This is a genomic window from Pseudomonas sp. Sample_20 (assembly GCF_004307585.1).
GTDB lineage: Bacteria > Pseudomonadota > Gammaproteobacteria > Pseudomonadales > Pseudomonadaceae > Aquipseudomonas > Aquipseudomonas atacamensis.
In genome coordinates this window covers 57,672-115,342 of the sequence record NZ_RCOA01000094.1, presented here as the reverse complement: position 1 = coordinate 115,342, position 57,671 = coordinate 57,672, and the positions used below count along the sequence as shown (strand labels likewise).

The 57,671-nt window shown below is 60.7% G+C and carries 50 protein-coding genes (2 of these 50 cut by a window edge); 21 read left to right on the top strand and 29 right to left on the bottom strand.

The genetic code is table 11. The features are described 5' to 3' along the window. Together D8U70_RS20245 and D8U70_RS28135 are read left to right on the top strand one after the other, a co-directional pair. A protein-coding gene (locus D8U70_RS20245; RefSeq protein ID WP_130929596.1) for a LysR family transcriptional regulator crosses the window boundary here: on the top strand, window positions 1–198 show its end. 696 nt of this gene lie to the left of the window's left edge; 198 of the gene's 894 nt are visible here — the last part of the coding sequence; its start codon lies off the left edge, out of view; it ends in the stop codon at window positions 196–198. Window positions 199–340: 142 nt separating this feature from the next. Beyond that, window positions 341–469, top strand: coding sequence for a PA1414 family protein (locus D8U70_RS28135; RefSeq protein WP_003184145.1), 129 nt, complete (start codon window positions 341–343; stop codon window positions 467–469). Between the two features lie 160 nt (window positions 470–629). Here the strand turns inward: D8U70_RS28135 and D8U70_RS20240 are convergent, their stop codons facing one another. From D8U70_RS20240 to speB, 4 genes are all read right to left on the bottom strand, one after another. After that, on the bottom strand, window positions 630–2,009 hold the full coding sequence (locus D8U70_RS20240) for a sodium:solute symporter (protein WP_071174740.1): 1,380 nt from the start codon (window positions 2,007–2,009) through the stop codon (window positions 630–632). A gap of 159 nt (window positions 2,010–2,168) precedes the next feature. After that, entirely contained in the window at window positions 2,169–3,671 is a 1,503-nt protein-coding gene (locus D8U70_RS20235) for a cytosine permease (protein ID WP_071174741.1), read from the bottom strand. Between the two features lie 51 nt (window positions 3,672–3,722). After that, window positions 3,723–4,145: a nuclear transport factor 2 family protein gene (locus D8U70_RS20230; RefSeq protein ID WP_130929595.1), complete on the bottom strand. Its 423-nt coding sequence runs from the start codon at window positions 4,143–4,145 to the stop codon at window positions 3,723–3,725. Window positions 4,146–4,155: 10 nt separating this feature from the next. Continuing rightward, the gene (gene speB / locus D8U70_RS20225; protein WP_003222717.1) at window positions 4,156–5,106 is read right to left on the bottom strand and encodes an agmatinase; all 951 of its coding nucleotides are present in this window, start codon (window positions 5,104–5,106) and stop codon (window positions 4,156–4,158) included. Window positions 5,107–5,399: 293 nt separating this feature from the next. Between speB and D8U70_RS20215 the strand changes: the two genes are divergently transcribed. Then, window positions 5,400–6,293 carry a LysR family transcriptional regulator gene (locus D8U70_RS20215; protein ID WP_007956593.1) on the top strand — a complete coding sequence of 298 codons (894 nt, stop codon included), beginning with the start codon at window positions 5,400–5,402 and terminating at the stop codon, window positions 6,291–6,293. A gap of 6 nt (window positions 6,294–6,299) precedes the next feature. After that, entirely contained in the window at window positions 6,300–6,896 is a 597-nt protein-coding gene (locus D8U70_RS20210; protein ID WP_130929594.1) for a DTW domain-containing protein, read from the top strand. Between the two features lie 34 nt (window positions 6,897–6,930). On the opposite strand, the gene D8U70_RS20205 is transcribed toward D8U70_RS20210, so the two are convergent. From D8U70_RS20205 to D8U70_RS20195, 3 genes are all read right to left on the bottom strand, one after another. After that, window positions 6,931–8,292, bottom strand: coding sequence for an HlyD family type I secretion periplasmic adaptor subunit (locus tag D8U70_RS20205; protein ID WP_130929593.1), 1,362 nt, complete (start codon window positions 8,290–8,292; stop codon window positions 6,931–6,933). A 10-nt stretch (window positions 8,293–8,302) separates the two neighbouring features. Continuing rightward, window positions 8,303–10,462: a type I secretion system permease/ATPase gene (locus D8U70_RS20200; protein WP_073472856.1), complete on the bottom strand. Its 2,160-nt coding sequence runs from the start codon at window positions 10,460–10,462 to the stop codon at window positions 8,303–8,305. Between the two features lie 161 nt (window positions 10,463–10,623). Beyond that, a complete protein-coding gene (locus tag D8U70_RS20195; RefSeq protein WP_016771146.1) occupies window positions 10,624–11,982 on the bottom strand; it encodes a TolC family outer membrane protein in 1,359 nt (452 codons plus the stop codon). Window positions 11,983–12,514: 532 nt separating this feature from the next. Here D8U70_RS20195 and D8U70_RS20190 point away from each other — a divergent pair. Then, on the top strand, window positions 12,515–20,362 hold the full coding sequence (locus D8U70_RS20190; RefSeq protein WP_130929592.1) for a retention module-containing protein: 7,848 nt from the start codon (window positions 12,515–12,517) through the stop codon (window positions 20,360–20,362). Between the two features lie 292 nt (window positions 20,363–20,654). On the opposite strand, the gene D8U70_RS20185 is transcribed toward D8U70_RS20190, so the two are convergent. The 3 genes from D8U70_RS20185 to D8U70_RS20175 all read right to left on the bottom strand — a co-directional run bounded on the left by D8U70_RS20185 (window position 20,655) and on the right by D8U70_RS20175 (window position 24,806). Then, window positions 20,655–23,663 (bottom strand): Ig-like domain-containing protein, encoded by a 3,009-nt coding sequence (locus D8U70_RS20185; RefSeq protein ID WP_177433984.1) that lies wholly within the window; start codon window positions 23,661–23,663, stop codon window positions 20,655–20,657. Window positions 23,664–23,812: 149 nt separating this feature from the next. Continuing rightward, window positions 23,813–24,208, bottom strand: coding sequence for a YbaN family protein (locus tag D8U70_RS20180; protein WP_016771144.1), 396 nt, complete (start codon window positions 24,206–24,208; stop codon window positions 23,813–23,815). A 10-nt stretch (window positions 24,209–24,218) separates the two neighbouring features. Continuing rightward, complete coding sequence (locus D8U70_RS20175) at window positions 24,219–24,806, bottom strand: YecA family protein (RefSeq protein WP_071171393.1); 588 nt, start codon at window positions 24,804–24,806, stop codon at window positions 24,219–24,221. Window positions 24,807–25,212: 406 nt separating this feature from the next. On the opposite strand from D8U70_RS20175, the gene recQ reads away from it, so the two are divergent. The 3 genes from recQ (at window position 25,213) to D8U70_RS20160 (ending at window position 29,844) form a co-directional block, all read left to right on the top strand. Continuing rightward, entirely contained in the window at window positions 25,213–27,342 is a 2,130-nt protein-coding gene (gene recQ / locus D8U70_RS20170) for a DNA helicase RecQ (protein WP_130929590.1), read from the top strand. A gap of 131 nt (window positions 27,343–27,473) precedes the next feature. Next, window positions 27,474–27,908, top strand: coding sequence for a MarR family transcriptional regulator (locus tag D8U70_RS20165; RefSeq protein WP_016771142.1), 435 nt, complete (start codon window positions 27,474–27,476; stop codon window positions 27,906–27,908). Between the two features lie 127 nt (window positions 27,909–28,035). Next, the gene (locus tag D8U70_RS20160) at window positions 28,036–29,844 is read left to right on the top strand and encodes a FimV/HubP family polar landmark protein (RefSeq protein ID WP_130929589.1); all 1,809 of its coding nucleotides are present in this window, start codon (window positions 28,036–28,038) and stop codon (window positions 29,842–29,844) included. 104 nt (window positions 29,845–29,948) lie between these two features. Here the strand turns inward: D8U70_RS20160 and D8U70_RS20155 are convergent, their stop codons facing one another. Continuing rightward, window positions 29,949–32,138: a patatin-like phospholipase family protein gene (locus D8U70_RS20155; RefSeq protein WP_130929588.1), complete on the bottom strand. Its 2,190-nt coding sequence runs from the start codon at window positions 32,136–32,138 to the stop codon at window positions 29,949–29,951. Window positions 32,139–32,209: 71 nt separating this feature from the next. Here D8U70_RS20155 and D8U70_RS20150 point away from each other — a divergent pair, with 71 nt between their 5' ends. Then, window positions 32,210–32,497, top strand: a complete 288-nt coding sequence (locus tag D8U70_RS20150; protein WP_056783713.1) for a SelT/SelW/SelH family protein — start codon at window positions 32,210–32,212, stop codon at window positions 32,495–32,497. Here D8U70_RS20150 and D8U70_RS20145 read toward each other — a convergent pair. Then, window positions 32,491–33,384 (bottom strand): DMT family transporter, encoded by an 894-nt coding sequence (locus D8U70_RS20145; protein WP_130929587.1) that lies wholly within the window; start codon window positions 33,382–33,384, stop codon window positions 32,491–32,493. The genes D8U70_RS20150 and D8U70_RS20145 overlap by 7 nt on opposite strands. 72 nt (window positions 33,385–33,456) lie before the next feature. Continuing rightward, on the bottom strand, window positions 33,457–34,221 hold the full coding sequence (locus D8U70_RS20140; RefSeq protein ID WP_130929586.1) for a helix-turn-helix domain-containing protein: 765 nt from the start codon (window positions 34,219–34,221) through the stop codon (window positions 33,457–33,459). Window positions 34,222–34,356: 135 nt separating this feature from the next. Between D8U70_RS20140 and D8U70_RS20135 the strand changes: the two genes are divergently transcribed. Continuing rightward, window positions 34,357–35,172: a UDP-2,3-diacylglucosamine diphosphatase gene (locus D8U70_RS20135; RefSeq protein ID WP_071171397.1), complete on the top strand. Its 816-nt coding sequence runs from the start codon at window positions 34,357–34,359 to the stop codon at window positions 35,170–35,172. Window positions 35,173–35,282: 110 nt separating this feature from the next. Here the strand turns inward: D8U70_RS20135 and D8U70_RS20130 are convergent, their stop codons facing one another. Together D8U70_RS20130 and D8U70_RS20125 are read right to left on the bottom strand one after the other, a co-directional pair. Continuing rightward, window positions 35,283–35,873 carry an HD domain-containing protein gene (locus tag D8U70_RS20130; RefSeq protein ID WP_056783723.1) on the bottom strand — a complete coding sequence of 197 codons (591 nt, stop codon included), beginning with the start codon at window positions 35,871–35,873 and terminating at the stop codon, window positions 35,283–35,285. Window positions 35,874–35,887: 14 nt separating this feature from the next. After that, entirely contained in the window at window positions 35,888–36,199 is a 312-nt protein-coding gene (locus D8U70_RS20125) for a DUF962 domain-containing protein (RefSeq protein ID WP_016771135.1), read from the bottom strand. A gap of 165 nt (window positions 36,200–36,364) precedes the next feature. Here D8U70_RS20125 and D8U70_RS20120 point away from each other — a divergent pair, with 165 nt between their 5' ends. Beyond that, entirely contained in the window at window positions 36,365–37,426 is a 1,062-nt protein-coding gene (locus tag D8U70_RS20120; RefSeq protein ID WP_205869270.1) for an AraC family transcriptional regulator, read from the top strand. Here the strand turns inward: D8U70_RS20120 and D8U70_RS20115 are convergent. After that, a complete protein-coding gene (locus tag D8U70_RS20115; RefSeq protein WP_024012066.1) occupies window positions 37,383–38,837 on the bottom strand; it encodes a TrkH family potassium uptake protein in 1,455 nt (484 codons plus the stop codon). The genes D8U70_RS20120 and D8U70_RS20115 overlap by 44 nt on opposite strands. 121 nt (window positions 38,838–38,958) lie before the next feature. On the opposite strand from D8U70_RS20115, the gene D8U70_RS20110 reads away from it, so the two are divergent. After that, on the top strand, window positions 38,959–39,525 hold the full coding sequence (locus tag D8U70_RS20110; RefSeq protein ID WP_122505904.1) for a nitroreductase family protein: 567 nt from the start codon (window positions 38,959–38,961) through the stop codon (window positions 39,523–39,525). Window positions 39,526–39,755: 230 nt separating this feature from the next. Here the strand turns inward: D8U70_RS20110 and D8U70_RS20105 are convergent, their stop codons facing one another. Further along, on the bottom strand, window positions 39,756–41,096 hold the full coding sequence (locus tag D8U70_RS20105; protein WP_130929585.1) for a HAMP domain-containing sensor histidine kinase: 1,341 nt from the start codon (window positions 41,094–41,096) through the stop codon (window positions 39,756–39,758). A gap of 176 nt (window positions 41,097–41,272) precedes the next feature. Beyond that, window positions 41,273–41,725, bottom strand: coding sequence for a Spy/CpxP family protein refolding chaperone (locus D8U70_RS20100; RefSeq protein WP_042607494.1), 453 nt, complete (start codon window positions 41,723–41,725; stop codon window positions 41,273–41,275). A gap of 265 nt (window positions 41,726–41,990) precedes the next feature. On the opposite strand from D8U70_RS20100, the gene D8U70_RS20095 reads away from it, so the two are divergent. Beyond that, entirely contained in the window at window positions 41,991–42,464 is a 474-nt protein-coding gene (locus D8U70_RS20095) for a hypothetical protein (RefSeq protein WP_073472834.1), read from the top strand. Between the two features lie 147 nt (window positions 42,465–42,611). Here D8U70_RS20095 and D8U70_RS20090 read toward each other — a convergent pair whose 3' ends face one another. The 4 genes from D8U70_RS20090 to D8U70_RS20075 form a co-directional block, all read right to left on the bottom strand. Next, on the bottom strand, window positions 42,612–43,289 hold the full coding sequence (locus tag D8U70_RS20090) for a response regulator transcription factor (RefSeq protein ID WP_016771129.1): 678 nt from the start codon (window positions 43,287–43,289) through the stop codon (window positions 42,612–42,614). 7 nt (window positions 43,290–43,296) lie between these two features. Next, entirely contained in the window at window positions 43,297–43,707 is a 411-nt protein-coding gene (locus tag D8U70_RS20085; protein ID WP_016771128.1) for a translation initiation factor 2, read from the bottom strand. A 328-nt stretch (window positions 43,708–44,035) separates the two neighbouring features. Beyond that, complete coding sequence (locus tag D8U70_RS20080) at window positions 44,036–44,335, bottom strand: YciI family protein (protein ID WP_016987935.1); 300 nt, start codon at window positions 44,333–44,335, stop codon at window positions 44,036–44,038. 1 nt (window position 44,336) lies between these two features. Next, window positions 44,337–44,933, bottom strand: a complete 597-nt coding sequence (locus D8U70_RS20075) for a septation protein A (RefSeq protein WP_016771126.1) — start codon at window positions 44,931–44,933, stop codon at window positions 44,337–44,339. Between the two features lie 87 nt (window positions 44,934–45,020). On the opposite strand from D8U70_RS20075, the gene D8U70_RS20070 reads away from it, so the two are divergent. The 6 genes from D8U70_RS20070 (at window position 45,021) to rluB (ending at window position 50,007) form a co-directional block, all read left to right on the top strand. Next, window positions 45,021–45,884, top strand: coding sequence for a PHP domain-containing protein (locus tag D8U70_RS20070; RefSeq protein ID WP_016771125.1), 864 nt, complete (start codon window positions 45,021–45,023; stop codon window positions 45,882–45,884). Window positions 45,885–45,897: 13 nt separating this feature from the next. Continuing rightward, window positions 45,898–46,527: an L-threonylcarbamoyladenylate synthase gene (locus D8U70_RS20065; protein ID WP_041478985.1), complete on the top strand. Its 630-nt coding sequence runs from the start codon at window positions 45,898–45,900 to the stop codon at window positions 46,525–46,527. A 123-nt stretch (window positions 46,528–46,650) separates the two neighbouring features. After that, the gene (locus D8U70_RS20060; protein ID WP_177433985.1) at window positions 46,651–47,349 is read left to right on the top strand and encodes a ScpA family protein; all 699 of its coding nucleotides are present in this window, start codon (window positions 46,651–46,653) and stop codon (window positions 47,347–47,349) included. An 11-nt stretch (window positions 47,350–47,360) separates the two neighbouring features. After that, the gene (gene scpB / locus D8U70_RS20055) at window positions 47,361–48,326 is read left to right on the top strand and encodes an SMC-Scp complex subunit ScpB (RefSeq protein WP_130929583.1); all 966 of its coding nucleotides are present in this window, start codon (window positions 47,361–47,363) and stop codon (window positions 48,324–48,326) included. Window positions 48,327–48,452: 126 nt separating this feature from the next. Next, window positions 48,453–48,644, top strand: coding sequence for a DUF1289 domain-containing protein (locus D8U70_RS20050; RefSeq protein ID WP_016771121.1), 192 nt, complete (start codon window positions 48,453–48,455; stop codon window positions 48,642–48,644). 142 nt (window positions 48,645–48,786) lie between these two features. Beyond that, a complete protein-coding gene (gene rluB / locus D8U70_RS20045) occupies window positions 48,787–50,007 on the top strand; it encodes a 23S rRNA pseudouridine(2605) synthase RluB (protein WP_073472826.1) in 1,221 nt (406 codons plus the stop codon). A gap of 258 nt (window positions 50,008–50,265) precedes the next feature. On the opposite strand, the gene D8U70_RS20040 is transcribed toward rluB, so the two are convergent. Beyond that, a complete protein-coding gene (locus D8U70_RS20040) occupies window positions 50,266–51,231 on the bottom strand; it encodes a leucyl aminopeptidase (RefSeq protein ID WP_076566543.1) in 966 nt (321 codons plus the stop codon). A gap of 71 nt (window positions 51,232–51,302) precedes the next feature. Further along, window positions 51,303–51,440 carry a hypothetical protein gene (locus tag D8U70_RS27765; protein WP_003222780.1) on the bottom strand — a complete coding sequence of 46 codons (138 nt, stop codon included), beginning with the start codon at window positions 51,438–51,440 and terminating at the stop codon, window positions 51,303–51,305. Window positions 51,441–52,332: 892 nt separating this feature from the next. On the opposite strand from D8U70_RS27765, the gene D8U70_RS20035 reads away from it, so the two are divergent. Together D8U70_RS20035 and arfB are read left to right on the top strand one after the other, a co-directional pair. After that, window positions 52,333–53,745 (top strand): amino acid permease, encoded by a 1,413-nt coding sequence (locus D8U70_RS20035; protein ID WP_130929582.1) that lies wholly within the window; start codon window positions 52,333–52,335, stop codon window positions 53,743–53,745. Window positions 53,746–53,969: 224 nt separating this feature from the next. Next, window positions 53,970–54,383: an alternative ribosome rescue aminoacyl-tRNA hydrolase ArfB gene (arfB, locus tag D8U70_RS20030; RefSeq protein WP_016771119.1), complete on the top strand. Its 414-nt coding sequence runs from the start codon at window positions 53,970–53,972 to the stop codon at window positions 54,381–54,383. On the opposite strand, the gene D8U70_RS20025 is transcribed toward arfB, so the two are convergent. The 5 genes from D8U70_RS20025 to D8U70_RS20005 form a co-directional block, all read right to left on the bottom strand. Beyond that, the gene (locus D8U70_RS20025) at window positions 54,380–55,567 is read right to left on the bottom strand and encodes an MFS transporter (protein ID WP_095180869.1); all 1,188 of its coding nucleotides are present in this window, start codon (window positions 55,565–55,567) and stop codon (window positions 54,380–54,382) included. The two genes, arfB and D8U70_RS20025, sit on opposite strands and share 4 nt — an antisense overlap. 112 nt (window positions 55,568–55,679) lie before the next feature. Then, window positions 55,680–55,862: a hypothetical protein gene (locus tag D8U70_RS20020; protein ID WP_039761215.1), complete on the bottom strand. Its 183-nt coding sequence runs from the start codon at window positions 55,860–55,862 to the stop codon at window positions 55,680–55,682. Between the two features lie 70 nt (window positions 55,863–55,932). Next, on the bottom strand, window positions 55,933–56,064 hold the full coding sequence (locus D8U70_RS28130; RefSeq protein ID WP_016771117.1) for a hypothetical protein: 132 nt from the start codon (window positions 56,062–56,064) through the stop codon (window positions 55,933–55,935). 270 nt (window positions 56,065–56,334) lie between these two features. Next, window positions 56,335–57,528 carry an amino acid aminotransferase gene (locus D8U70_RS20010; protein ID WP_071171409.1) on the bottom strand — a complete coding sequence of 398 codons (1,194 nt, stop codon included), beginning with the start codon at window positions 57,526–57,528 and terminating at the stop codon, window positions 56,335–56,337. Next, window positions 57,528–57,671, bottom strand: partial view of a 4a-hydroxytetrahydrobiopterin dehydratase gene (locus D8U70_RS20005; RefSeq protein WP_016771115.1) — the end only. Its footprint extends 213 nt past the window's final position; the window shows 144 of its 357 coding nt (coding positions 214–357); its start codon lies beyond the right edge, outside the window; the stop codon is at window positions 57,528–57,530. The genes D8U70_RS20010 and D8U70_RS20005 overlap by 1 nt, the downstream gene beginning before the upstream one ends.

The window sequence follows — 57,671 nt, the reverse complement described above, 5'->3', positions numbered from 1 at the left end:
TTGATGGCCGAGTCGATGCTCGCCAGCCTGCCGGGTCGCGAAAGCGTCGCCGTGCATCCGTTGGCCGAGCCGTTCGCGGGTGCGACAACATGGCTCATGTGGCGCAAGGGTATGGCCGGGGCCAACCTGAATGCCTGGATCGACGTGCAGCAAGCGGTCTATCCCGTGGCTTTGCATGAAGTCCGTGAAACAGCGTGAACCAATCGCAACAGATTCTGTTCAATTCAGTAACAGATCATTGCGGATTTGGCCGAGCATTGCGTAGGACTTCGGACTATTATCAGTGCGAAGCGGCCTCAGAATTCCGGCCGCTCAGCACCACCCTGAAGGGGGCATGACGATGAAAGAGAAAATCCAGAACTGGCTGCACGATTTGGGAGTTGCCCTCGGTTTGATCGAACCGCCTCTGCAACCGGTACCGATTCGCACGGACGACGAACAGCGCCGACGCCAGCCACGTCGCCGTTAATACCTGCGATCAGAGATTTCAAGATCGCAGCCGTCGGCAGTTTCTACAAAGTGTAGGAGCTGCCGAAGGCTGCGATCTTTTGTTTTTTATCAGGCAAAAAAACGGGTGTGGCCACCGACGCCACACCCGCTGAAGAAAACATCACCTCGTTACAGTCGATTCACACCGCAGTGGCCACGGTCGCCGGTCGCGGCGAGAACAGGCTGACCAGTACGAAGCTCACCAGGCTGACACCCAGGCTGTAATAGATCGGCGTGTTCGCGTCCATGCCGTCCTTGACCATGAACACCAGCGCCGTAATAAAGCCCAGCGTCATTGCGCTGATCGCCCCGGCGGTAGTCGCACGCTTCCAGAAAATCGCGCCCATCAGCGGAATCAGCATGCCGCCGACCAAGAGGTTGTAAGCCAGGGTCAGCGCGCTGATCACGTCGTTGACGACCAGAGCAATGCCCAGCACCGCGATCCCCGTCAGCAGCGTAAACAGACGGCTGACCGCGACGTTGGACTGTTTGCCACCGCGCAATTTCGGCAGCAGGTCTTCGGTAAGGGTGGTGGACGCGGCGAGCAGGCCGGCACTGGCGGTGGACATCATCGCCGCCAGTGCGGCAGCGATCACCAGGCCACGGATGCCGTCAGGCAGCGAGACTTTGACGATGGCGGCAAAGGCGTTGTTGACGTTGTCCAGATCCGGAATCAGTACATGCGCAGCCATGCCGATCAAGGCGCAGACCAGACCGTAAATGATGCAGTAGATCCCGGCCGAGGTGCCGGCGTACTTGGCGACTTTTTCGCTTTTGGCGGTGAACACCCGCTGCCAGATGTCCTGGCCGATCAGGATGCCGAAGAAGTAGATCATGAAGTAGGTAATGATCGTGTCCCAGCCGATGCTGGTGAAGTTGAAGCTGGCCGCCGGCAGTTGCGCGACCAATTGATCCCAGCCGCCTACGCGGTACAGGCAGATCGGCAACAACACGAACATCAGGCCCACTGTCTGGATGCCGAACTGGACGATGTCCGTCAGGGTCAGCGACCACATGCCGCCGATCGTTGAATAAGTCACCACGATACCGCCGCCCAGCAGTACGGAAATCCAGAAGGGCAGACCGAACAACACTTGCAGCACGGTGCCGATCGCCAGAATCGAGGTCACGCCGATCATCAGCGCGTAAGCGAGCATGATCGTCGCACTGGCGGTGCGCGCCATCGGGTTGTAGCGCTTCTCCAGGACCTGGGTGACGGTGAATACCTTGAGTTTCAGCAAAGGCTTGGCGAGGAACAGGTTCAGCGCGACGATGCCGCAGCCCAGTGCCGCGCACAGCCAGAAACCGGAAATGCCATGCACATAGCCCAGACGCACAGTGCCGACGGTGGACGCGCCGCCGAGAACGGTCGCTGCCATGGTGCCCATGTACAGCGACGGCCCCAGATTGCGCCCGGCAACCAGATAGTCTTCGTGGGTCTTGGCCTTGCGCATGCCGTAGTAGCCGAGAATCAGCATCGCAGCGGCATAAATGAGTACGACGAATAAATCCAAAGCCATGATGGCGTGTCTCCGATTGTCTTTTTTATGGTCAAGCAAATGGGGTCTGCAAGGCTTCCTGTGGGAGCGAGCCTGCTCGCGAAGGCGGTCTGTCAGTCACACCAATGTTGGATGTGCTGAAGTCTTCGCGAGCAGGCTCGCTCCCACAGGGGATTCGTGTCAGGCGGCCTGACGCAGTTGAGGTTTTATTGCGGCTTCACTGCGCACATCCGTTGGCCCGAACACTTCCCGAGGTTCGGGGAACAAGCGCAACAGCGTCAGATACACCACCGACGCCAGGCCCAATGTCACCGGCAAACTGATGTCGATGCCACCGGCCAATTCGCCCAGCGGGCCGACGAACTGTCCCGGCAGGTTGACGAAGCACAGGCCGACCAGCGCGCTCGGAATCCACGCCCCCAGACCGCGCCAGTTCCAGCCGTGGTTGAACCAGTAGCGTCCGCCCTGTTCGCCGCGAGTGAACACTTGCAGGTCATCCGGGCAGTAGAAGCCGCGCCGTACCAGCAGGCCGATGATCATGATCACCATCCATGGGGTGGTGCAGGTGATGATCAGCACGGCGAAGGTCGACACGCTTTGCACCAGGTTCGCCGCAAACCGGCCGATGAAGATGAAGGCGATCGACAGCACGCCAATCAGCAAGGTCGCCTTGACCCGGGACAGCACGCGCGGGAACACGCTGGACATGTCCAGCCCGGTGCCATACAGCGACGTGGTGCCGGTGGACATGCCGCCGATCACCGCAATCAGGCACACCGGCAGGAAGAACCAGCTCGGCGAGACGGCCAGCAAGCCGCCGACATAGTTGTTCGCGGCGATGTAGTCCGGCGCCTTGATCGCGACGATGGTGGCGGTGGCGAGGCCGAACAGGAATGGGATCAACGTTGCCAGTTGCGCGGCGATCACCGCCAGCATGATCCGGCCCTTCGGCGTCTCACGCGGGATGTAGCGCGACCAGTCGCCGAGGAACGCCCCGAAGGAAATCGGGTTGCTCATCGCCACCAGCGCCGCGCCGATGAATGCCGCCCAGAACCCGGCCTGACCCAGCGCCACGCTGCCGGCGTACTGGCTGTCGAAAGCAGGGGCGAAGGCGAAGATGCCGAGCAGGAACAACAGGCTCGCGGCCCACACGGCGATGCGGTTGACCCACAGCATGATGCGGAAACCGTAGATGCACACGGTCAGCACCAGCAGCGCGAACAGGCCGTAGGCCAGGCCCAGGGTCAGGTCGGTTTCCGGCAAATCGACGAGGCGTTTGGCGCCGCCGACCAGCGCATCACCCGAGCTCCACACTGACAGCGAGAAGAACGCGATCGCCGTCAGCAACGACAGGAACGACCCGACAATCCGCCCGTGCACGCCGAAGTGCGCACCGGAAGACACGGCGTTGTTGGTGCCGTTGAGCGGGCCGAACAGGCCCATCGGCGCGAGGATCAGCGCACCGACCACCACACCCAGCACAATCGCCCAGACACCGGCCTGAAACGACAGGCCGAACAGCACCGGGAAACTGCCGAGCACAGCGGTGGCAAACGTATTGGCGCCGCCGAAGATCAAGCGAAACAAGTCGCTGGGTCGGGCGTCGCGCTCATGATCCGGGATCTGTTCGACCCCGTTTGTTTCGATGCTGCTAAGGCTTTTTTCGTTGTTGTTGTTATTCATGATCTGCTCCGATCATCAGGCGCGCTCATCGTGCGTGAGCGTCACCATTGGCTAAGGGGGTGGCAGCCCTTCCGGCATTGCGGACAAATGTTCGTGACAGGCCAGCCATAGGCCTTGTTGTTCTAGGCTCGACGCTTGTCTTCTGAAAACAATCGTCTCGCGCTCCTGGCTGAAGTGTTGCTCCCCTTGCATGCGCAGCTCGGTGGCCACGTCATGGATGAAAATCGCCACGTCACCCTGCAGGCTGACAAAGGCGTTGCTCGAGGTGCACGACAGCACCTCGAATCCATTCTCGGCACGCCAGCGGTCCCACAACGCCTGATAGGCATCGCGCGACAGCAATGGCTGGTCGAGGGTGTAGAAAACGAAGCTGGCATCGGCGCTGAACGCACCGAAGTAGGCTTCGCGATCGTTACGCGCAAACGCGGCGACCAACTCGGCGGCCGCGTGCAAAACCTGATCACGTGCGTGCATGACCCGACCCTCAGCGATGAACCACGCCAGGCAGTACGCAGAGCATTTCGTATAGCAGGTTGGCGGCCAGCAGCGAGGTGTTGCCGGTGGTGTCGTAAGCGGGCGAGACTTCTACCAGATCGCAGCCGATCAGGTCGAGGCCTTGGCAGCCACGGACGATTTCAATCGCTTGAATGGTGGTCAGGCCGCCGATTTCCGGGGTGCCGGTGCCGGGCGCCCAGGCCGGGTCGATGCCGTCGATGTCGAAACTCAGGTACACCGGACCGCCACCGACTTTCTCGCGTACTTCCGCCATCAACGGCGCCAGCGACTTGTGCCAGCACTCTTCGGCCTGCACCACGCGAAAGCCCTGATCGCGGCTCCAGTTGAAGTCGTCGGCGGTGTAACCCTGGGCACGCAAACCGATCTGCACCACGCGGTCGCAATCGAGCAGACCTTCTTCGACGGCACGACGGAATGTGGTGCCGTGGGCGATCTTCTCGCCGAACATGTGATCGTTGACGTCAGCGTGGGCATCGATGTGCACCAGGCCTACCTTGCCGTGCTTTTTATGGATTGCGCGCAGGATCGGCAGGGTGATGGTGTGGTCGCCACCCAGGGTCATCGGGATGACGTTGTGCTCGAGGATGTTGTCGTAGGCTTCTTCGATGATGCGCACGGCGTCGAGCAGGTTGAAGGTGTTGATCGCCACGTCACCGATGTCGGCCACCGACAGCGAGTCGAACGGCGCGGCGCCGGTGGCCATGTTGTACGGGCGGATCATCACCGATTCGGTGCGGATATCGCGCGGCCCGAAGCGGGTGCCGGGGCGCAGCGAAGTGCCGATGTCCAGCGGCACGCCCACAAAGGCAGCGTCGAGGCCGGCAGCGGTCGGTACATGGGGAAGTCGGAGCATGGTGGCGATGCCGCCGAAGCGCGGCATTTCATTGCCGCCCAGTGGTTGGTGAAGAATCTTGTCCACGGGTAGGGCCTCATCGTCTTTGTTTTATTTATGCCGGCGCGCCGTGGAGAACAGGTTCGGACGCCGCTGTGGGGCCGATCATGCGAAATGTAGTGACGGGGAAGAATCGCTACGGGCAAAAACTTAGTTCAGATTTTTCTAAACTAATGCCAGACTTCCACACCTGATCGTTCCCATGCTCTGCGTGGGAATGCATCCACGGACGCTCCGCGTCCAGCCGTACTCGCAAGTGACGCAGAGCGTCACGGGCTGCATTCCCACGCAGAGCGTGGGAACGATCCTTGGGAGCAGAAATGGCCAACGCTTTACCCGACCTGAAACTGTTGCGCATCTTCGTCAGCGTCGTGCGTCATCAGGGTTTTGCCAATGCGCAGCAGGAACTCAACCTGTCGACCTCGGCGATCAGCACCTACATGAGCCAGCTCGAAGCCGCGCTCGGACTGGTGCTGTGCCATCGCGGGCGCGGTGGCTTCAGCCTGACCAGCAAGGGCGAGCTGTTCCATCAGGAAACCCTGCGCCTGCTCGCCGAGCTTGAAGGCTTCGAGCAATACGCCGCCGCGCTCAAGGGCGAACTGCGCGGCACGCTCAATCTCGGGGTGATCGATTCCACGGTCAGCGACAAGGCCCTGCCGTTTGCTGAAGCCATCGGCGCCTACAGTCAGGAACACCCGGCGGTGCATTTGCACCTGTCGGTGATGAGTCCATATGAGTTGCAACTCGGCGTGCAGGACAATCGCCTTGACCTGGCCATCGGTGCGTTTTCCACGCGCATGAGCGGTCTGGTCTACATGCCGCTGTACCGCGAGCAGCACTGGTTGTATTGCAGCAGTCGTCACCCGCTGTTCAACGAGCGGCGCATCCCCGAGCAGGTCATCACCCAGCAACGGATGGTCGGGCGCGGTTACTGGAGTCAGGCGGAACTGGCCCGGCACGGTTTCAAACACAGCGCCGCGACCGTGGAAAGCATGGAAGCGCAGCTGATTCTGGTGCTCTCCGGCGCCTACATCGGTTATCTGCCGGAGCACTACGCGCAGGCCTGGGCCGACAAGGGCGATCTGCGTGTATTACTGCCGGCGACCTTCGGTTATCAGGCACCGTTTTCGATGATCATGCGCAGGGGCCGCAGCCGTGAGCCGCTGATCCAGACCTTCCGCGATTTGCTCAAAGCGCAATTGAATCAGGCGTAACCCACCATGTCCCGAGCCCAATGCCCGCGCTGCCTGCGCCCCCAGACCCATTGCCTGTGCCCATTGATTCCGCACCTCGATAGCCGCACCCGGGTGTTGCTGCTGCAGCATCCGAGCGAGGTCAGTCACGCGCTCAATACCGCGCGTCTGGCGGCACTGGGGCTGAGCAATGCCGAGCTGATTGTCGGTGAGGTATTCGAGGATTTGCCGAAACTGTTGAACCGGCCGGGCTATCAGGCGCGCTTGTTGTTCCCGGCTGAGGATGCGCAGCCGTTGCAGGCTTACGCGCCAAATGATCAGCCAATGTTGCTGGTCGTCCCGGACGGCACCTGGCGCAAGGCACGCAAGATGCTGCACCTCAATCCGCTGCTGGCGGTGCTACCACGGGTGACCCTGACCGAGGGCGGCGTGTCGCGCTATCGCTTGCGCAAGGCACCGGGGCCGGGGGCGTTATCGACGATCGAGGCGATCGTTCAGGCACTGGAAACCCTCGAAGCGCCGACGACTTTTGCGCCGTTGCTCAAGCCGTTTGAAGCGCTGATCGAAGGGCAGATTGCGGCGATGGGGGAGGAGGTCTTCCAGCGTAACCATGGCGACAGATGATCGTTCCCACGCGGAGCGTGGGAACGATCATTGGCTAACGCTCACGCATCGCCTCGGTCCGCGCTTTCAGCACCGGTTTGAGCAGGTAATCCAAAACGCTTTTCTCGCCGGTAATGATGTCCACTGTCGCCACCATCCCCGGGATGATCAGCAGCGGTTTCACGTCGCCGCCCAGGTGATTCTTGTCGGTGCGCACCTGAATCAGATAGAAGCTGTTGCCCTTGTCATCGGTAATCGTATCGGCGCCGATCAGCTCGAGCTTGGCGCTCAGCCCGCCGTAAATCGTGTAGTCGTAGGCACTGAACTTGACCATGGCTTTCTGGCCCGGATGCAGGAACGCGACGTCTTGCGGGCGGACCTTGGCTTCGATCAGCAGGTTGTCTTCCAGCGGCACGATTTCAACCATGTCGCTGCCCGGCTGGACCACGCCGCCGATGGTGTTGACCTTCATCTGCTTGATCACGCCACGCACCGGCGAAGTCACCGTGGTACGGCTGACGCGGTCGTCGATGGCGATGCTCGAAGCGGTGATTTTCGACAGGTCGGTGCGTTTCTCATTCAGCTCTTTGGCGGCCTCGGAGCGGAAGGTCTGCTCGGATTCGTCGATCTTGCTGCGGATCTCGGCGATGGCCGATTCGGCCCGGGGAATCGCCAGCGTGGTGGCGTTCAGCGAACCACGGATCTCCACGGCGCTGCGCCTGAGCCTGAGGATTTCCACTGGTGACACGGCGCCGGTTTTCACCAGCGGTTCCGACATGTTCATCTCTTGCTGCAACAACGCGAGGCTGGAGCTGAACTGGCCTTGCTTGGAACGAAACTCCGCCAGTTCCTGGGTTTTCTGCCGCAGTTGTTCACTGAGGGTGCGCTGTTCACTGGCCAAGCGGCGTTGGCGTTGCTCGTACAGCGAGCGCTCGTCCTCGGCGACTTGCGGCGCCTTGGCGATGACTTCAGCGGAGAGTTTGAAGGGGCGTCCCTCGGCCTCCGCTGACAGCCGTTCAACCTGTGCGGTCAGCGCGTAACGGTCGGCCTCGCTCTCGCCCTTGTTCGAGCGAAAGCGCGTGTCATCCAGACGCAGCAGGGTGTCGCCCTTGCCGACCATCTGGCCTTCGCGAACGAAAATCTCGGTGACGATGCCGCCCTCAAGGTTCTGGATTACCTGAACCTTGCTCGACGGAATCGCCTTGCCTTCGCCCATGGTGACTTCTTCGAGCACGGCAAATTTGGCCCAGACCAGAGCGGCGATCAGCAGCGCTGCCGCCAGCCACACGGTGATCCGCGATTTGCGCGGCGAATCCTGCAATGCTGCGCCAGCGGTTTCCGGCATGAACTCGGCTTCGGCGCTTTTGCCGAAACTGTCGAAGTAGCCGCGCTTGTTGCTATTGGAGGAAGCAGGCATGGCGTAACTCCTAGACCGCCGCCGAGCCGACACGGCCCTTGCGCAGTGCATCGATGACCGCTTCTTTCGGGCCGTCAGCGACGACCCGGCCGTTATCCAGTACCAGCAACCGGTCCACCAGGCTCAGCATCGAGGTGCGGTGGGTGACCAGCAGCAGGGTTTTGCCTTGCACCCAGCCATGCAGTTTCTGCCGCAGTGCATCTTCGCTGCTGTTGTCCATGGCGCTGGTGGGTTCGTCGAGCAGCATGATCGGCGGATCAAGCAGTAACGCCCGCGCCAGCAACACCGCCTGGCGTTGGCCGCCGGATAGCAGTTGTCCGCGTTCGCCCACCGGTCGGTCGAAGCCTTGCGGGTGTTGTCGGGCCAGTTCGGTGACGCCAGTCAGTTCGGCGACTTCGAGCATGCGTGAATCGCTGATGTAACGCGCGCCCAGGGTCAGGTTGTCGCGCAGGCTGCCAGCCAGCAGCGGCAGGTCGTGGGCGACATAACCGATCTGCTGACGCAGGTCAGCCACGTCCAGTTGGCGCAGGTCGAGGCCGTCGAGCAGCAGTTGGCCTTCCTCCGCTTCATAAAAGCCCATGACCAGCCGCGCCAACGTGCTTTTGCCCGAGCCGCTGCGGCCTATGATGCCGACCCGCTCGCCGGCTTTCAGGCTGAAGCTGACTTCGCTCAGCGCCGGTGCGTTCTGGCCGTTGTAGTGAAACGTCACGCCGCTGACGTCGAGGGCGCCTTGCAGCTGCGTGCGTTCCAGTGGTCGTTGTTTGCCGTCGCGCTCCTGCGGCAGCGCCATCAGTGCGTCGGTGCTTTTCATGGTCAGTTGCGCTTGCTGGTAGCGGGTGATCAGCCCGGCGATCTGGCCGAGCGGGGCGAGTACGCGGCTGCCGAGCATGTAAGTGGCGACCAGCGCGCCGACGCTGAGGTTGCCGGCGATGATGCTGTAGACCCCGGCCACAATCGTCGCCATCCCGGAAAACTGCTGTATGAACAGCGTGCCGTTGGTGGCCAGCGCCGACAGGTTGCGCGCATGGCTGTCGAGGCGGGTGAGGGCGCCGTGGGTGCTTTCCCATTTGTGCTGACGCTCGCTTTCGGCGCCGCAGGCCTTGAGGGTTTCCAGACCGCCGAGGGTTTCGATCAGCACCGCCTGACGCTCGGCGCCGAGGCTCAGGCTTTTCTGCACGGTGTCACGCAGGCGCACCTGAATCGCCATGGCGAAGATGATGGTGATCGGAAACGCCAGCAGTGGAATCACCACCAGCCAGCCGCCGAGCAGGCCGATCACTACCAGCATCAACACCACGAAGGGCAAGTCGATCAGGCTGGTCAGGGTCACGGCAGTGAGAAATTCACGCAGGCCCTGGAAGTCGTGAATGCTCTGGGCAAAGCCGCCAATGGTCGCCGGCCGCGCTTTCATCGACATGCCGGTGATGCGCTCGAACAACGTCGCCGAGAGGATCACGTCGGTTTTCTTGCCGGCGGTGTCGAGCAGGTGCGCACGCACCACGCGCAGCACCAGTTCAAAACCGGTGCCGATCAGCAAACCGATCGACAGCACCCACAGCGTCGAGGTCGCCTGATTGGGCACCACGCGATCGTAGGTCTGCATGACGAACAGCGGCACCATCAGGCCGAGCAGGTTGATCAGAAAACTGGCGAGAATCGCATCGCTGTACAGCCATTTCGACAGTTTGAGAGTGTCGCGAAACCACGCGTTTACCCGTGGCACCAGCGGCGCGCGGAGGTCTTCGAGTTCGTGGCGCGGACGGGCGAATAAGGCCTGGCCGCTGTAGTGTTCGCTGAGTTCTTCGCGGCTGACCCATTGCTCGCCGCCGTCGGCTTCGCTGGGCAGCAGCAGGGCTTTGCCATCCTCGCCGAAGCGCCGCAGCACGGCAGTGCGGCCGTCGTTGAGCAGCAACAGAATCGGCAGGTTCAGCGGTGAAATGTCTTTCAGGTCACGGCGCAACAGCCGCGCCTGCAATCCGGCCCGCGCGGCTGCACGGGGCAGCAGATCGAGGCTCAGGCGTTGTTTGTTCAGAGGCAGCCCGGCACTCAGGCTGGCACGACTGACAGTGGCGCCATGCAGTTTGCAGAGGATCAGCAGACCGTCGAGTAACGGATCGTCGAAGCTCAGGCGCGGATCGACCCCGGTGGCGCCGGGTTCCATGCTGGTCATAGTGATTGCCTCTGTTGAACGGGCTCGGTTATCGGATCGTTCCCACGCTCTGCGTGGGAATGCAGCCCGTGACGCTCCGCGTCACTGGACGCGGAGCGTCCCTTGAGGCATTCCCACGCAGAGCGTGGGAACGATCAGGGCAAAGTCAGTTCCTGCACCGTTTACTTCAGTTCCGGCAGGCGCGCCTGGTTTTTTACTTCGGTCGTGGCAATCGCATCAGCCGGCAGCACCACGCGTTGTTTGCTCAGCAACTGGCCCATGTTCGCCAGCACGCGGTACATCGAGTATTCCTCGGTGTAGCGGATTTCGGTGTAGCGACGGTTGGCGTTGTACAGCTCGTTTTCGCTGTCGAGCAGGTCGAGCAAGGTGCGTTGGCCGAGGCCGAACTGGTCCTGATAAGCGGCGCGCACGCGTTTGGTGGTTTCGGCATATTCGCGAGCGGTCGGCGTCTGCTTCTTGGCGTTTTCCATGGCGTTCCAGGCCAGACGAATGTTCTCGTTGAGCTGACGCAGGGCGTTGTTGCGGATGTCCATCGCCTGGTTGATGTCGTGGGCATTCGCGGCCAGGCGTGCCTTGTCGCTGCCGCCACGGAACAGGTTGTAGTTCATCACCACACCGACACGCCATTCGTTGTCGTGGCCTTCATCACCCTGCACGTTGTTGTTTGCGCCGACTGCTGCTTCGGCATCGAAGCGCGGGTAGAACGGCGACTTGGCGACTTCGTACTGGCTCTCGGCGGACTGCACGTCAGCCTGGGCCGATTTCAGGTACGGGTTGTTGTCGACCATGCTCTGCTGCGCTTCACGCAGGTCCGGCGGCATCTCACCGCGAGTCGAGGCCGGGGTTTCCAGCTCATCGGGCATGCGTCCGACCACGCTGTAGAAATTCGATTCGGCGTCGGCCAGATCGACTTCGGCGGTGTCGAGGTTGTTCTGCGCCAGTGCACGACGGGCAACCGATTGATCGGAGTCGGCGGTGCTGCCGATGCCGCGCTCGGTGCGCAGGCCGATCTGATCGTTGACACGCAAGTGCGCCTGCAGGTTGTTCTTGGCCAGCGTCACCAGTTCACGCCGCTTGAGCACTTCGAGGTAGACCTCGATGGTGCGCAGGGCCAGATCCTGTGCGGTGCCTTGCGCGTAGTAGGCGCGCGAATTGGACACGCCCTTGGTGCGCTCGACCTCGTTGGCGGTGTTGAAGCCGTCGAAGATCATCTGCCGCAAGCGCAGCTCCGACTGGGTGTAGTTGAGGATTTCGGTATTGTGATTACCGAAGGCGCGGGTGTTGGTGTTGTCGCTGTAGCCGCGCCCGTAGGCAGCGTTCAGATCGACCGACGGATAAAACCCGCCCTTGGCCACTTTCACCTGTTCATCCGCTGACAAGCGGGCGTCCACGCGCGAAGCCAGCTCCGGGTGGGTGGCGATGGTGCTCTGAATCGCCTCGGTGAGGTTCATCGCCTGGGCTTGGGAAGTGCAAGCCATGGCCAGCAAAACCGCGCTGCAGAGGGGGGTTAAAACGCGCATGGGTGCATCTCCCTGGATCTCAATGTTGTGTTACCGTCGCCAAATATTTGACGTAAATTTAGGGTGTAAGCGTTTCACTCTTGTAACAACAGAGCTAAGAACATCCTAGAGCGTAGCTAAGAAAAAATTTTCATAAGGTTTATTCCAAAAAAAACTTATGCGGTTTTTCAAAAGCAGCACATTGTTCAGCTCGAAAGCCTTTGTTTTATGCGCTTTATGGAGCTCGAAAAGGCTTGAGGAAAGTTCCATTCACTTTGCGAGACACTGCGAAGTACTGCTGAAGGGGAGGGACGCGTAACGGCGAATGGGCGACAGATTTTTGTCACTCGGGTGATTCACCACCGTTACGTAGCGCTAGTGGGTCGATGGATTGAACAGGGTTGGCAAGTGCTTGATAGCGCTGACAATTCGTTTCAATCCGGGCCTGCGAAACGAACTGTCGAGGGTGCGAGCGTCGCCCCCGGCAACCCGATTGAGCCATGGGCTGCTTCGCGAACCAGTGCCGACGGTGGTCGGCAGCGGAGGATTTCACATGGCAGCGCTCATTGGTACGGTCACAAAAGTCATTGGTCAGGTGTTCGCCCAGGCGAGCGACGGCATCAAGCGTCCGCTGTTCGAAGGCGATCGTTTGTACGCTGGCGATCAACTGATCACCGGCGCGGAAGGCGCGGTGGCAGTGAAACTGCAAAACGGCGAGGAATTGACCCTCGGCCGGGGCAGCAGCATCACCATGACCGGGCAATTGCTGGCCGACCAGGCTGTCCCGGTGAACGTCGACGAAGCGCAGACCCCGAGCCAGGCGCAACTGACCGATGTCGAGCAGATCCAGCAAGCCATCGCCGCCGGTGAAGACCCGAGCAGAACCGCCGAAGCCACTGCCGCCGGCCCCAACGCGCCCACCGGCAATACCGGTGAACTGGGCGGCGGGCACAGCTTCGTTCTGCTCACCGAAGTCGGCGGCCGAGTCGATCCGATCATCGGTTTCCCCACCGCCGGCTTCAATGGCATTCCCGAATTTCCCGAGTATCGTCGCGACGCGGACATCGACAATGGCGACGACACGCCAGCGCCGGTCGTGGTGCCACCGCCACCGGTGAACAATCCGGTCATCCTCAACGGCCTCAATGGGGCGGATGGCGAACTCAACCTCAATGAAGCCAATCTGCCTGACGGTACAGCGGCCAATCCAGACGCGTTGACGCAAAGTGGCAGCTTCACGGTCTCGGCAGCGGATGGTTTGAACAGCCTGAGCATCGGCGGCATCAACGTGATTGTTGGCGGCGTGCCGATCGGCTTTCCCCAGTCGATCACCACGCAACTGGGCAACACCCTGACCATCACCGGTTACAACGCGGCCACTGGCACGGTCAGCTACAGCTACACCCTCAACGGTAACGAAACCCACGCGGCCGGCGACGGCGTGAACAATCTCAGCGAACAGTTCACCGTGATCGCCACCGACAGCAATGGCGACAGCGCCACCGGCACCCTCGACGTGAACATCACCGACGACGTGCCCAAAGCGTTTGACGACGCCAACGGCATTGCCTCGGAAACCTTGCTGACCCTGACCGGCAACGTCCTCACCAACGACATCCAAGGCGCCGACCGCGTACCCACCGGACCGGTCACGCCGGGCACTTTCACCGGTACTTACGGCACCTTGGTTCTGAACGCCGACGGCACCTACACCTACACCCTGAATACCAGCGATGCCGATTTCAAAGCCTTGACCGGCGGCGGCAACGGCACAGAGACCTTCGCCTACACCATCACTGATTCCGACGGCGACTCCAGCACTGCCAATCTGGTTCTGCAGATTCACAACAACGACGATCCAGTAATCATCGATGGCCTGAACGTCGCTGGCGGCGAGCTCACGGTTTACGAAAAAAACCTCAGCGACGGCAGCGCCCCGGACACTGGCGCACTGACGCAAAACGGCACGTTCACCATCACCGCGCTGGACGGCGTCACCACGCTGACAGTCGGCGGCATCGCCGTGGTGACCAATGGCGTCGCCGCAGGCTTCCCGCAATCGATCACCACACCACTGGGCAGCACGCTGACGATTACCGGTTTCAACGCTGCAACCGGCGTAGTCAGTTACAGCTACACCCTGGCCGACAACGAAGCGCATCCGGACGCCAACGGCGCCAATAATCTGCCCGAGCAATTCGCCGTCACGGTAGTCGATGACAACGGCACCACCGCCACCGGCACCCTCGACGTGAACATCACCGACGACGTGCCCAAAGCGTTTGACGACGCCAACGGCATTGCCTCGGAAACCTTGCTGACCCTGACCGGCAACGTCCTCACCAACGACATCCAAGGCGCCGACCGCGTACCCACCGGACCGGTCACGCCGGGCACTTTCACCGGTACTTACGGCACCTTGGTTCTGAACGCCGACGGCACCTACACCTACACCCTGAATACCAGCGATGCCGATTTCAAAGCCTTGACCGGCGGCGGCAACGGCACAGAGACCTTCGCCTACACCATCACTGATTCCGACGGCGACTCCAGCACTGCCAATCTGGTTCTGCAGATTCACAACAACGACGATCCAGTAATCATCGATGGCCTGAACGTCGCTGGCGGCGAGCTCACGGTTTACGAAAAAAACCTCAGCGACGGCAGCGCCCCGGACACTGGCGCGCTGACGCAAAACGGCACGTTCACCATCACCGCACTGGACGGCGTCACCACGCTGACCGTTGGCGGCATCGCCGTAGTGACCAACGGCGTCGCCGCAGGCTTCCCGCAATCGATCACCACGCCACTGGGCAGCACGCTGACCATCACCGGTTTCAACGCTGCAACCGGCGTGGTCAGTTACAGCTACACCCTGGCTGACAATGAAGCGCATCCGAACGCCAACGGCGCGAATAATCTGCCTGAGCAGTTCGCAGTCACGGTGGTCGACGACAACGGCACGACGGCCACCGGCACCCTCGACGTCAACATCGTCGACGACCTGCCGAAAGCCAACGATGACAGCAATGGCACTGCCTCAGAAAGCCAACTGACGCTGACTGGCAATGTCCTCACCAACGACATACAAGGCGCCGATCGCGTACCGACCGGCCCAGTCACGCCGGGTACTTTCACCGGTACTTACGGCACGTTGATGCTGAACGCCGACGGCACCTACACCTACACGCTGAACACCAGCGACGCCGACTTCAAAGCCTTGACCGGCGGCGGTAACGGCACAGAGACCTTCGCCTACACCATCACTGACGCCGACGGCGATACCAGCACTGCCAACCTCGTTCTGCAGATTCACAACAACGACGATCCGGTGCTGCTCAATGGCCTCGACGTCAACGGCGGCGAACTTACCGTCTACGAAAAAAACCTCAGCGACGGCACCAGCCCCAACACCCCGGCGCTGACCCAGAACGGCACTTTCACCGTCAGCGCTCTCGATGGTCTGCAGACCCTCACAGTCGGCGGCATCGCGGTGATCACCAATGGCGTGGCCGCAGGCTTCCCGCAATCGATCACCACGCCAATGGGCAGCACGCTGACGATTACTGGTTTCGACGCTGCAACCGGCGTGGTCAGCTACAGCTACACCCTGGCCGACAACGAAGCCCATCCAACCGCCAACGGCGCCAACAGCCTCACCGAGAACTTCGACGTCGTCGCGACGGACACCGATGGCAGCACCGCCAGCGGCCAGATCAACGTCAACATCGTTGATGATTTGCCGACCGCGCATGCGGACGCGGCTTCGGTGGCCGAGGGTGGCACCGTCAGCGGCAACGTACTCAACAACGATGTCGGCGGCGCGGATGGCCCGGCGATTACCGGCGCAGTGGTCGGCGTGCGCGCCGGTGCTGACACCTCGACTTCGGCCATCGGCGGGCTCAATTCGCAGATCAACGGCACCTACGGCTACCTCACGCTTGATGCCAACGGCAACGCCGTTTATCACAGCAATCCGAACACGGTGAACGGCCCGGGCGCGGTGGATGTGTTCACCTACACCGTGCGCGATGCCGACGGTGACGAAAGCACCACGACGATCACCATCGATGTCTACAACAGCTGCCTGAAAGCGGTCAGCGACACTGACGTCACCGTCTACGAAAAAGCCCTCGACCTGAACCAGGATGGCCAGGATCTGGCAGCGGGCAGTGTGGTCGGCAGCGATCCGAACAGCACTGGCGAAACCGCTTCCGGCACCCTGGTCGGCTCGGTCACCGGTGCGGTCGGCGCGATCAGTTATGCACTGGTCGGCAGCGCCACCGGCAATTACGGGCAGATCGTCCTCAATGCCAATGGCACTTACACCTACACCCTGACTTCGCCAGCGACCACTACGCCGCACGCTGACGACGGCGCCAACAGCCTGAGCGAAACCTTCACCTATCAGGCCACCGATTCTCTCGGCAACGTCGTCACCAGCACAATCGTCGTGAGCATCGTCGATGACGTGCCGAAAGCGCTGAATGACAGCAACGCGACCAACGCGACCGAAGACCAGTTGACCCTGACCGGCAACGTCCTCGACAACGATGTGCAGGGCGCCGACCGCGTCGCCAGCGGCCCGGTAACCGCCGGTACTTTCACTGGCACTTACGGCACCCTGGTGCTCAACGCCAACGGCACTTACACCTACACGCTGGACGCCAATGACGCCGACTTCAAAAACCTCCACGGCGGCGGCAACGGCACGGAAACCTTCGCCTACACCATCACCGACGCGGACGGCGACACCAGCACCGCCAACCTGGTGCTGAACATCCATAACAACGACGACCCGGTGTGCCTCGACGGCCTCGATGTGAAGGGCGGCGAAATCACCGTCTACGAGAAAAACCTCAGCGACGGCAGCAGCCCCAACACCTCGGCGCTGACCCAAAGCGGCAGCTTCACCGTCACTGCGCTTGATGGCCTGCAAACCCTGACGGTCGGCGGCATTGCGGTGATCAGCAATGGCGTCGCCGCCGGTTTGCCGCAATCGGTGGTCTCGCCATTGGGCAGTACGTTCACCATCACCGGTTACGACCCGGCCACCGGACTGGTCAGCTACAGCTACACGCTGGTCGACAACGAAGCCCATCCGAACGCCAACGGCGCCAACAGCCTCAGTGAGAGCTTCGACGTGCTCGCCACTGATACCGATGGCAGTACCGCCAGCGGTCAGATCAACGTCAACATCGTCGACGATCTGCCGACTGCCAACGCCGATACCGGCTCGGTGGCGGAGGGCGGCACGGTCAATGTCAGTGTGCTCGGCAATGACCTCAGCGGTGCCGACGGCGCCGCCACGGTGGTTGGCGTGCGCGCCGGCAGCAACACCGCGACGTCAGCCAGCGGCGGGCTCAACAGCAACATCAACGGCAACTACGGCTACCTGACCCTCGACGCGGCGGGCAACGCGGTTTACCACAGCAACCCGAACTCGGTGAGCCCGCCGGGCTCGACCGACACGTTCACCTACACCATCCGTGACAGCGATGGCGACGAAAGCACCACAACGCTGACCATCAACGTGGCCGACAGCAAACTGGTCGCCTCGGTGGATCAGGATGTGACGGTCTACGAAAAAGCCCTCGACCTGAGCAAGGATGGCCAGGATCTCGCCCCCGGCACAGTCACCGGCAGCGAACCGGGCAACACCGGCGAAACCGCCAGCGGCACGCTGGTCGGTTCGGTCAGTGGCGGCAGCGGCGCGATCACTTACACCCTGGTCGGCAACGCCACCGGCAGCTACGGGCAACTTCAGCTCAACGCTGACGGCACCTACACCTACACGCTGACCTCGGCACCAAAAACCGCGCCGAACGCCAACGACGGGCCGAACACCCTCAGCGAAACGTTCACCTACAAAGCCACCGATGCGCTGGGCAACAGCACCACCAGCACGCTTGTGGTGAACATCGTCGACGATGTGCCGAAAGCCGTTGCCTCGGATCGCTCGGTTACCGCAGTGGAGATCGATTCCAACATCCTCATCGTCCTCGACATCTCCGGCAGCATGGCCGATCCCTCTGGCGTGCCGGGCCTGTCGCGGCTGGCACTGGCCAAGCAGGCCATTGGCGCCTTGCTCGACAAGTACGATGATCTGGGCGATGTGAAAGTGCAGTTGGTGACGTTCAGCAGCAATGCCGCCGACCGCACCACGGTGTGGGTCGATGTCGCTACTGCCAAGACATTGCTCGCCGGCCTCAACGCCGGCGGCGGCACCAACTACGATGCCGCCGTGGCGGTGATGCAGACCGCGTTCGACACCTCCGGCAAACTCACCGGGGCACAGAACGTCGGCTACTTCTTCTCCGACGGCAAGCCTAACGAGGGCGACATCGGCACGGCTGACGAAGCCGCGCTGAAAAACTTCCTCGACGCCAACAACATCAAGAACTATGCAATCGGTCTGGGCAGTGGCGTGAGCAACGCCAACCTCGATCCGCTGGCCTACGACGGCATCAACCACACCAATACCAATGCGGTGGTGGTCACCGATCTCAACCAGCTCAACTCGGTGCTGTCCGGCACCGTGCAGGGCGCGCCGGTCACCGGTTCGCTGCTGGGCGAGGGCGGCTCGTTCGGTGCCGATGGCGGTTTCATCAAGTCGATCGTGGTCGACGGCACCACCTACACCTACGATCCGAAAGCCCTCAGTGGCCAGGGTTCGTTGACCGCGAGCGGCGGCGTCAACCACGGCACTTTCAATACCGCCAACAACACCGTCAGTATCGCCACCAACAACAGCGGCACGCTGGTGGTCAACCTCGATACCGGCGAATACAGCTACACCTCGCAGAAAACCACCGCCGTGGTCATCACCGAAAACATCGGCTTCACCGTCAGCGACAACGACGGCGATCTGGCCAGCTCCACCCTGACGGTGAAAGTGATCCCCAACGCGCCGCCAGTGGCGATGGACGATCACGTCATCACCAACGTGCTCTCGGGCAACATCGTGGTGCCGGGTGAGCTGCTGCTGGCCAATGACAGCGATCCGAACGGCGACACCCTCAACGCCACGCCAACCAGCTTCAACATCGGTTGGGTTTCGAAAGCGGCGGACTTCACCGGTACCGGCCTGATCGGTTTCACTGGGCAGAACAATAATGCGGCCAACCAGAACCTGGCCAACGTGCGCAGCGCCTTCAGCGCCAATGCCGCGACCATGACCGCCGTGCTGGTGGTCAGCGGTTATCTGGGCATGGTGAGCAACAGCAATGCCAACGATGAAGACCGCATTACCGTCAATCTGCGTCAGGGCGAAACCCTCAATCTGGATCACAATCTGGGTGCCGGTAAGATCAGCATGGAGTATTCGCTCAACGGCGGTGCCTGGATGGCGCTGGCGGACGGCCAGACCCTCAGCGCCTCGGCGGACGGCGTCTACCAGATCCACATCACCAACATTGGTAATGGTGGCGGCAACCCGAACGCCGCGGAAAACTACCAACTGACCATGACCCTCAATTATGCGGGGGCCCACGACATCACGCCGGACTACCACGGCACCTACACCGCCAACGACAACCACGGCGGCAGCGACACGGCCAACGTCAGCATCAGCTATCAGGACGGCCACACCCTCACCGGCACTGCTGGCGACGATGTGTTGGTAGCGGGCAGCGGCAACAATGTGATCAACGCCGGCGAAGGCAACGACGTGCTCAGCGCAGGCTCCGGCAACAACGAAATGCACGGCGACGGCGGCAACGACTTGCTCTACAGCGGTGCCGGCAATGACCTGCTCGACGGCGGCACTGGCAGCGACACCGCCAGCTACGCCCACGCCACGGCCGCCGTCACCGTCAATCTCGGCCTGCTCGGTGCGCAGAACACCCTCGGCGCCGGCACTGACACCTTGACCGGTATCGAAAACCTGATCGGCTCGAACTTCAACGACAGCCTCACCGGCGACGGCAACAACAACGTGATCAACGGCGGCCTCGGCAACGACTTCCTCAATGGTGGTGCTGGCGATGACTTGCTGATCGGTGGCATGGGCAACAATACGCTGACAGGCGGGGCAGGGGCTGACACCTTCCAATGGCTCAAGGGCAACAGCGGTCACGACCTGATCACCGACTTCACCCCCGGTACCGACAAGCTCGACCTGTCGCAACTGCTGCAAGGCGAAAACACCAGTACCGCGTCGCTGGACGACTATCTGCACTTCACCGTCAGCGGCAGCGGCGCCTCGGTGATGACCAGCATCGACGTCAGCGCCATGGCCGGCGGCACGCCGAACCAGACCATCGACCTCGCCGGCGTCAACCTCGCCAGCCATTACGGCGTGACACCGGGGGCGGGCGGCATGGTGGCTGGGGGGCATGACACGGCGACGATCATCAACGGGATGCTTAATGATCATTCGTTGAAGGTGGATACGGTGTAAGCGCCGTCTGAAACAAAAAAACCGCCGTCCAGCTCATAGGGACGGCGGTTTTTTTCTGCCTGATGGTACTGCGTTGCTCACACGTCAGTCTTCGCGAGCAGGCTCGCTCCCACGGTGGAATGCACTTCAATGTGGGAGCGAGCCTGCTCGCAAAGGGGCCAGAGATGGCACCGGACAATCAGCCGGTGTTTGACACAAGCTCACGCCGACAGCCCCAATTATCCAGAATCCGATTCACCGCCAACTTCCCGAGCATGATCTGCTGCTCAGCAGCAATGGCACGGCACAGTTGTCAATAAGGTCTGAGGCACCATGCCCAATATCCGATGCTCAAGTCGTTACGGCAGAGATATCCGCCGCCTCGCCAAACGTAGTAACCCCCCTGATTGTGCCCACATGCAGCGCCGGTGCACATCCATGTTATCCAGCCAGAAGCTAGCGGCCAGTTATGGTCTTTGCCATAGACAGCGTACATGCTATTAAAATAATTGTTTAAAGGAACTGAACCATAAACACTGTTCATCCAATTTACTGCCTGGTAATGGTTCATTGCATACCCAGACACGGACAGCTGGTAGATATTCCGAACATCAACGTTGTATGAAAATGAGCTGAATCGGTCTTGCACCGTGATGTAGGTATTGCCGTTACGCATACCGGTGACTTTCCCGTTGCCGTCAACATGGGCCACGTTCGAATTACTGCTTCTGTAAGTGATCGGGGGAACGCCGGTAGACGGGACAGCAGCACGGATTTGAGTGTTACCTGGAAAGTCCGCACTGTGGGGCCATGCATAAACTCTCGGTCCATGCAGGGCCATGGCGCTATTGTTGACTTGCAGCGCTTTGCGTAGCGTGAACGAACGCAAAGGAGAGAGCAGACCTTCACCATAGAGCGCCCGAATCTGCACGATTGTCAGTACATCGACAACGAGCCCCTTCAGTAGCACTGAGAATTTGCCGTCCTTGTCTGTGGTCAACGTCTCCACCGACTCGCCATTCACCAGAACTTCAACCTGCTGTTCTACGCTCGCAGTTCCCTCGACCGTGACATTCGGATCAACCGTCAGGTCGCTATGCGGAATCTCCCTGTTCTGCGAGTCCTTAATCAGTGTGATGACCGGCTGCAGCTCAACCAGAGATTCGATCTGATAGGTCTGGTGGGGAAATTCCACTGGATTGCCGCGCAACCCCAGGCGCACGGAAAATATCAATGTCGCCGTACTGCCGCTTTTGAGATTTCTCAACACTTCCAGCGTCGGCGTTGACAGTTCCCGTATCAGCCCGGCGCTGGTGACGCTCGCCTCCGCGTTGATGATGACGTGGCGGACAGGGTTGTTTGTGCTGTCGATGCCGATCAGCACCAGCGTCATGCTCTGGCCCGGCCGTTGTCCGTGCCAGAGGTTGACCGCCAATTTGTCTGCGCTGGTCAGTTTTTTTACGTCCAGTATTGCGTTATCAATGCCGATGATTCGCGGTCGCGGAAACCTGGGATCCTGATCAGCGATCAGTTTGAAAGAAATCTCTGTTTCCGGAGATGATCCGATTTTCTTGCCGTCCTGATTCAGGTTGAATTTGAATCGCACGGTTTCACCGTGAAGCGCCACAATGAGGCGCCTGTCGAACGGAAAGCGGGCTTGTTTGGCCGAATCCAGATCTACCAGCGGGAAGCGATCAAATCCCAGAGGCAGTGGTGTGCATACCAGACGGACTTTTTCGGTCGTGGCATCGAGATACTCCACGAGCATGCCCGGCAGCGCTGCCAAGGGATCAAGCGGATTAGTGAAAGGTGATACCAGTGAAGGCGGCGTGAGGACAAGCTCCTTGGGATCGCCGATCTTCAACTGCGCGATATCGGAAAAGACTTCACTTTCGCCGGGATTGGTGATGGTGGCCTGCACGGCCAGTCTCGCGCTGGCGTAGGGCTTGATGTACTCGTTCTCGGCCTCGAAAACGATGGGCTTTGAAGGATCGGTTACCAGCTGTCCCCAAGTGAACTGTACCAACTTGCCATTGATGTCTGTGGTCTGCCAGTGCAGCTTGACCTCTGCCCCTTGTTTCAAGGGCCAGAAGCTGGCGACATTTATTAGTGCTTTGGCAGTATCGACCGCCAGTTCGCCTTCCACCAGTGGGGTGACCTCCGGCGCTCCCAGTGGCAACGATTTACCCGCAACGGTTACGTCAGCAGGTTTGGAGAGCTTGGGCTGACCTGCTCTGGTCAGGATATAGGTTGCCCGTAAACTTCCACCTATCACATTTTGAATGCGGAAATTTTCCACGGGAAAGTTCAGTGTCTTGCTGGCGACGGTCACCGTTAAAGAATAGGTATGAGTGACTGGCACGTTGTTTCGGGTGAATCCTTCCAGTGTCAGGTCGATCACATCGTTGATCGCAAAACTGCCCGTCAGGAGAATGTTCGTCGGGCCGCCTGCAAGCCAGTCATGGTGTAGAACGTCGTCGCCATCGGACTGCTCGAAAATCGGCGCGGCCAACAAAGTTATTCCGGGCTTGAACGGCAGAATGAGCGGTTCCGAAAAACCACTGGAGTTCTCGACAACGTCATAGACGCTCCAGCGCACCACCAGATTGCTGGTTTGTTGCAATTTGCCAAGTAAGTCAGACGTCAGCTTGAAAACGATGTCGGCCGAGGCGTCAGTCACGACGAAGTCCAGCCGAAGCGAACCAAATGTCAGCACGACCGTATCACCGATCTGCTGATTGAAGTAATGCTTGACCGTGACATCCATGCCTGCGTCGATGACGTTCTGATCGACGATGCTTTCCGATGCGAGCGGCAGCTTGAGGCCCTGATTGAGGGACTTTCCACCATCAGTGTCCGCCTCGCCGGGTGCGGGGTATTTGAACCAGAGCTGTGCGTGTGGCGATTCCGATGGGTTGCCGCTCGGTCTTGTGACTATCATCCAGCAATCCAGCCTGACGTCTGTAAACGGCAGGAATTTCTCCTCGAGGATTTCAGCTGAAATGTAAAAAAGTACGGTTTTAGGAATCTTTCCATCGGCCTCAAAATCCTCCTCCGTAAGGATGAAATCAATCACGGACAAAGGGTTAGTGACATCGGGTTTATCGATGAAGACTTTGATATGGTCACCAATGCCTTGAGACAGATACTCCGGGAGACGGAAGCCCAATCCGTTAATGTTCTGAGCAGCCATGGCGATGTTGATACCGTAGCTCTTGTCAGTTTGCAGCTTGTGCAGGAGTGGTTGCGGCGGATAGAGGGCCAGCACACCGATACCGGAACGCGGCGCAGGAGGGAATATCAGGTATTGTGAGCTGTTCATGAATTTTCGCCTTCCACACGGGGCGCTTACCTGGGCTGTCAGCGCCGATACGGAAGAATTAAGCATGCGACGTTAAAGCGTGCACCTGTCAACTCTGACAGGTGCGGACGGATATCGGATGAACGGTTGTGCTGCCGACGGTGGGGCGATCAGCGTTTTTTCAAGGTCTTCTGCCGCAAAATATAAACCGTCACCAGCACCGCACTGGTCAGCATGAACCCACGCGCCCAAACCAGCGGCACCAGATAACATGAGAACAGGATGCTCACCCACATCAGCCCGATCGCGTAGACCTTGCCTTTGAGCGGGATGCCGTTGCCCTCGAGGTAGTCGCGGATCCATGGCCCGAGGCGTGGGTGTTCGACCAGCCAGCGATAGAAGCGCGGAGAGCTGCGCGCGAAGCAGGCCGCGGCGAGCAGGAGGAAGGGGGTGGTGGGCAGGACCGGCAGGAAGATGCCGATCACCCCCAATGCGACGCTCAGCCAGCCGATGGCCAGCAGGACGTAGCGCAACATCAGGGGGCGGTTGCCTATGGGGTTGTCCATAGGCCGGTTCTTAGTGATGACGAGGCTTGAGGATCGCCGGTTTTTCGTCGGGGGCCTGGCACAGCAGGTACAGCGCGGTCAGGGCTTCCGGGATCTGAACGATCATGTCGTCCATCAGGTTGGCGTCCTTGGCGATGTCTTCGAATTCAGGCTGCTCGTCGAACAGGCCGGAACCGACCATGATCGGCAGGAGCATTTCGCTGACTTCTTCTTCGGCGGTTTCGAACCAGGCCGCTTCGCACAGGAACACGCCTTCCATGAAACCGATGCACCAGCCGCGCAGTTCGGAGTCGTCCGGCTCTTCGCCCAGATCCAGTTCGCACGGCAATTCGAATTCTTCATCCGAGGCCAGTTGGCGAGCGATGTGCGCCTTGAGGCCGATCAGCGTGGCTTCGATTTCGGCACGCTGGGCTTCGTCGGTGTAATGCGGCTCTTCGGCGAACAGCGCGTCGATCCACTCGCGCTCCGGAACGTCTTCGGAGCAGATCGACAGCGCGGTCAGGTAACCGTGGGCGGCGACGTAATCCAGCGCCTCGTCGTGCAGCTCGTCGGCGTCGAGGAAGACTTGCAGGCGGGTCAGTTGCTCAGCGAAGGACATTACGGGGCTACCTTGGGGAATAAACAATGCGGGAATTCTAGGCCTTCTTGCGCGCTCTAGCCAGCCGCTTGGCAGATTTGCCCGAATTACCGGCCTTACTGGAAAGATGAATAACCCTGTGGGAGCGAGCCTGCTCGCGAAGGCGGTGGATCAGGCACTTTTACATCGACTGACAGGCCGCTTTCGCGAGCAGGCTCGCTCCCACAGGGTTTTGTATGTGGCAGGTTTATCAGGTGTCTTCTCAGCGGCACCCTCTGCGGCGAAGGCCTCGGGTATACTGCCGCGTTTTGCGATCCCTGCCGGCGCTGCGCTGGTCATGCAATGTGTTCTTACGTTTTGTTTAAGCAGCCGAAGCTGCTCTGAACCAGCCTGAGCAGGGATGTATCGGTAGATTTTTGGAGTTTTTATGCTCGAACAGGCTCAACGCGTCCTCAAGGACATCTTCGGCTACGACAGTTTCCGTGGCCGTCAGGGTGCGATCATTGAGCGCGTGGCCAGCGGCGGTGATGCGCTGGTGCTGATGCCTACCGGTGGCGGCAAGTCGTTGTGCTTCCAGGTGCCGGCGCTGTTGCGTGAAGGTCTGGCGGTGGTCGTGTCGCCGTTGATCGCGCTGATGGACGATCAGGTCGCCACCCTCGAAGAACTGGGCGTGGCCGCCGCTGCGCTGAACTCCACGCTGAGTGCCGAGCAGCAGCGCGATCTCGCTCTGCGGATCAAACGCGGTGAAGTGAAAATGCTCTATCTGGCGCCCGAGCGCTTGGTGCAGCCGCGCATGCTGGCATTCCTGCAAAGCCTGGAAATCGCCTTGTTCGCCATCGACGAAGCGCATTGCGTATCGCAATGGGGCCACGATTTCCGCCGCGAATACCTGCAACTGGGTCAATTGGCTGAGCTGTTCCCCAACGTTCCGCGCATTGCCCTCACCGCGACCGCCGACAAGCGCACCCGCGAAGAAATTGTCGATCGCCTGCACCTGCAGAACGCCGAGCGCTTCCTGTCGAGCTTCGACCGCCCAAACATCTTCTATCGCATCGTGCCCAAGGAGCAGCCGCGCAAACAGTTGCTGGCGTTCCTCGCCGAACGGCGCAGCGATGCCGGCATCGTTTATTGCCTGTCGCGCAAGAAGGTCGAAGAAGTTGCGGCGTTCCTCAGCGAGCAGGGCTTCCCGGCGCTGCCGTATCACGCCGGTCTGCCCAATGATCTGCGCGCCTATCACCAGAAGCGCTTCCTCAACGAGGAAGGCCTGATCATGGTCGCCACCGTGGCGTTCGGCATGGGCATCGACAAGCCCAACGTGCGCTTTGTCGCGCACCTCGATCTGCCGAAATCCCTTGAGGCGTATTACCAGGAAACCGGGCGCGGCGGCCGTGACGGGCTGCCGGCGGATGCGTGGATGGCTTACGGTCTGCAAGACGTGGTGATGCTCAAGCAGATGCTGCAGAACTCTGAAGGCGACGAGCGGCACAAGCGTCTGGAGCAGCACAAGCTCGACGCCATGCTCTCGCTGTGCGAAGAAACCCGCTGCCGCCGGCAGGCGTTGCTGGCCTATTTCGATGAGGACATGCCTGAGCCGTGCGGGCATTGCGACAACTGTGTCGACGGCGTGCAGACCTGGGACGCCACCGAGCCTGCACGTCAGGCCTTGTCGGCGATTTTCCGCACCGGCCAGCGCTATGGCGTCGGTCATCTGGTCGACGTGTTGCTGGGCAAGGACAACGAAAAGGTGCGCAGCTTTGGCCATCAGCACCTGTCGGTGTTCGGCGTTGGCAAGGCGTTGAGCGAGAGCGAGTGGCGCTCGCTGTTTCGCCAATTGGTGGCACGTGGGTTGGCCGATGTCGACCACGAGGGTTATGGCGGTCTGCGTCTTAATGACAGTTGCCGGCCGCTGCTCAAAGGCGAAGTGACGCTGGAACTGCGCCGCGACCTGAAACCGCAAGTCACCGCCAAAACCGGCAGCAAGAGCCAGGCCAGCCAACTGGTGCGCGGCGAGGAGCGCGAACAGTGGGAAGCCTTGCGCGCACTGCGGCGCAAATTGGCCGAAGAACACGGCGTGCCGCCATATGTCATCTTCCCTGACTCGACGCTATTGGAAATGCTCCGCAGCCAACCGACCTCGCTGGCGGAAATGGCCCGAGTCAGCGGCGTCGGCGCGCGCAAGCTGGAACGCTATGGCGAAGCCTTCCTCGAAGTGCTCGGCGGCGAGGCGGAGGCGCCGAAGGTGGTCGCCGATGTCCGTCACGAGCTGATCACCCTGGCCCGCGCCGGCATGACCCCGCTGCAGATCGCCGGGCAGTTGCAATGCTCGGAGAAGAACGTCTACGCAATGCTCGCCGAAGCCATCGGCAAGCAGCAATTGTCGCTGGAGCAGGCGCTGGATTTGCCAGAAGAGCTGATGGGCGAAGTGCAGGACGCGTTCCTCGACGGGGAGGGCGAGTTGCCGTCCGTCGCTGAAGTGGTTGAGCTGTTTGCCGGGCGAGTACCGGAAGGCGTGCTGTATTGCGTGCGTGCGGCTTTGCAGTCTGAATTCGAGATGTGAAACGACGTATGCGCCAAGCCCCGTACAGTTGTAACGATTCAGTACAGAGCGACTCTTGCCTATAACTGCCGCCCATGCTTAGCTGACTAATAATTAGATTTTCCGTATTTCAGTCTAACCGTGAGTGTTTTATGCCGTTAACCGATCAACATCGCTTTGGTATGCAACTGGCCCAGATGTCCCGTGGGTGGCGTGCCGAACTGGATCGTCGTCTCGCCGGGCTGGGCCTTTCACAGGCGCGCTGGCTGGTGCTGCTGCATCTGGCGCGTTTTGAAGAGGCACCGACCCAACGCGAACTGGCCCAGAGTGTCGGCGTCGAAGGCCCGACCCTGGCGCGCTTGCTTGATAGTCTGGAAAACCAGGGACTGGTGCAACGTCAGTCAGTGATGGAAGACCGTCGGGCGAAAAAAATCGTGCTCTGCGCACCTGCCTTGCCTCTGATCGAACAAATCGAAACCATTGCCACGCAACTGCGCCACGAATTGTTCGAGGGCGTCGATGAGGCGGATTTGAAGGTGTGCATGCGTGTGCACGGGCACATTCTGGCCAACCTGGAAAAATCTTGAGGCACATCCCGGTGGCGATTTTTTGAGAGATTGCGCTGAGCCGACTATAAGAACTACTGGGCAATATCGTGTTCGTACCGGATGTGCGAACGCATAGAAACCGGTTTTGCTTATTTAAGGGATGCTCATGCTCGCAAGTCGGCACGTGCTGCGCGGGGGCGCCAAATGGCTGCTGCTCGCTGGCGTATTCAGCCATTCGACCTGGTCGATGGCGTTGGGGTTGGGCGAAATCACTGTTCACTCAGCCCTCAATCAGCCGTTCAAGGCCGACATCGCTCTGGTCGATGTCGGCACGTTGACGCAAAACGATCTCTCGGCCAGCCTGGCTTCGGCGGATGAATTCGGCCGGGCCGGCGTCGAGCGGGTGTTCTTTCTCAATGATCTCAAATTCACTCCGATCCTGCGCGGCAGCCGCCAGATGATCCGGGTGACGTCCGGCAAACCGGTCAACGAACCTTTCCTGAATTTCCTCGTTCAGCTCGATCAGCCCAACGGCCGTCTGCTGCGCGAGTACACGGTGCTGATCGACCCGCCGGGTTCGCCGGGCATTGTGCCCGCCACCGACGAGCCGGATCCGCGCCCGCAATCCTCCGAATTTCCAGCTGTCGAACCGGTTACCGCGCCGCCCCAGGCGGCCCAGGGCAAACGCGCTGCGGCGCCTGTGCCGCCAACGCCGGCGGCACCTGCGAACGATGCGCAGGCCGAGCAACTGGCCGCCAGCGTGCTGCTCACCCAGCAACTGCAAAAGACCCTCGACGAACAGAACCTCAGATTGCAAGAGCAGCAAGTGCAAATAGCCGACGGCAAGAAGCAGATCGAGGAGTTGCAAACCCGTCTGGCCGAAGTGCAGAAAGCGCCGCCAGCACCTGTGGTCGCGCCGGCTCCGGCCGCTGTTTCAGCCCCGGTCGAGGCGGCAGACGATGGCGTGAATTGGCCGCTGCTCGGCGGACTGATATTGCTGCTGGGCGTGCTGGCAGCGTTGCTCATACGCCGCCGTCAGCAACGTTCCACAGCAGATGGCACGCCGACGCCGCTATTGCCTGTGAGCGCCGAAGAAGACGTCGACGAGCCCGAGCTTCAACAATCTGTCGGTGCGCACGTGGGCGCCGATCATCGCGACGAACCCGGTGCCGGCGATGTGCTGGAGGCGGTGGGCATCTATCTGGCCTACGGCCGACTCAGCGAAGCGGCCGGGCTACTGCGCGATGCTTTGCACAAGGAGCCAGAACGCACCGATCTCGGTTTGCAGTTGCTGGAGGTTCTTGGGCGCCAGGGTGACAGCGCCGCTTACGAACAGCAGGAAAGCCGCCTGCGTGCGCTTGGCGTCGATGAGCGCGAACTGATTGAAACCCGCACTCGCCATCCCAAACTGGCAGGCGCCGCACCGGCGGCATTTGCGGCAACGCCAATCGCGCCCGAATTGCCCGTGGCCTTGGCAGCGACCGCAGCCGCGCCGCTTGCAGCGTCGCCCGGCGCTCTCGAGGATGATTTCGAATTGAATCTGGGCGAGCTGTCGATGGATTCAAATTGGGATCTGAACGATAGCCGCACTGATGCCGCGTCACCGCCGGTCGATGATCCGGCACTGGGCACCAGCCTGTCAGTGCTCCCCGTCGATTTTGAACTGCCACAGGCTGCGTCTGGCGAAGAAGCCGAACTTGAATGGATCCCCGAACCCGACGCTCAGCCGCTCGACGATGACTTCCTCAATGAGTTCGGCGATCCCGAGTCGTCACTGGTGCTGGAACCCTTGGATCTGCAACCACCCGAGTCCACCGACACCGACACCGAGGCCGCCGGCAAGCTCGAACAGGCACAAACCTGCATCGACGACGGCGACATCGACAGTGCGATCGCCTTGCTCAATGAATTGCTCAGGGAAGGGGATGAGCCGTTGAAGCAAACCGCGAGGACGTTGTTGGCGGGGATTCGCTGAGCGCTAACGGATTTCGTGTTCATCCGAGACCGCTTTCGCGAGCAGGCTCGCTCCCACAATGGAATGTGCTTTCCCTGTGGGGAGCGAGCCTGCTCGCGTAGGCGTCAGAACGTCTGCCCCAGATTCAGGTAAACCGCCTGCTCATCCGCATCATTCAAGCCATAAGTGAAGTTCAACGGCCCCAGCGGCGTGTCGAAGCCGATAAACACGCTCGCGGCATTGATGTAGCCGCTGTCGAATTCATTGTCGTTGTTCCACGCCCGACCGCGTTCCAGCGAGGCCCCGGCGTACAGCGGGAAGTCCAGCGGCAGGTACGAGCGCGGCGTCAGGCGGCGGTAGTACACCGCGCGCATCAGGCTGACGTTCTGCCCGGACAGCGCATCCTCACGGAACCCCGACAACTGCCGCGCGCCGCCGAGCAGGAAGCTTGAGGTCACCACATTGGCATCGTCCAGCGTCCGACCGTAGCGCCCGCCGAGAATCAGCGTGTCGGGCCCATGGCTCATGGCCTTGTCGAAATTCAGTTCCCATTGGCGATAGCGATTGTCTGAACCCAGGCCCGGTTCGAACTGGGCGAAGGTCAGGCTGACATCCTTGCCCTCGTGCGGAAAGTAGACGTTGTCCAGCGAGTCGTAGGAATACTTCACGGTATAGAAGCCTTCGTTGAAGCTCTCGCTCGGCAGATCCTGATCACCGATGCGCACGTCAGCCTTGCCCCAGGCCTGGCCGACGCCGAGTCGCACTTCACCGTTGTTGCCGATCTGCCGCCCAAGATTGAGGCCGAAGCCGTAGCGCTCGACCCGATACTGCGCGATTGGATCATTATCCAGGACTGAGTCGACGTTCTGCGCCTCGAACGACCCGTAGGGCGCGACGAAGTAACGTGAGCCGACATCCAGCGGTTGATAGAACTCGCTGTACAGCTCTTGCTTGTCGCCGATCTGCGCGCGGGTCAGCCATTCCGCGCCGAGGCGGTTGATGCCGTTGACGCGATAGCTCGCACCAAGGTTGAAAGCACTGTCGCCGCGCATGTCGTCCGACAGATTGAGGCCTACCCGCAAGTAATCGGTGCCGCTGCGCTTGCCGCTGGCACTGATGACCAAGGTGTGATCCTGGCCTTTGTGCACCACGCGGTAACGCACTTGATCGAAGTAATCGAGGCCGTACAGCGTGCCCATGTCCGAATGCAGGCGGCCCAGGTCCAGCGGCGCGCCGATCGGTTGGCGGATGTAATAGCGAATCACGTCATCGTCGACTTTCGAGTCATTTTCGATGCGGATCCCGGTAATGATCGGCGTGCGTTGCCCAGGCTGGCGGGCGGCGTTCAATTCCGCGTCCTGGGTTTGAGTCGGCTTCAGCTGCGCCAGCCGCGCATCGAGGATCCGCGTGGCGCGATAACCGGCGTCGATCATCTCTTGAGCCTTGCCGAAATCGGTCACGCCGAACGCGGCCAGCGCAGGCTGGATCAACACGTCATTGGCATGCAGCGTCGCCAGTTGTTCTTCGGAGTTGCGCCGGGTCATCAGGGTGATCGACTGATTGAGCACGTCCACCACGGTAGTCAACTGCTTGCGATTGCGCAGCGGTGTGCCGATATCGACGACGATGGCGATGTCGACGCCCATTTCCCGCGCGACATCCAGCGGGATGTTGTCGGTCATGCCGCCGTCCACCAACAACCGGCCATCAAGCTCGACCGGGGCGAACACTGCGGGGATGGACATGCTCGCGCGGATCACCTGCGGCAGGTGGCCTTTGCGAAACACCACTTTCTCGCCATTGGCGATGTCGGTGGTCACGGCGCGAAACGGGATCGGCAGTTTGTCGAAGTCGCGGGTGTCGCTGGTGTGGGCCAACAGGCTTTCCAGCAGCAGTGCGAGGTTCTGCCCCTGAATCACCCCCAATGGCAGGCCGAGGCTGCCGTCGTCGCGGAAGCTGAGTTTCTGCTTCACCAGAAAGTCGCGGTCGTCCTGCTTGCGTCGAAATGGCACGTCCTCACGCGGCGGCGCGTCGGACAGCGCCGCTTGCCAGTCGATGCTCAGGGCGAGTTTTTCCAGTTCATCGATCTTGTAGCCCGAGGCGTACAGCCCACCGACCACCGCGCCCATGCTGGTGCCGGCAATCGCGTCGATCCTGATGCCTTGTTCTTCCAGCGCCTTGAGCACGCCGATGTGCGCCAGCCCGCGCGCAGCGCCGCCGGACAGCACCAGGCCGACTTTCGGTCGTGGCGCCTCACTGGCGAGAACCAGCAGGGGAAGGAAACCAAGCAGCAGGCAGAACAGCAAACGGCGCATTGTGAGTCTCGGGGCAAGCGGTAAAGCCGGCTATTATAGCGGCGCCCTCTGTCTCAGGAGTTTCAGCGATCATGACCGTCGCCAAAGCCGAAGTTGTCATCACTTATTGCACTCAATGCCAGTGGCTGCTGCGCGCGGCGTGGCTGGCTCAGGAACTGCTCAGCACCTTCGCTGATGACTTGGGAAAGGTGTCATTGGTACCGGGCACCGGCGGGGTGTTTTACATCACTTGTGCGGGTGTGCAGATCTGGGAGCGCAAGGCCGACGGTGGTTTTCCCGAGGCCAAGGTATTGAAACAGCGAGTGCGCGATCAGATCGATCCTGACCGCGACCTCGGCCACAACGACCGCACTCAGTGAGAGGCGGCCTCGGCGGCGACGGTTGTCTTGTCGCTGCCGCCTGACATCCGCGCCGACACCACAATCGCGACGATGATCAACGCGCCACCGATGAGCATCCGCAGGGTCGGGGTTTCACTGAACAGCAGCCAGGCGAGGGTGATGCCGTAGACTGGCTCCATGGCGAACACCACTGCCGCCGTGCGCGCCTTGATCACCGCCAGACTGGCGACGAACAGGCTGTGCGCCACGCCCGTGCAGAACACTCCGAGCAGGGCGATCCACAACCAGTCCAGCGCTCGAACCTGACTCAAATGCGGCGCCGCGACCGGCAACAGACACAATGCCACGACGACGTTCTGGCACAGCGCCGCCTGCACCGCCGGGATGCGCCCGGAACTGGCGCGGTTGGTCAGCGACAGCAGGGAAAACAGCAGGCCGGACAGTACGGCCCAAAGCAAGCCGACGGTGGCGCCGCTGCCCAGATCGAATGCGGGCGTCACCAGCACCAGACCGATGCTGACCAATACCACCAGGACGATTTCATTGGCACGGATACGCTCGCGGAAGATCAGCCCTTCGAGAATCACCGTAAACGCCGGGAAACTGGCAAAGCCCAAGGTGGCGATGGCCACCCCGGCGATCTTCACCGATACGAAAAAACTCACCCAGTGCCCAGCCAGCAACACGCCGCTGAGGGCGAGGCGCCGCCAGTCTACGGCGTGAAGTTTCTGCCAACCGTGCTGGCTGAAGAAACGGGCGAAAAATGCCAGGGCGAGCACGGCAAAAGCCGCACGTCCAAAGACGATCACAGCAGGGGATGCGGCAGCGAGTTTGCCGAACACACCGGTCAGGCCAAACATCAAAGCGCCAATATGCAGAGCGCCGAGGGCGGTACGCGGAGTCATTGCATTCCTTTTTTCAGGTTCAACTTCATGGGGCCATTGAACCGCGTCTCGGCCTGCAAGTCTGTCGGCAGGCTATCGTCTTTTGTCGCAGGAATCGCGCCGAAGATGTCCGGGCGATGAGCCGAATTCACGTAGGACTGCGGCCGAGAACGCACTCTGCGAGCTGTAACCGACGCGACTGGCTACTTCACCAATCGGCAATGCAGTGTCGCGCAGCAGTTGCACCGCGAGATGCAGGCGTCGACTGCGGATGTAATCCATCGGCGTCTGTCCGCATTCGGCCATGAACCGTGCGTGCAGGCGCGCACTGGATAACCCGGCCACGCGCGCCAGGTCAGCGACTTGCAGCGGATAGCCGGCGTATTGCTCGATGTGCGCATCCAGCGCGGCGTAGGGCAGGCGACGCGCGCGGAGTTCGGCAGGTTGCGCGTGATTGAGACTGGCCAGCAGCAACACCGCGCCTTGCTGCGCGATCAACGGATCGCTGACCGGACTGTTCGCCAGCCAGCTGACCAATTGGCTCTGCCCCGAGTCCAGCGACAGCCGCCCCGGATGATCGAGCAAGCGGCGACTGGCCTCGGCATGCGCGCCCAGCGAGTCCTGCACCCATTGCCCTTCAGGGATGTCGAGCACCAGGCAGCTGCTGCCTTGGGGACTGTCGCAGGCATGATGAGCGCCGGACGGAACCACCACGACACTCTGCTGACGCACTTGGCTGCCACAGCCCTCGACCTCGAAATCCAGCGCACCGGACAGCCCGAACACCAACTGCGGGTGCTCGTGGCTGTGCACAATGAGGTCGCGGGTGTACTGGCGCAGGGTGAGGATCGGTCGCATGGCAGGTTGTCTCCGAAGTGGCCCTCAGTCTACACCGCCGTACGCCGGATGCGCTGTCACACGACTGACTCACGCTTGTCACGGTCGATTAACCGGGCGCGCGCAAGCTGGCGAAAACATCGCAGAGGGTTGCCCATGACCAGCGCCGAGCTCGCCAGACCCAGTCGCAAACAACGGGTGCGAACCCTGTGGATCTCCGATGTGCACCTGGGCACCCGGGATTGCCAGGCCGAGCACTTGTCGCAATTTCTCAAGGGCTACCACGCCGACAAGGTCTATCTGGTCGGTGACATCATCGACGGCTGGAAACTGCGCAGCGGCATGTACTGGCCGCAAGCGCACACCAACGTCATCCGCCGCCTGCTGACCATGAGCAAGCGCGGCACCGAGGTGATCTATGTCACCGGCAACCATGACGAATTCCTGCGGCGCTATTCGAAACTGATTCTGGGCAATATCCAGTTGGTCGATGAGGCGGTGCACGTTACCGCGGATGGCCGGCATTTGCTGGTGATCCACGGCGATCAGTTCGATGTAATCACTCGCTATCACCGCTGGCTGGCGTTTCTTGGCGACTCGGCCTATGAATTTACCCTGACCCTCAACCGCTGGCTCAATCACTGGCGAGCCCGTTATGGCTACGGTTACTGGTCGCTGTCGGCGTACCTGAAGCACAAGGTCAAGACAGCGGTGAGTTTCATCAGCGACTTTGAAGAAGCCATCGCCCACGAGTGTGTGAAGCGCGAACTGCATGGCGTGGTTTGCGGGCATATTCACCATGCCGAGATTCGCAAGGTGGGGGAGGTGGACTACCTCAATTGCGGCGATTGGGTCGAATCGTGCACCGCGTTGATCGAGCATTGGGACGGCACGATCGAGTTGTATCGATTGGCGGATGCCCAGGCGCGAGAGGCGCAATTGAAAGCTGCCAAAGTTGCCGAAATCGCCTGAGCGAAAAAGCACCCTGTGGGAGCGAGCCTGCTCGCGAAGGCGTAGCGTCAGACGAAACTTCTGTGCCTGATACAGCGCTTTCGCGAGCAGGCTCGCTCCCACATGTGGTCTTAGGCCGGGCTGTGTTCTTGCATCGCAGCCTTGTAAATCGAGTTCTTCGGTTGCGCAAACAGCCTTTCCATCATCGGCTCGAAGAAACTCAGCGGCAGCGTGTCGTACGCCGGATCAAACGCCGCCGCGTCGTATTTGGCGCAGAACTCGGCAGTGGCGTGGAACTGCGGATGATCCTTGAATTGCTCGCGCAAATGCCGATCCATGCCCAGGTGATGAAAGAAGTAATAGCCCTGAAAGATGCCGTGCTTCTCCACCATCCACAGATTTTCCGCACTCACGAACGGCTTGAGAATCGCTGCGGCGATGTCCGGATGGTTGTAGGAACCGAGGGTGTCGCCAATATCGTGCAACAGTGCGCAGACCACGTATTCCTCGTCACGCCCGTCGCGAAAGGCGCGGGTCGCGGTTTGCAACGAGTGGGTCAGGCGATCCACCGGGAAACCACCGAAGTCGCCTTCAAGCAGCTTCAAATGCGCGAGGATCCGCGATGGCAGCTGTCTGGCATAGGCACTGAAATCGGCGGCGATAATCGCCCAGTCTTCCTCGGTGCCGTCCTTCATATGGGTGAAGCGAGCATGGGCATTCATTGGCAGACCCTCATTCAGAACGCCACGCGACCGAGAATCATGTCGCGGTACATGACGAAATCGCCGAGCAGGCTGTACAGCGGATGCTGAAACGTCGCCGGGCGGTTTTTCTCGAAAAAGAAATGGCCGATCCAGGCAAAGCTGTAACCGGCCAGAGGTAGCGCGAGCAACAGCAGCCAGGCGCCTTTGGCGATGCTCAGGGCGAGAATGAAGATGACCAGAGAAGTGCCGATGAAATGCAGACGACGGCAGGTGCTGTTGCTGTGTTCGGCGAGGTAATACGGATAGAACTCGGCGAAGCTGTTGAACTGCTTGATGTTTTCCACGACCGCGCTCTCTGTGGTGATTGTTCTGGCGACAAGTTGTTCGGCGGGGAGCTTATTTGAGTCTAGAGTGATCATTGGCGTGGGCCAGTGACAATCGGCGCCACTTTAGTATCCTTCGCAAATAGGGCGGTTATCTGCAGCCCGTCATGTAAAAGAATAACAACCATGAGCGAACGAACGACTTCTGCAAGCTGGGCGATGGGGATTGTCAAAGCACTGGAGATGGACGGCCTGGATTGCCGGGTACTGTTCAGGCAGCTGGGGCTGGATTTCAGCGCCCTTGAAGATCCGGATGCACGCTTCCCGCAAGACTCCATGACCCGGCTCTGGCAGCGCGCGGTCGAGGTTTCCGGCAACCCCGCGATCGGCCTGAACATGGGCAAAGTGGTGCGCCCGGCCTCATTTCATGTCGCCGGCTATGCGCTGATGTCGAGCAATACCCTGGCTGAAGGCTTCCAGCGTCTGGTGCGCTATCAACGCATCATTGCCGAAAGCGCTGACCTGAGCTTTCGCCTGCTCGAGGAAGGTTACGCGCTGATTCTTACCGTGCACGGCGATCATCTACCGCCGACCCGGCAGAGCGCCGAAGCGTCACTGGCCTGTGCACTGGCGCTGTGCGGCTGGCTGACCGGGCGCCCGCTGCACCCGGTCAAAGTGTTGGTTCAGGGCGATCAGCCGACAAACCTGCAACCTTATAAAGAAGCCTTTCACGCACCGCTGGTGTTCAACGCGCCTTACGATGCGTTGATCTTCGAACGGGCCGACATGGAGGCGCCGCTGCCGACCGCCAATGAAGCCATGGCGCTGTTGCATGATCGCTTTGCCGGGGAATATCTGGCGCGGTTCTCCGAGAGTCGCGTGACACACCGGGCACGCCAGGTGCTGTGTCGTTTGCTGCCCCAGGGCGAGCCCAAGCGCGACACCGTGGCGCAGACGCTGCACCTGTCGCAGCGCACTTTGCAGCGGCGCTTACAGGAGGAGGGCACCAGTTTTCAGCAGTTGCTCGACGACACCCGCCGTGAACTGGCCGAACAATATCTGGCGCAACCGAGCATGACCTTGCTGGAAATCGCCTATCTGCTGGGCTTTGCCGACCCGAGCAACTTCTTCCGCGCGTTTCGCCGCTGGTTCGACACCACGCCCGGCGAGTACCGCTTGCGCCTGACGCAGGTGCCGGACGCGGTCAATGACGCCAGAACGCCGGAATACACAGCACAAACACCGTAATGATCTCCAGTCGGCCGAGCAGCATGCCGAACGACAGAATCCACTTCGCAGCATCCGGCAGCGTCGCGAAGTTGCCGGCCGGACCGATGGTTTCGCCCAGACCCGGGCCGACGCCGGACACGGTGCTGGCGGCGCCGGTCAGCGCGGTCATCCAGTCGACCCCGAGCAGCGACAGCAGCAGCGCGATCACGCAGATGGTGATGGCGAAGAAAAACGAGAATGTCAGGATCGAACGGACAATTTCTTCGTCGAGGCGGTGACCGTTGTACTTCTGTTTGATCACCGCGCGCGGGTGGATCAGCTGATTAAGGTTGGCCTTGAGCAGGATATAGGCGACCTGGAAACGGAAAATCTTGATCCCGCCCGCCGTCGATCCTGAGCAGCCGCCGACAAAGCCCAGATAGAAAAACAGCATCAGCGAGAAGTTGCCCCACAGGCTGTAGTCACCGAGGGCGAAGCCGGTGGTGGTGACCACCGAGGTCACGTTCAGCGCCACATGCCGCAGCGCTTCCAGCCAATGCAGCTTGGTGGTCCACCAGTACCAGGTGCCGAGCACCAGCCAGGTCACCAGCAGCATTGCCAGCAAACCCTGCACCTGTTGATCCCTGATCAACGCACGGCGGTTGCCGCGCAGCGTCGCCACGTACAGGGTGAACGGCAGGCTGCCGAGGATCATGATGACGATCGCCACCCAGTGCACCGCCGGTTGCGTCCACTTGGCCAGCGACTGGTCGGAGGTCGAGAAACCACCGGTGGAAATCGCCGACATCGCGTGGTTGATCGCATCGAACGGGCTCATTCCGGCCCACCAGAACGCCAGACTGCCGAGAATGGTGATGCCGACGTAGGCCGCCACAATCAACCGCGCCACCATGTGCGAACGCGGCATGACCTTCTCCGAGCGGTCCGAGGATTCGGTCTGGAACAGGCGCATGCCACCGATGCGCAGCAGCGGCAGAATCGCCACCGCCATGCCGATGAAGCCGATGCCGCCGATCCAGTGCAGCAGCGACCGCCACATCAGAATCCCCGGCGACATGTTGTCCAGGCCGTTGAGCACGGTGGAGCCGGTGGCGGTGATGCCGGACATGCTTTCGAAGAACGAGTCGGTGTAGCTGATGTGCTGGGTCAGCAGAAACGGCAGCGCGGCGAAAATGCACACCACCAGCCAGCTGCTGACCGTCAGCAGATACATATCGCGCGGGCGCAGGTGAATGTGTTCCGGTCTGCCGGGTATCACCAGAGCGAGGCCGGCGACGAAGGTGATCATGCTCGCCCAGAGGAACGACGGCAGGTCGCTGGTGCGCTCGAAAATCACCAGCGTGGCCATCGGCACGACCATGGCCACAGCCAGGGTTATCAGGAAGATGCCGATGATAAAACCAATGATCCGTAAGGTCGGCAACGCCATGAAATCCGCTCGGGCTGGTGGGAGAAGGGCGCCATTCTACCTGTGGGGCAAGGCATGTAAACCGGCAGGCGCTGCGCAGATGAAGCTAGAATAGCCGCACATTTTTCAAAGGAGGTGGCCGATGCAGGCTCTCGACGCGTTGCTCAACCGTGTTTCCGTTCCCCGCCTGGTCGAACCGGCCCCCACTGCCGAGCAGCGCGAAGCCCTGTTCGCCGCGGCCTTGCGTGCCCCGGATCACGGGCACTTGCAGCCGTACCGCTTTTTGACCGTCGAAGGCGCAGCGCGTGAGCAAATGGGCGAGTTGCTGGCCGAGGCAGCCCGCCAGCAGAGCGGCGAAGTCACCGAAGCGATGATCGACAAGGCCCGCAACGGCCCACTGCGCGCGCCGCTGGTGGTTGTGGTCATCGCGAAATTGCAGGAACACGTGAAATATCCGAAGGCCGAGCAACTGCTCACGGCCGGCTGTGCGGCTCACGGGATTCTGCTGGCGGCGTATGCGCAGGGGATTGGCGCAGTGTGGCGCACCGGGGATCTGGCGTACTCAAAGCATGTGGCCGAAGGCTTGGGGCTGGTGGAAGGCGAGGAGGTGATCGCGTTTCTCTATCTCGGCACGCCGCAGAAAGAGCCGCGCGTGGCGGAGAAGGTTGATCTGGCTGAGTTCGTCAGCGCCTGGCCCGGTAAAGCCTGAAGATCAAAAGCCCCTCACCCTAACCCTCTCCCAGAGGGAGAGGGGACTGATTGGGGGATGCTTTGGAGTTACACCGACCTGAGCGACCTTCGCTGAATCCAGAGTCGGGATACCGGACGTGTTGTTTCTGCGAGTCCATAATCGACTCGGTCTTTCAGGTCGATGCACAACGGCAGACAACTCGGTCGGCCCCCTCTCCCTCCGGGAGAGGGTTGGGGTGAGGGGCTTTTTCAGGGCTGGACCACGACTCCCGGTACCAACGGCAATTCCAGACTCGCCACAAAGCCGCCCTGCGGATGATTGGCCAGCGTCAGCGTGCCGCCATGCCGTTCTGCCGCCCGTTTGGCAATCGCCAGCCCCAGGCCATGCCCGGCAGCGGTCTGCCCCGGCGCCCGGTAGAACGGCTCGCCCAACTGACTCAGATGTTCGGTCTGCACCCCCGGCCCGTGGTCGCGCACGCTTATGACAATCCGCTCTCCCTGCCGCGCAGCCTGCAATTCGATCGGCTGATCGCTCGGGTTGAAGCGCTGGGCGTTGCGCAGCAAATTGTCCACGGCGCGCTCGATCATCGTCGGCCAGCCTTTGAGATTCAGCTGCGGCTCGGCTTGCAGGCGTACGGTCTGCTCGGGGGAGCTGAGCTGCGCATCCTTTTGCAGCGTGGCGAGCAACGCATTCAGGTCCACTTCTTCAGCGCTGGCGTTGTCGGCATCGACTCGCGCCAGCACCAGAATTTCACTGATCAACGCCTCCAGCCGATCGCATTCGCGGGTCAGGCGTGGCCACAGTTTTTCGCGCTCTTCAGGGTTGGCGCGCTCGGCCAAAGCCAACGCGATGCGCAGGCGCGCCAGTGGTGAGCGCAGTTCATGGGAGACATCGCGCAGCAACTGGCGCTGACTGCCGATCAGGCTTTGCAAGCGCGCACCCATGCGGTTGAAATCGGTGGCCAGCACGCCGAATTCGTCGCGGCGGTTGGCCAGTTTCGCCAAACTGTTCTGTTGATAAGTCGTCTGCCCCAGATCATGCACCGCGCCGCGCAAGCGACTCAGTGGGCGGGTGATAGAGAAAGTCACGAGCAAACTGAACAGGGTCAGCACCACCAGCGCGATGCCCAGCGCACTCAGCGGCCAGAGCAGGCTTTCGCGGTGCCAGGCGTCGAGTTCCGGGTGCGGGATGCGGTAGATGAACAGGTAGGTATCACCGGTTTTTTCACTGGTGATCTCGTCGGTCAGACGCCGCCATGGCAGGCGGCGGTCATCGTTGTTCTGCCGCGCTTCGAATGCTGCGGCGCGGCGCGGGAAGGTGCCACGCACCACCGGATCGCCGGTTTCGTTGAGCACCTGAACGTCGATGTGATACTGGCGTTTGCGTTGTTCGAGGATGTCCTGGGCGGCTTCCTCGCCTTGGGTTTCGTAAGTCTGCGTCCATTCTGCGGCCAGTGTGTTGAGGCCGGGATGGCGGCTGAGAATCCACGCGTCCTGATTGAGCATGTGCCCGAGCAGAATCGACAGCCCGGCTACCAGAGCGATGGCCAGCCAGAAGCTCGCAAGAATCCGCCAGAACAGTGAACGCACAGAAACTCCTCGAAAATCACACCGTTCAAATATGGGAGCGAGCCTGCTCGCGAAGACGCAGTGTCAGTCAAACCATCGCTGGCTGATACACCGCCTTCGCGAGCAGGCTCGCTCCCACATTCGATTTGAATGGAACAGGCCCGACGAGGTGAGTCGTCGGGCCCAGGGTCAAGCCATTATTGCGCCTTTTGTGCCTGCTGCGCTTTCCAGGCCTTGAACTCGGCCCATTCGGCGCGGCGTTCGGCGCGTTTCTTCTGGATTTCGTCGAACTGCTTCTGTTGCTCGGGCTTAAGCAGTGCACGGACATCGGACTCGGCTTTCTTGTGGTTGGCCGCGATCTCGTCCTTCATGGCTTTCTGGTCGGCCGGCGAGAGTTTCTCCAGGTACTTGTCGACCACCTGCTTACGCTCGTGCATCTGCTCGCCCATGATCTTGCGAATCTGCTCGCGCTGTTCGCGGGTCAGGTCGAGCTGGCTGTACGGACCTTTGCCGTGCATGCCGCCGTGCATCTGACCGCCGTGGCGCGGGCCATCCAGCGGACCACCCAGCGGACCGCCATCCTGCGGCATGGCCATGGCCACGGTTGGCAGAGCGGCAGCGAACATCAGAGCGATAAGAGTCTTGCGCATGGTGTATCTCCTTGTCTCGTTCCCGGTACGTTCCGGATGAGTGCAGATTACGCAGATCAAGGTCAGCGGCGGTCAGCGCAGCGTAAAGCTTCGGTAAAGACGCTTCGTGCCCGGCCTTACACATATCCAGTGCAGGAGGTGCTGAAGGCTGCGATCTTTTGGATAATGCACGGGCCGAGGCTGTGATCACTCATTTAGACGACATTGTCGCTCAGCGAAAGAACAACGGCTGCGTGCCTTAACAAAGCGAATACCGAGCTTCCTTATGACTAATAAAACGTTTACCAGGCAACTCGGCCCATGGCTGATGGCAGCTTTATCGGTCAATGCGATTTTTTTGGCATTCCTGATTTTTGATCATGGTTCGCAGGGGCACGATATGAAGATGATCAAAACTAAAGAACCGTTGCTGATCGAGGGTCCAAACGGCGACGAAAATTACTACGTGCTGCCGCAGGGTACTACGCTATATCACGATAAAAGCTTTCCTGAAGGGCATGATCGTTATGTGGTGTATCTCAATCATAAGGGTACGATTGCCCACGAAGAAGTACCGATGAAGCCTGAGTACGGCGGTTCTTTCATTGATCCGCTCTGGCTGGCAAATGTTGATGCGAATACTTTGCAAGAAATATTCAAGCGTTTCCCACTTTCCAAAAAAGACATTGCCGCTGCCATTAAGGCCAACGAGATAACCAAGGACGATTTGGCCGACATTATTCGTTCGATGCCCGATTAACCACTGCAAAGCCACCGATGGCTGCATTCCCATAGAGCGTGGAAAAGATCAGATCCCCTCTGGAGTGAGGCTGCTCGCGATGGCACAAGAGTGTGTTGACTGACACACCGCCATCGCGAGTAGGCTCACTCCTACACGGCGCAGGTCTTATAAGCTGTAGTAGTAACCACGGCTACGCAGCGCGACGATGCGTGGGCGGCCGTCGGGGTGGGGGCCGATTTTTTTGCGCAGATTGCTGACGTGCATGTCGAGGCTGCGGTCGTACAGGGTCAGCTTGCGGCCGAGGGCCAGTTGCGCCAGTTCCTGTTTGTCCAGCGGCTCGCCGGGCTGCTTGAGCAGGGCTTCGAGCAGGCGGCTTTCGGAGACGGTCAGGGTCAGTTCTTTTTCGTCGATGCTGACTACGCCGCGCACCGGGCTGAAACTCAGATCACCCAGCTCAAGTTGCGTCGATACGGCGGCCGGGTGGCTGCGGCGCAACACGGCGCGCAGGCGCGCGGTCAGTTCGCGGGGGTCGCAGGGTTTGGCCAGGTAATCGTCGGCGCCCAGTTCGAGGCCGAGGATGCGGTCCAGCGGTTCGCCACGCGCTGACAGCATCAGCACCGGCAGGTCGGCGTGGTCGTTGCGCAACTGCTTGAGCAGTTCCAGACCGCTGCCGTCGGGCAGCATCACGTCCAGCACTACCGCCGCCGGGGCGGTTTCGGCCAACGCCTTGCGGGCGCTCTGGCCGTCGTGGCAGGCGCGCACCTGGAAGCCTTCCTGGCTCAACCAGCTACTCAGGAGTTCGCACAACTCCTGGTCATCATCAATCAGTAACAGCTCGCTCATGACTCACTCAATTTAGCCATTGCCGACGTTTTCGGCTTGCACCACTGGCAAAGATACCGCAGAGCAGCGCCAATAGCGCTACCCCGGCGCCAGTGACGAACCACTGCTGTTGGTCGGTCAGCAAACGCGGCAGCGGGCTGGCCTGGGCTTCCTTGAGTTGCAGCTTCAGACGCTGGTTCTCCTGGCGCAGCCGGGCGAGCTGGGCGCTTTCGCGAGTGTTGTCGGCATTTTGCAGTTGTTTGTTCAGTTCTTCGCGCTGCTGCTCACTGGCCTTGAGCCGCTGTTGCAGCTCGGTGATCTGGCTGCCGGCGCTCAATGACAATGGCGTGGAGCTGCCGCTTTCGGTGGTTTCCTCACCATGGGCGGGGGCCATGATCGACAACGTGAGCAACATCAGACACAACGGACCCTTGCGCATCGCGACACCTGTTTTCCAAATGGATATTGGGCAGGTTGTCGGCAGGCAAACGAGAATAATGAGCGATTGAGATGGGTGAGAAGCGAGAAGGTTCAGTGCGCAGGATGTGATGTTGGTGGCTGACAAATAATTTGTGGCTGATGAATATTCTGTGGCGAGGGGATTTAGCGAAACGTCGCACCGCCCCGTTGGGCTGCGTAGCAGTCCTGAAATGGGAGTATGCGGTGTGTCAGACACACCGCGTTGGATGGGTTTTGGGGCGGCTTCGCCACCCAGCGGGGATGAATCCCCTCGCCACATAAAACCCGTCGGCATTTCAATAGCGGGATTACGGCAGGACTTGCTTGAACGGTTTGACGATCACATTGGCGTAGACGCCGGCGGCAATGTACGGGTCGGCATCGGCCCAGGCCTGTGCGGCGCTCAGGGAGTCGAACTCGGCGACGATCAGGCTGCCGGTGAAACCCGCTGCGCCCGGATCATTGCTGTCGACCGCCGGGTGCGGGCCGGCGAGCACGATGCGGCCTTCGCCCTTGAGCGCTTGCAGGCGTTCCAGATGCGCCGGGCGCGCGGCCAGGCGAGCTTCCAGCGAGTTGGCAACGTCGGTGGCAATGATGGCGTAGAGCATGTCAGTCCTCGGTTTTTGGCGTTGTGGTATCGGTGTCATGCAGATGGCGCGACAGGTAAACGCCCTGTGCGACCAGGAACAGCACGGTCATGCCCAGGCTGCCGAACACCTTGAAGTCGACCCAGATGCTCTGGAAGGTGAAGGCGACGAACAGGTTTGCTGCGCCGCAGAACAGGAAAAAGCCGATCCAGGCGATGTTCAGGCGCGTCCAGACCGGGTCTGGCAGGGTCAGCGCGTGGCCCATGATGCGCTTGATCAGCAGGCGATCGCCGATGAAGTGGCTACCGATGAACGCCGCAGCGAACAGCCAGTTGACCACCGGCGCTTTCCATTTCAGGAAGGTTTCGCTGTGGAAGGCCAGCGTCAGGCTGCCGAACACCAGACAGGCGATCAGCGTCAGCCACTGGCTCTTTTCCAGCTTGCGCTGCTTGATGAACAGCGCGCCGTACACCACCAGGGAACTGATGATCAGCATCGCCGTGGCGCTGTAGATACCGCCTACGGTCACTTGCTGGCCGGCAATGTCGACGACCCGTGGATCAAGTTTGTAAACGATGAAGAACAGCAGAAGCGGGATGAAATCGATGAATTGTTTCACAGTGAGAGCCAGAAGCTGGATGTGGCGGCATAATAACAAACATATGGGCGCGCGATAGCGCCAGCTGATTTGAGGTTACAACTCCCCGTGAATGTTGATTTGCACTGCCACAGCACGGCCTCCGACGGCGCCCTGGCGCCTGCGGTTCTGGTTGCGCGAGCGTTCGAAAACGGCGTGCGAGTCCTGGCGTTGACCGACCACGACACCCTTGAGGGGCTCGCCGAGGCGCGTACTGCTGCCACCGAGTTGGGCATGCAACTGGTCAACGGCGTCGAATTGTCCTGCACCTGGGGCGGGGCGACTATTCACGTGCTGGGTTACGGCTTCGACGTCAACGCCGCGCCGTTGGTTGAAGCGATCGCCAAATTGCACGATGGCCGCTGGCTGCGGTCGGAAGAAATAAGCCGCAAGCTCGCCCTCAAGGGCATGCCCGGTGCCCTCGACGGCGCCCGGCAGATCCAGCAGGAACTGGGCGACAGCGGCAACGCGCCGGCCCGGCCGCATTTCGCCGACTGGATGGTGCGTGAAGGTTATGTAAAGGATCGCGCCGAGGCATTTCGCAAATGGCTCGGCGCCGGCAAACTCGGCGACGTCAAGCTGCACTGGCCGACCCTGGAAGACACCGTCGCCACCCTGCGCGCCGCCGGTGCCTGGGTCAGCCTGGCGCATCCATGGCACTACGATTTCACCCGTAGCAAGCGCCGAAAGCTGATTGCCGACTATATTCAAGCAGGCGGGCATGCTATCGAGGTGGTCAATGGCCATCAGCCCGCAGAACAGGTGGGCAGCCTGGCGATCCTTGCCCGTGAGTTCGGTCTGCTGGTCAGCGCCGGCAGTGACTTCCATGGCCCTGGCGGCTGGTCCGAGATCGGCCAGTACCGGCCGGTTCCCGAGGACCTTCCACCCCTGTGGTGTCGGTTCAAACATGACACAGATATTGCCGCCGTCTGAACAGGTAGAGAATGTGAGTCAATTTTTCCAGATACATCCGGAAAACCCGCAAGCGCGCCTGATCAAACAGGCGGTCGAGATCATCCGCAAAGGCGGGGTGGTGATTTATCCCACGGACTCGTCCTACGCCATTGGTTGCCAGATCGGCGACAAGACCGCCATCGAGCGTGTGCGACGTCTGCGTCAGCTCGATGAAAAGCACAACTTCGCGCTGATCTGCAGCGACCTGTCGCAACTGGGCAATTACGCCAAGATCGACACCGGCACCTTCCGCATTCTCAAGGCGCACCTGCCGGGGCCTTACACCTTTATTCTCAACGCCACCCGCGAAGTGCCGCGCCTGTTGCTGCATCCGAAAAAACGCACCATCGGCCTGCGCGTGCCAAGCCATCCGATCGCGCTGGCGCTGCTGGCCGAACTCGGCGAGCCGCTGATGAGCGTGACGCTGATCATGCCCGGCGATGAAGACCCACTTACCGATCCCTACGAAATGCGCCAGTTGCTCGAGCACCAGGTCGATCTGATCATCGACGGCGGTTTTGGCGGCATCAAGGCCTCAACGGTGATTGACCTGACCGGCGACGACCCGGAAGTGGTCCGCGTCGGTTGCGGCGATCCGACGCCGTTCATGGTCGAGGCCTGAATGTCCGCAGTGGAAATCGTGGTCGATCCCCAGGCCGGCGCCCAGCAGGAACTGCCGTTCGCGATGGTCTATGGTCAGGCGGTCATGGAAATGCCGCTGGACCTGTACATCCCGCCGGATGCGCTGGAAGTTTTTCTTGAAGCCTTCGAAGGCCCGCTCGACCTGCTGCTGTACCTGATCCGCAAACAGAACATCAATATCCTCGACATTCCGGTGGCGGAAATCACCCGCCAGTACATGGGCTATGTCGAGTTGATGCAATCGGTGCGTCTGGAGCTGGCCGCCGAATACCTGGTGATGGCGGCGATGCTCGCCGAGATCAAATCGCGCATGCTTCTGCCGCGCGCCGAAACCGTTGAAGATGAAGAAGACGACCCGCGCGCTGAACTGATCCGCCGCTTGCAGGAATACGAGCGCTTCAAGGCTGCCGCTGAAGGTATCGATGGGCTGAGTCGGGTCGGTCGCGATGTGATCGTGCCCAGGCTCGACGCCCCGGAAGCGCGGGCGCGCAAGCTGTTGCCCGACGTCGCGCTGGAAGAGATTCTGATGTGCATGGCCGAAGTCCTGCGCCGTGGCGACATGTTCGAAAGCCACCAGGTCAGTCGCGAAGCGCTGTCCACCCGCGAGCGCATGAGCGATGTGCTGGAACGGCTCAAGGGCGGCGGCTTCGTGCCGTTTGTCGAGCTGTTCACCGCCGAAGAAGGTCGCCTGGGTGTGGTGGTGACCTTCATGGCGATCCTTGAACTGGTCAAGGAATCCTTGGTCGAGCTGATGCAGAATGAGCCGTTCGCCGCGATCCACGTGCGAGCCCGAGCCGAATAACGAGTCCCTGTATGAACCTGACTGAACCCCGCGAGCTGGCGTCCCTGCTTGAAGCCTTTCTGTTGGCCTCGGGAAAGCCGCAATCCCTTGAGCGCCTGTATGAACTGTTTGAAGAAGGCGAGCGGCCGGAGCCGGCGGTCTTCAAGAAAGCCCTGACCCTGCTCGGCAAATCCTGCGAGGGCCGTGCCTTCGAGCTCAAGGAAGTCTCGTCGGGCTATCGCTTGCAGATCCGCGAGAAGTTTTCACCGTGGGTCGGCCGTCTCTGGGAAGAACGCCCGCAGCGCTATTCCCGCGCCTTGCTGGAAACTATCGCGTTGATCGCCTATCGCCAGCCGATCACCCGTGGCGAGATCGAAGACGTGCGTGGCGTGGCGGTCAACAGCAACATCGTCAAGACCTTGCTCGAGCGTGAGTGGATTCGCGTCGTCGGTTACCGCGACGTGCCGGGCAAACCGGCGATGTTCGCCACGACCAAGGCGTTTCTCGACCACTTCAACCTGAAAAACCTCGAAGACCTGCCGCCGCTGGCCGAACTGCGCGAGATGGAAGCCGAACCGGTGCTCGACTTCGACGACGCGCCGGTGCCGCAGAGTCTGCAGGAACTGGCCGACGCCAGCGCGGAGCCGGAAGAGGAGAAGGAAGAAACCAGTTTCCATTCCCTGCTGCTGGAGCTGGACAGCATGGAAGAGGGCATCAAAACCGATTTCGACGATTTGCTGCGCGATGCGGTGGATGGCGAAGCGCCGGTGCCCGAGCCTGAGATCATCGAGCCGATTGTTGAAGCTGAAGTTGAACTTGAAGCGGCGCCTGACGCCGAACCGGAAGAGGACGTCCTGGGTGTCGCCGAGGCCCGCGAGAAACTCCTGGCCGCTGTCGCCGCCCTCGAACAGCCGGAACCGGAACTCAGCGAAGAAGAAGCCGAAGCCCGCGCACTGGCTGAGGCGATTGAAGCCGAACGGCGCGAGTTCCACGATTGATCCGGATCCTTGTGGGAGCGGGCTTGCCCGCGATTGCGGTGGGTCAGATCCAATGATGTTGACTGACACTCCGCTATCGCGGGCAAGCCCGCTCCCACAGGGTTTGATGTGTTTCTGGAGAGGATGATGAGCTCAACCAAAGACCCCTGCATCAGCCTCTGCAAATTCTCCGACGACATCTGCCTGGGTTGCGGTCGCAGCAAGCGCGAGATCAAGGCCTGGAAGAAGCTCGACAAGGACGACAAACGCACGGTGCTGGCCGAAGCCGCGCTGCGCCTGATCAAACTCGGTGGTGCCGGTCGGCGGAAAAAGAAATAACCGGCAATCGATCAGCTAGTCTCTGATGCGCGATGGCGCACATCCGCGTATGATTCGCGACCCTTCGCCGATCCCTTCGGCCTGGACCCAGTTTTCAATACTTCAGGCGCCGCCTGAACAGACCACACCGGGAGGTGCCCAGATGAGTGACATCAATCAGAAAGACGACCAGGAAATCGGCCCAGCAGGCGAAAAGCTGCAGAAAGTCCTCGCCCGTATCGGCGTCGGCTCGCGCCGTGACGTGGAATCCTGGATCAGCCAGGGCCGGATCAAGGTCAATGGCAAAGACGCCACCCTCGGCCTGCGCGTCGACATGCACGACGCCATTACCATCGATGGCAAGGTGATCAAACGCGAAGAGGCCGCCGAATCGGTGCGCCGCGTGATCATGTACAACAAGCCCGACGGCGAAATCTGCACCCGTGACGACCCGGAAGGCCGTCCGACCGTGTTCGACAAGCTGCCGCGTCCGAAAGAAGGCCGCTGGATCAACATCGGCCGTCTCGACATCAACACCACCGGTCTGCTGATGTTCACCACCGACGGTGAACTGGCCAACCGTCTGATGCACCCGTCCTACGAGATGGACCGCGAGTACGCCGTGCGTGTACGCGGTGAAGTCGACGACGAGATGATCGAACGTCTGAAGGCCGGCGTGGTGCTGGAAGACGGTCCGGCGCGTTTCACCGACATTCAACAGGCGCCGGGCGGTGAAGGTTTCAACCACTGGTACCACTGCGTGGTCATGGAAGGGCGCAACCGTGAAGTGCGTCGTCTGTGGGAATCGCAGGGTCTGGTGGTCAGCCGTCTGAAGCGCGTGCGTTTCGGTCCGGTATTCCTCAACTCCGACCTGCCGATGGGCCGCTGGCGCGAAATGAGCCAGTACGAAGTCGACGTGCTCAGCGCCGAAGTCGGCCTGACCCCGGTGGCGATGCCGCAGCTGAACGCCAAGAGCAAGGACAAGCTCGAACGCATGCAGCGCAAATCGTCGCGGCCGATGGCCAAGACCGAGCGCGTGCGTACCTTGCGTCCAGCCGCTGGCGCACCCACCGCACCGCGCCCGAGCCGTGAGCCGCAGATCGAAGGCGAGCGTCCAGGTCGTAAGCCAGTCGCCCGTGACGGCGAGCGCGCACCGCGTCCGGCCAATGGTCGTACCGAGCGTGGCGAAGGTCGTGCACCAGCCGGTCGTGGTACGCCGGTAGCGGATCGTCCAGCCGATACCAGCAACAAGCGCCCGGCCAAACCGGCGCCGAAGCGTCCGGGGATCAAGCTGGTCGACGGCGACAAGCCCTCGGGCAAGCGTCGCGGCGCACCGGCTGGTTCGGGCCAGCGCCCGGGGTTCGGACGCAAGAAACCGGAATAAGGCAGCTGTGAGTTACTAGCTGCAAGCTGCAAGTTGAAGCAAAAACGCCAACCCTTGAGGTTGGCGTTTTTTTCGTCTGGCGCCCAGCGATCGTTCCCACGCTCTGCGTGGGAATGCATCAACGGACGCTCCGCGTTCGGCTTTGGAAGGGACGCGGAGCGTCCCGGGCTGCATTCCCACGCGGAGCGTGGGAACGATCATCTGCGGCTTACATAAATCCCCTGTGGGAGCGAGCCTGCTCGCGAAGGCGTCAGTCGCCTAAAACACAAACCGCCCATCAAACACCGGCTTGTCATCCAGCGCCAACACCCCGCCAGAAAAGATCAGATCCAGGTGATGACTGCCCTTGGCGCCACCGCCCAGTCCGAGATGCAGCCCACAATGCCGCTCCTCAAACCCGGCATTACGGGCATACAGATCCTTGACGCCTTCATTGGTGCCAATCCCCAACTCCTCAATCCGTCGGTTCGACGGGTTGGCATCCAGGTACTTGTTGAAATCATGCTCCAGTCCCGGCACGTCGGTGGCGATGCGGCTGATGGTCGAGTTCTCGATCCACAATTCCAGCGGCGATTCCAGCACGCCGTACTTGCGCGCGAACGGGATGGTGCTGAGGAAGGTGCCCTTGAACTTCACATGGCCGTTGATAGCTTCGCTGTGGGTGGCGATTTCGCCGGGGGCGAGGTCGAAGTTGCCGACGCCATTGATGTCGGTCCACTTCTTGATGCTGCTCATCGGCGTTTCGAACCATGAGCCGTGGTCATCCTTGAAACTCAGCGTGGTCGCCTGGGACATGCGCTGGATCAGGTGACTGTTGAGCCCGGCGATGCGCTGCGGGGTGATGCTGAAAGTGTCGTAGAAGTAGTCGCCGTAATCCTTGAAAAGCAGCGACTTCTTCCAGTTTTCCGCCATGACCGCTTGCAGTGCGCGGACGAACTCCGGGCCATCGGGACGCGGGTTGGGCAGGGTGGAAGAGTCGTAGAAGAAAATGTACAGATCGCTGTCGGCAATCGCCGCGGACAGCGCTGCGGTGCTTTCCAGGTCAAGGCGCCGGGCGCTGAACTGAAAGCGCGGATGCTCGCCGGCCTGTTCGGCAATGGCGCCGGTCAGGGCTTCGTAATCGGCGGTGTGGCCAAGCATGACCTTCGCCGAGTCGAGGCCGGCGAGGGCAGGGTGATGTTCGAGGTAGTAAAGGAAATGCGAGATGGCGCGGGGCTTGTCCATGAATCCTCCCTGACTGACCGGGGAATGAAGCGGCAGGCACGACCGGCCGGACCGTGCCTGCCCGGGATGTCTTACAGAGGCCACATCGCCGTGCCGAACGGAACCACCGCGTCGGCTTGCATCATTTCCACAGCGGCCTCATGGGTTGGCGCTTCAAACCATTCGTCCAGTTGCAGTTCGGTATCCAAGTCTTTTTCCAGTGCTTGCATGGTCGATCTCCTAGAGAATTTCACGGTTTATGACTGACCGGTCGAGGTGGCCGGTAAGACGTGAAGAACCTAGTTGAGCGTTTTTGTGATTGCAAAAATTTATCCATTTAATTTTTAAATAGACTTTTTGTTCTGTTTTTCGGGATAAATTTTCTTATTTGAAAACAAAAAACTAGGTCGGTGAAATTGATAGCAAGCTAGCGACCGTCAATATGCAGACGTCCTACAGAAATTTCTGCTTCGGAAAATATTCGTTACGCGTTGTAAAGAAAACCTGACGATATTGGCCCGCCAACCCGGTGATTTCCCGTCTCGCCCTCCGTTGTAAGGAAAAGCTTCCGTAAGCCGACGCAGCGTGCGCCACGCAGGGCTCTGGCGCGCTTGTTTCCAGCCTTCAGGCAGGGTGTGATGCGCCCCATGCCTGTCGTGCAGGCGAATAACAAGAAGGAGGCGCAATGTACGCCGCGACTGATTTCCACTTCTCCCCGTGGGACGGTTTTCTCCTCGTCCCCGTCGATGGCCTGCAAAGGCCTGACTCATATTTTGCAGCCGCTCGGCACTGTCGAGGCGGACACGCGCAATCCCGGCAACCGACACGCTGATCAGGCGGGTCTGGCAGCAGGGGGTTAGCGGTGTACAATGCGCCGCGTTTTAACTGTGACCCTCTGCGTAATCGCAAAAATCTCGAGGCTATCCGCCTTGTTCACTCCGCCGCGCCACAAGCGTGCCGGGTTCGATTTCGTCACAGATAAAAACAAACAGGTGACGCATGACCGTTGTAAATGAGCTGAACTCCTGGTGCCTGCGCTGGGGTTTGATCGGGGCTGCCTGAAATCGCAACCTTGCAGCAACGTCTACTGAACATCATCAAACCTTGCGTGAGACCTTTTTCATGAGTGGACAACCCTCGCAATCAGGCGAGCTTAAGCGCGGCCTGAAAAATCGCCATATTCAACTGATCGCCCTCGGTGGCGCGATCGGTACCGGATTGTTCCTCGGTTCTGCCGGGGTACTGAAATCCGCCGGCCCGTCGATGATCCTCGGCTACGCCATTTGCGGCTTCATCGCCTTCATGATCATGCGCCAGCTCGGCGAAATGATCGTCGAAGAGCCGGTGGCCGGCTCCTTCAGCCATTTCGCGCACAAATACTGGGGCGGTTTCGCCGGGTTCCTGTCGGGCTGGAACTGCTGGATTCTGTACATTCTGGTGGGCATGTCCGAGCTGACAGCGGTCGGCAAGTACATCCATTACTGGGCGCCGGACATCCCGACCTGGGTCTCCGCTGCTGCATTCTTCGTGCTGATCAACGCGATCAACCTGGCCAACGTCAAAGTCTTCGGTGAAGCCGAATTCTGGTTTGCGATCATCAAGGTTGTGGCCATCGTTGGCATGATCGCGCTGGGCAGCTACCTGCTGGTCAGCGGCCATGGCGGCCCGCAAGCCTCGGTCTCCAACCTGTGGTCCCACGGCGGTTTCTTCCCCAATGGGGTAAGCGGTCTGGTGATGGCCATGGCGATCATCATGTTCTCTTTCGGCGGTCTGGAAATGCTCGGTTTCACCGCCGCTGAAGCCGACAAGCCGAAAACCGTGATCCCGAAAGCGATCAATCAGGTGATCTACCGCATCCTGATTTTCTACATCGGCGCGCTGGTAATCCTGCTGTCGCTGACTCCTTGGGACAGCCTGCTGGAAACCCTCAACGCGTCCGGCGATTCCTACAGCGGCAGCCCGTTCGTGCAGGTGTTCTCGATGCTCGGCAGCAATACCGCCGCGCACATCCTCAACTTCGTCGTGCTGACCGCCGCGCTGTCCGTATACAACAGCGGCACCTACTGCAACAGCCGTATGCTGCTGGGCATGGCCGAGCAGGGCGATGCGCCGAAAGGTCTGGCGAAGATCGACAAGCGCGGCGTGCCGGTGCGTTCGATTCTGGCGTCGGCGGCAGTGACGCTGGTTGCCGTGTTGCTCAACTACCTGATCCCGCAGCATGCGCTGGAACTGCTGATGTCGCTGGTGGTTGCGACGCTGGTGATCAACTGGGCGATGATCAGCTACTCGCACTTCAAGTTCCGCCAGCACATGAACCAGACCAAACAGACGCCGCTGTTCAAGGCGCTGTGGTATCCGTACGGCAACTTCGTCTGCCTGGCGTTCGTGGTGTTCATCCTCGGCGTGATGCTGCTGATCCCGGGGATTCAGATCTCGGTGTATGCGATTCCGGTGTGGGTGGTGTTCATGTGGGTCTGCTACCTGATCAAGAACAAGCGCAGTGTCCAGCAGGCGCTGCCAGTGATCGCCAAGTAACCGCTCAAGCAGAAACAGCAAACCCGGCCAGAGTGCCGGGTTTGTTGTTTTGAAATGGAAAAATCTGACATCACACCGAACCCTGTGGGAGCGAGCCTGCTCGCGAAAGCGGTCCATCAGAAACATCTGCATCGACTGACACACCGCCTTCGCGAGCAGGCTCGCTCCCACAGAGGTTGAGTGAATCAGGTTATCCTGCACGCTCTGATTACGGACGCTTTTCCATGCTGGTGATTTCCAACAACGTGCATCTGCCGGATGCCGAGATCGAATTGACCGCCATCCGCGCTCAAGGCGCCGGAGGGCAGAACGTCAACAAGGTCTCCAGCGCGATGCACTTGCGCTTCGACATTCCCAACTCGTCATTGCCGGAGTTCTACAAAGAACGGCTGCTGGCGCTGCGTGACAGTCGTATCACCAGCGACGGCGTGCTGATCATCAAGGCGCAGCAATATCGCACCCAGGAAGCCAATCGCGCCGATGCGCTGGAGCGGCTGGTCGAGCTGATTCTCAGCGCCACCAAAGTCGAAAAGAAACGCCGCCCGACCAAGCCGACCCTCGGTTCGAAGAAGCGTCGGCTGGAGTCGAAAACCAAGCGCGGCAGCATCAAGGCCGGGCGCGGCAAAGTGGATTTTTAAGCCTCGCGGTATTTTGCCGTGTGCCTATACAGATACACACTCAAGCCAAGTCCGCTCAACGCCGCGAAGGCTGCGAACAGAAAGATCGAAGCAAAACCGAACCCCGCCGCAATCGCCCCGGCCAGCGGCCCGGTGATCCCCAGCGACAAATCAATGAACAGTGAATAGGCACCGACCGCCGCGCCACGGCTCGAGGCCGGCACCAGATTCACCGCTTCCACGCCCAGCGCCGGGAATACCAGCGAGAAGCCAAAGCCGCTCAGCGCCGCACCGGCCAATGCCCAATGTGCATCCGGTGCGATCCACAACAACAACAAACCCAACGTTTCCACCGACAGGCAGGCAATCGCCACGCGGAATCCGCCGAGGCGGTTGATCAGGTTGCCGAACAGCAGCCGCGCGCCGATGAAGCTGGCGCCGAACAGGCTCAGGCACAGCACGGCGTTGTCCCAGTGCTGGGTCGCGTAATACAGGGTAATGAACGTGGCGATGGTGCCAAAACCGATCGAGCCCAGCGCCAGTCCGCAGCCGTGGGGGAAGACTTTGCCCAGCACATGCATGAACGGCAGACGTTCGCCGGCGACGATCGGCGCGGCGGTCTTCGGCCATGCCAGCGCCAGACCGAGCAAAGCGAGGAGGATGATGCTCACGCCCATGCTCCACAGCCCCAACCTGCTCACCAGCCAGACACCGAACGGCGCGCCGATCGCCAAGGCGCCGTAACTGGCGATGCCGTTCCAGGAAATCACTTTCGCCGTATTCGCCGCGCCAACCCGGCCGATGCCCCAGCCAATCGAACCGGAACCGACCAGGCTTTCCGCGCTGCCCAGCACCAGGCGGCCAATTAAAAGGCTGATCAGACTGAGCAGCGGCAGGTTCGGCGTCCACGCGGAAATCAGCATGAACACACCGCTCAAGCCGCAACCAGCGAGGCCAATCATCACTGCGCGTTTACTGCCCTGGTTGTCGATGATCTTGCCGGCATATGGACGGCTGAGCAGGGTGGCGAGGTATTGCACGCTGATCACCAGCCCGGCGATCACGGCGCCGAAACCAAGGTCACTGTGGACGTAGCCCGGCAGCACGGCGAGCGGGATGCCGATGTTCAGGTAACCGATAAAGGTGAAGAGGACGATGGAGACAACTTGCAGCGTAACCGCCAGCGGACGCTGGGGCTCGGATATAGACGACATGGGTAACGATCCACGGGAGCAGCAGATTAGATAGGCTGCTCATGATACCGGCGTGAACCGTTCAGGGGCGGGGAAAAGTAAAACTATTTGCCGGGCGGCGCTTTCAGGATTTCGCCGGGGCCACCAATTGCGTGGTGACGAGGGCGGCGAGGGCGTTTTCTTCGCTGCCGAAACGCTCCAGCAGGGCGGCCTGTTTCTCGGGTGAGAGGCGATTCCAGATCTCGATCATTTTCTCGGTGGCGCCGATCAGCACGGCAGCTTGGCTTTCGGAGAATTCATCGGTCATGGCGGGCTCGGGTTTCAGGCAGTGTGGAAAGCGCATGTTAGCGCTTTCCACACGGTCTGTACGGCGGGTCTTACTCTTCGCTGTCGGCTTTGCGGCTGTCAGCGGCTTCTTGCGGCTCGGGCTTTTCGGCGCCGGCGTGTTGCGGGGTCGTCTGCTCAGGTACGTGCAGGCTTGGGAAGGGGAGATTGGGAATCTCGTGCATGGGTGCGCTCCTCGCTAAGTCTGTTGATAGATCAGGTGCTCCGCGCTTTACAAAGCCTGCGCAGGATACAGCAGGAAAAATGACAATCAGACTTTTAATTCAAATTAATGCGACAGATGGCCGCAGGGAGGCAAGAGCTGGGTCTGCTGATCGTTCCCACGCTCTGCGTGGGAATGCCTCAATGGACGCTCTGCGTCCGCTGTTGGGACGCGGAGCGTCCCGGGCTGCATTCCCACGCAGAGCGTGGGAACGATCAGTCGGGCGGGGGGATTATTTGCAGGCGTCGGCGATGGCGTCCGCGAGCAATGCGAGGCGGGTGGCGTCGATCCCGGCAACGTTGGCCCGGCCCGAGCTGACCATGTACACGCTGTGCCGCTCGCGCAGGGTCTTCACCTGTTCCGGCGACAGGCCGGTGTAGGAGAACATCCCACGTTGCACACCGATGTGTGCGAAACGCTCACGCAAACCATGCGGTTCCAGCGCTTCGACCAGACCGCTGCGCAACTGCGCGATTCGCAAGCGCATCGCTTCCACTTCATCGGCCCAGCGCGCTTTCAGCTCTGGGTCGGCGAGGATGGTCGCGACCACCGCCGCGCCGTGATCCGGCGGCGTCGACCACAGGTTGCGGGCGATATTGGCCAGCTGGCTGCGGATGTCGATGAGCTTGTCGGCGCTGGTCGCGCAGACGATCAGCGCACCGGTACGGTCGCGATACAGTCCGAAGTTCTTCGAGCAGGAACTGGTGATCAGCAGCTCCGGCACCTGCGCCGCGAACAACCGGGTCGACCAGGCGTCCTGCTCCAGACCATCGCCAAAACCCTGATAAGCGAAGTCGATCAGCGGCAGCAGATCGCGGCTGCGCACCACTTCAAGCACGCGCTTCCAGTCGTCATGGCTCAGGTCGAAACCGGTCGGGTTGTGGCAGCACGCATGCAGCAGCACCACGTCGCCCTTCGGCACTTCCCTGAGCACGGCGAGCATCGCTTCGACGTCGAGGCGGTTGTCACTGCCGACGTACGGGTAGTGGCTGACCTTGACCTTGGCAGCGGCGAAAATGGTTTCGTGGATCGGCCAGGTCGGGTTGCTCAACCACACGCCTTTGCCCGGCAGGCATTGCGCGATGAAGTCGGCCGCCAGACGCAGGGCACCGGTGCCTCCCGGGGTCTGGGTGGCGCCGGCGCGTTGTTCGGCGATCAATGCCGAGTCGCTACCGAGCACAAGCTCATTGATGACCTTGCCGAACAGCGGGTTGCCGTGGCCACCGATGTAAGTCTTGGTGTCCTGACTTTCGACCAGTCGCGCTTCGGCGATTTTCACCGCTTCCGGGATCGGCGTCAGGCCCTGGGCATCCTTGTAGACGCCAACGCCGAGGTCGAACTTGCGCGGATTGGCATCCTGCGCATAGGCCTCCATCAAACCGAGAATCGGGTCGCCGGGGACCCGGCCGATGGCGTCGAAGTGCATTACTTGCGTCCTTCTGCGGTCTTGGCCACTTCGTCAGTGCGCGCAGCCATGATGAAGTCGTTGCGGTGCAGGCCTTTGATCGAATGGCTCCACCAGGTCACGGTGACTTTGCCCCACTCGGTCAGCAGGCCCGGGTGGTGACC

Excerpts from the sequence above, each read along its gene's own strand:
- D8U70_RS28135 (WP_003184145.1), top strand. The coding sequence starts at position 341 with ATGAAAGAGAAAATCCAGAACTGGCTGCACGATTTGGGAGTTGCCCTC.
- D8U70_RS20240 (WP_071174740.1), bottom strand. The coding sequence starts at position 2,009 with ATGGCTTTGGATTTATTCGTCGTACTCATTTATGCCGCTGCGATGCTG.
- D8U70_RS20235 (WP_071174741.1), bottom strand. The coding sequence starts at position 3,671 with ATGAATAACAACAACAACGAAAAAAGCCTTAGCAGCATCGAAACAAAC.
- D8U70_RS20230 (WP_130929595.1), bottom strand. The coding sequence starts at position 4,145 with ATGCACGCACGTGATCAGGTTTTGCACGCGGCCGCCGAGTTGGTCGCC.
- D8U70_RS20215 (WP_007956593.1), top strand. The coding sequence starts at position 5,400 with ATGGCCAACGCTTTACCCGACCTGAAACTGTTGCGCATCTTCGTCAGC.
- D8U70_RS20210 (WP_130929594.1), top strand. The coding sequence starts at position 6,300 with ATGTCCCGAGCCCAATGCCCGCGCTGCCTGCGCCCCCAGACCCATTGC.
- D8U70_RS20205 (WP_130929593.1), bottom strand. The coding sequence starts at position 8,292 with ATGCCTGCTTCCTCCAATAGCAACAAGCGCGGCTACTTCGACAGTTTC.
- D8U70_RS20200 (WP_073472856.1), bottom strand. The coding sequence starts at position 10,462 with ATGACCAGCATGGAACCCGGCGCCACCGGGGTCGATCCGCGCCTGAGC.
- D8U70_RS20195 (WP_016771146.1), bottom strand. The coding sequence starts at position 11,982 with ATGCGCGTTTTAACCCCCCTCTGCAGCGCGGTTTTGCTGGCCATGGCT.
- D8U70_RS20190 (WP_130929592.1), top strand. The coding sequence starts at position 12,515 with ATGGCAGCGCTCATTGGTACGGTCACAAAAGTCATTGGTCAGGTGTTC.
- D8U70_RS20185 (WP_177433984.1), bottom strand. The coding sequence starts at position 23,663 with ATGAACAGCTCACAATACCTGATATTCCCTCCTGCGCCGCGTTCCGGT.
- D8U70_RS20180 (WP_016771144.1), bottom strand. The coding sequence starts at position 24,208 with ATGGACAACCCCATAGGCAACCGCCCCCTGATGTTGCGCTACGTCCTG.
- D8U70_RS20175 (WP_071171393.1), bottom strand. The coding sequence starts at position 24,806 with ATGTCCTTCGCTGAGCAACTGACCCGCCTGCAAGTCTTCCTCGACGCC.
- recQ (WP_130929590.1), top strand. The coding sequence starts at position 25,213 with ATGCTCGAACAGGCTCAACGCGTCCTCAAGGACATCTTCGGCTACGAC.
- D8U70_RS20165 (WP_016771142.1), top strand. The coding sequence starts at position 27,474 with ATGCCGTTAACCGATCAACATCGCTTTGGTATGCAACTGGCCCAGATG.
- D8U70_RS20160 (WP_130929589.1), top strand. The coding sequence starts at position 28,036 with ATGCTCGCAAGTCGGCACGTGCTGCGCGGGGGCGCCAAATGGCTGCTG.
- D8U70_RS20155 (WP_130929588.1), bottom strand. The coding sequence starts at position 32,138 with ATGCGCCGTTTGCTGTTCTGCCTGCTGCTTGGTTTCCTTCCCCTGCTG.
- D8U70_RS20150 (WP_056783713.1), top strand. The coding sequence starts at position 32,210 with ATGACCGTCGCCAAAGCCGAAGTTGTCATCACTTATTGCACTCAATGC.
- D8U70_RS20145 (WP_130929587.1), bottom strand. The coding sequence starts at position 33,384 with ATGACTCCGCGTACCGCCCTCGGCGCTCTGCATATTGGCGCTTTGATG.
- D8U70_RS20140 (WP_130929586.1), bottom strand. The coding sequence starts at position 34,221 with ATGCGACCGATCCTCACCCTGCGCCAGTACACCCGCGACCTCATTGTG.
- D8U70_RS20135 (WP_071171397.1), top strand. The coding sequence starts at position 34,357 with ATGACCAGCGCCGAGCTCGCCAGACCCAGTCGCAAACAACGGGTGCGA.
- D8U70_RS20130 (WP_056783723.1), bottom strand. The coding sequence starts at position 35,873 with ATGAATGCCCATGCTCGCTTCACCCATATGAAGGACGGCACCGAGGAA.
- D8U70_RS20120 (WP_205869270.1), top strand. The coding sequence starts at position 36,365 with ATGAGCGAACGAACGACTTCTGCAAGCTGGGCGATGGGGATTGTCAAA.
- D8U70_RS20115 (WP_024012066.1), bottom strand. The coding sequence starts at position 38,837 with ATGGCGTTGCCGACCTTACGGATCATTGGTTTTATCATCGGCATCTTC.
- D8U70_RS20110 (WP_122505904.1), top strand. The coding sequence starts at position 38,959 with ATGCAGGCTCTCGACGCGTTGCTCAACCGTGTTTCCGTTCCCCGCCTG.
- D8U70_RS20100 (WP_042607494.1), bottom strand. The coding sequence starts at position 41,725 with ATGCGCAAGACTCTTATCGCTCTGATGTTCGCTGCCGCTCTGCCAACC.
- D8U70_RS20095 (WP_073472834.1), top strand. The coding sequence starts at position 41,991 with ATGACTAATAAAACGTTTACCAGGCAACTCGGCCCATGGCTGATGGCA.
- D8U70_RS20090 (WP_016771129.1), bottom strand. The coding sequence starts at position 43,289 with ATGAGCGAGCTGTTACTGATTGATGATGACCAGGAGTTGTGCGAACTC.
- D8U70_RS20085 (WP_016771128.1), bottom strand. The coding sequence starts at position 43,707 with ATGCGCAAGGGTCCGTTGTGTCTGATGTTGCTCACGTTGTCGATCATG.
- D8U70_RS20080 (WP_016987935.1), bottom strand. The coding sequence starts at position 44,335 with ATGCTCTACGCCATCATTGCCACCGACGTTGCCAACTCGCTGGAAGCT.
- scpB (WP_130929583.1), top strand. The coding sequence starts at position 47,361 with ATGAACCTGACTGAACCCCGCGAGCTGGCGTCCCTGCTTGAAGCCTTT.
- D8U70_RS20050 (WP_016771121.1), top strand. The coding sequence starts at position 48,453 with ATGAGCTCAACCAAAGACCCCTGCATCAGCCTCTGCAAATTCTCCGAC.
- rluB (WP_073472826.1), top strand. The coding sequence starts at position 48,787 with ATGAGTGACATCAATCAGAAAGACGACCAGGAAATCGGCCCAGCAGGC.
- D8U70_RS20040 (WP_076566543.1), bottom strand. The coding sequence starts at position 51,231 with ATGGACAAGCCCCGCGCCATCTCGCATTTCCTTTACTACCTCGAACAT.
- D8U70_RS27765 (WP_003222780.1), bottom strand. The coding sequence starts at position 51,440 with ATGCAAGCACTGGAAAAAGACTTGGATACCGAACTGCAACTGGACGAA.
- D8U70_RS20035 (WP_130929582.1), top strand. The coding sequence starts at position 52,333 with ATGAGTGGACAACCCTCGCAATCAGGCGAGCTTAAGCGCGGCCTGAAA.
- arfB (WP_016771119.1), top strand. The coding sequence starts at position 53,970 with ATGCTGGTGATTTCCAACAACGTGCATCTGCCGGATGCCGAGATCGAA.
- D8U70_RS20020 (WP_039761215.1), bottom strand. The coding sequence starts at position 55,862 with ATGACCGATGAATTCTCCGAAAGCCAAGCTGCCGTGCTGATCGGCGCC.
- D8U70_RS28130 (WP_016771117.1), bottom strand. The coding sequence starts at position 56,064 with ATGCACGAGATTCCCAATCTCCCCTTCCCAAGCCTGCACGTACCTGAG.
- D8U70_RS20010 (WP_071171409.1), bottom strand. The coding sequence starts at position 57,528 with ATGCACTTCGACGCCATCGGCCGGGTCCCCGGCGACCCGATTCTCGGT.